The sequence below is a fragment of the Paenibacillus sp. V4I3 genome (assembly GCF_030817215.1).
GTDB lineage: Bacteria > Bacillota > Bacilli > Paenibacillales > NBRC-103111 > Paenibacillus_E.
Window position 1 is genome coordinate 4399000 of the sequence record NZ_JAUSZA010000001.1, and the last position, 57338, is coordinate 4456337.

Consider the following 57338-nt stretch of genomic DNA (forward strand, 5'->3'; position numbering starts at 1 on the left):
CCACCAGCTCCTTAAAAGAAGGACAGGTTTTATTGCTTCCTTAATTTCACCATGCTTTTTTAATAGACTCTAAATACGATGAGGCTTGGACATGTTCCTATGCCTCTTTTTGTTGTCTCTTGACATTCCTTAATAGGGATGGCAAAGTAGTACTCATATTGAATTTTTGACTGGGAGGATCATTATGAGTGACAACATGGAACAGAATATCGAACGTATTAATGAGCTTGCTCGTAAAGCGAAAACAGTTGGCTTAACAGATGCGGAAATCGATGAACGCAATGAACTCAGAAAGAAGTATATTGAAGCATTCCGTGGCAATCTTAAAGTTCAACTTGATTCCATCAAGTTTACGGACGAAGAGTAATTGCTGCTCACATAGATACAACTTTCAAAAGGGGAAATGAATGATGACGTTGAAAGCCGTACTTTTTGATTTAGATGATACGCTGCTGTGGGATGATCGCAGTGTGCAGGAAGCTTTCGAAGCGACATGTGCTGAAGCTGCAAAACACGTTGCCGTGAATCCCGAGGAATTGGAAGCTTCTGTTCGCAAAGAAGCGCGTTCTTTATATGAATCTTTTGAAACCTTTGCATTTACCAAAATGATTGGTATTAATCCCTTCGAAGGCTTATGGGCAAATTTCACACAAGGTGAGAATGAGAACTTTCGTAAGCTTGAGAAACTAGCGCCAGGATATCGTACTGAGTCTTGGACAAGAGGGCTTGCGGCGTTGGGGATAGAGGATCGTGAGCTCGGGTATAAGCTTGGAGAACTATTTCCAGCAGAACGCCGACGCCGTCCTTACGTATATGAGGAAACGTTCCGAGTATTGGACGCTTTGAAAGGCAGCTATCAATTGTTGTTGTTAACGAATGGCTCGCCAGATCTGCAAAAGGAAAAATTAGCAGGTGTTCCAAATATCGCACCATACTTTGATCATATTGTGATCTCCGGCGAATTTGGTGTAGGTAAGCCAGCGACATCTATATTTAACCATGCGCTGGGACTACTTGGGATAGAAGCAGAGGAAGGAATTATGATCGGAGATAAGTTGACAACCGATATCCTTGGTTCTGGCACCGTAGGTATGCGCAACATTTGGATTAATCATCATGGGCTTCAAAGTGGAGATGAAATTGTTCCTGTATATGAGGTTTCCCGTCTTCAGGATATTTTGCCGATTATTTCAAATGGATAACATACAATAAATAAAAACCCAACGGCTTCTTAGGACGTTAAGTCCAGCGCTGTTGGGTTTTTGTTCTCATATAAAATATTAGGCTTTAATAAATTCGGGATCATCAATGTTATAAGCAACCCAGCCATCTTTTTCAATGAAGAGACGAACTGCAACGATTTCACGATTATCCATTAGTGTGAAGAAATGGTTCGTGTTCTCAGGAACTGAGATAACATCGCCTGGTTCAAGTTCAACGTCAAAATAGCCAACTTCGCTTTCGGATTTGATAATGAAAATACCACGTCCAGAAACGATGGCACGAATTTCATCTTCCGTATGTGTGTGCACCTGTTCGAATTTCTTCAGGAGCTCTTCGATGTTAGGCGTTGAATCGGAAAGCGCGATAACATCCCAAATTTCATAACCGCGTCTAGCAGCCAAATCACGAATTTCTTCTTCATAAGTACTAATAATTTCAGCTTTTTCTTCATCACTTAGAATGAATTTCTCACGCAGTGTTTCCGGAAGCTTGTTAGCGTCCCAGTGTTCATAAACAACATTTTGACTATCCAAGAAGGCTTTGACTTGCTCTTGGCCTTCAATACGTTCATTGGTATTGCGAATTCTTATTTGTGCCATACTGCATCCCTCTTTCAAAGAAAATATACTTGTATTATAGTGGAAATGTAGCCAGCTGTCGATGGTTGAACATAAGGATTTCCGATAAAGCCTATAGGTAAAAGTGATAATTCAAATTCTTTTCATAGAAGCCGGATTCTGTTACACTAAACCATAACATAATTTGTCGTTTTTTTTATTCTCTATTGCTTTAGGATAAGTTGAAAGGGAGTCATGCAATGACCAAAACACCGATACAAGAGCAGCTTAAAAAGAAGATCATGATCCTAGATGGTGCCATGGGTACAATGATTCAGCAAGAGAACTTAACCGCTGATGATTTCGGAAGCGATGATCTAGACGGGTGTAATGAAATTCTATGTGTAACACGTCCGGACGTTATCCGCAAAATTCATGAAGCTTACTTCGCCGCGGGCGCTGATATGATAGAAACGAATACATTCGGGACTACGAGTGTGGTATTAGCTGAATATGATTTGCAAGACCGTCATCGCGAGTTAAATCTTGCTGCAGCTAAAATTGCCATCGAGGCAGCGAATAAATATTCGACACCTGAGTGGCCTCGTTATGTTATCGGAGCCATGGGTCCTACGACCAAAACGTTGTCGGTAACCGGTGGAGTAACATTCGCTCAACTAGAGGAGAGCTATTACGAGCAAGCGTTAGCTCTCGTTGAAGCGGGGGTGGATGCACTTCTTTTGGAAACTTCTCAAGACACTCTGAACGTAAAAGCAGGCAGTATCGGAATTCGCAGAGCGTATGAAACATTGGGTGTTGAACTTCCGATAATGATCTCGGGTACCATTGAACCGATGGGCACAACGCTAGCCGGTCAAAATATTGAATCCTTCTATATTTCTTTGGAACATTTGAAGCCTATTTCAATGGGTTTGAACTGTGCTACAGGCCCTGAATTTATGAGGGATCATATCCGAACGTTGTCTGATATTGCTGGAACAGCGATTAGTTGTTATCCGAATGCCGGTTTGCCGGACGAGAACGGACATTACCACGAGTCTCCCGAATCTTTGGCTAAAAAGATGGCCGGATTTGCTGAGCAAGGCTGGCTCAATATTGCCGGGGGCTGTTGTGGGACAACGCCAGAACATATTCGTGCAATGGCCGAGACATTATCTCAGTATAAGCCAAGAACGCAATATGGTACGCATTTACCTGCTGTCTCAGGGATTGAAACGTTATTTATCGAGCCAGAAAATCGTCCTATCATGGTTGGCGAGCGGACCAATATTTCAGGTTCACGAAAATTCAAACGCCTGATTAAAGAAGGGAAGTTTGAAGAGGGCTCTGAAATTGCACGTAATCAAGTTAAGAACGGCGCTCATGTTATTGATATTAACCTGCAGGATACTGACATTGACGAGGCTTATGCTGTTGAAGAGTTCATGCAGCAGGTTGTGAAGAAAGTCAAAGTTCCGTTAATGATTGACTCGACCTATGACCACATCATTGAGCTTGGACTTAAGTACTCCCAAGGTAAGGCGATCATTAACTCCATTAACTTGGAGGATGGCGAAACGAAGTTCGAAGGGATTTTACCTTTAATCAAACGTTACGGGGCTGCCGTTGTTTGTATTCTCATTGATGAACGAGGCCAAGCCGTTTCGCGTGAAGCGAAGATCGAAGTGGCGACGCGGTCCTACGAGCTTTTGACAGAGAAGTATGGCATGAATCCTGAGGATATTATATTTGATCCGAATATGTTCCCAGTAGGCTCTGGGGATCCGCAGTATATCGGTTCCGCCGTAGAGACGATTGAGGGCATCAAGCTGATTAAAGCTAAATATCCTGCAGCAAAAACGATTCTTGGCTTAAGTAATATCTCTTTCGGTTTACCTGACGCTGGGCGTGAAGTACTGAATTCCGTCTATTTGTATCACTGTACGAAGGCAGGCCTAGATTATGCTATTGTGAATACAGAGAAACTGGAGCGTTACGCTTCCATCCCGGATACAGAACGCCAATTAGCTGAAGAGCTTATTTACAATACGAATGATGAGACATTGGCAAAGTTCGTTGCCCATTTCCGTGAGAAAAAAGTGGAGAAGAAAGAGAAGATTTCGAATCTGTCTCTGGAAGAAAGACTTGGCTCTTATGTCGTGGAGGGGACCAAGGAAGGGCTCATCCCTGATTTGGAAATTGCCTTACAGACTTATTCGCCGCTTGAAGTCATCAACGGACCGCTCATGAAGGGGATGGAGGAAGTTGGACGCCTCTTTAATGGCAATGAACTGATTGTGGCTGAGGTTTTACAAAGTGCGGAAGTGATGAAGGCTTCAGTTAATTACCTGGAACCATTCATGGAGAAATCCGAAACAGCGGTTAAGGGGAAAATTATTCTAGCAACCGTTAAAGGTGATGTCCACGATATCGGTAAAAATCTGGTCGAAATTATCCTATCGAACAATGGTTATAAAATCATTAATCTTGGGATTAAAGTACCTCCGGAACAAATTATTGAAGCTTACCGAAGAGAAAAGCCGGATGCAATTGGTTTATCAGGCTTGCTCGTGAAATCTGCGCAGCAAATGGTCATAACCGCGCAGGATTTACGCACGGCTGGTGTGGATGTGCCGATTCTGGTTGGTGGGGCTGCACTAACACGTAAATTCACCAAAACGCGTATTCAGCCTGAATACGAGGGTGTTGTCCTGTACGCGAAGGATGCGATGGACGGTTTAGATATTGCGAACCGATTAAGTGATCCTGAGCAGCGCAAGCGACTCATTCAGGAGCTGAGAGAGAGCCTGGAATCCGATGTTATGGATACCGGTAAGAAGGAAGAGAAAATGCCGGAGCTCACACGCGTGAGTTCGTCTGCTGTTTCCAAGGATCTTCCTGTGCAAGTGCCGCAGGATACAGAACGCCATATCATGAGGGATTACCCGATTAGCCATCTGATGCCTTATGTCAACATGCAGATGCTGCTTGGACATCATCTTGGATTGAAAGGTAAAGTAGAGCAGCTGCTGAGCGACAAAGATACGAAAGCCCTTCAGTTGAGAGATACAGTGGATTCAATTCTATATGCTGCTCAGCATAATGGGATTATCAAAGCCCACGGGATGTACCGTTTCTTCCCAGCACAATCCAGCGGCAACGATGTCATCGTGTATGACCCGCAGGATCACAGTAAAGTGCTAGAGACCTTCACTTTCCCGCGTCAGGATAAAGAACCATATCTTTGTTTATCCGATTACCTAAAGTCAGTAGAAAGCGGACAAATGGATTACGTCGGTTTCTTACTTGTTACGGCAGGGCATGATATAAATGAATTGGCTAAAGAATGGCGGGATAAAGGGGATTATTTGAAATCCCATGCCCTTCAGGCCACGGCACTTGAAATGGCTGAAGGATTTGCCGAGCGGATTCATCACATCATGCGAGATGTATGGGGGATAGCTGATCGAGTAGATATGACAATGCAGGAGAGATTTGGGGCTAAATATGTCGGACAACGGTTCTCCTTCGGTTACCCGGCATGTCCGAATCTCGAGGACCAAGCGAAATTGTTCAACTTGCTGAAGCCAGAGGATATAGGCGTAGAGTTAACGGAGTCATTTATGATGGAGCCGGAAGCATCAGTTTCAGCGATCGTGTTTGCCCATAAGGAAGCTCGTTACTTCAACGTAGGATAGAAAGCTTATGTATAAAGCGAGGCAGCTTATACGAACTACATGGTTCGTCGGCGTCCTCGCTTTACATTTTGGCATCGTGATTTTAGATAGAATGGAGTTTAGATCGTGGACTTGTATTTTTTGGGTACGGGGGCGGGTATGCCCTCCAAACAACGAAATGTCACCTCAATAGCATTAAACTTGCTTGATGAACGTGGAACCTATTGGCTGTTCGACTGTGGAGAAGGGACGCAACAGCAGATTCTGAATTCTCCAGTGAAATTGGGACGAACGGAGATGCTTTTCATCACGCATCTGCATGGGGACCATTTGTACGGTCTACCTGGTTTGTTAACGAGTCGTTCCTATTTAGGAGGAGATACACCTCTTACGCTATATGGACCGCGGGGTCTGAAGAGCTTTGTTGAGACGGCCCTCTCAGTAAGCGGGGCTCATTTAACGTATACGCTGCAAATCGTGGAAATTGAGGAAGAAGGTCTGATTTTCGAAGATGAAACCTTCCAAGTCGAGACGGCACGACTAGAGCATCGCATTGAATGCTTCGGTTTCAGAGTGATAGAGAAAGATCAACCCGGCAAGCTTATGCAGGAAAAACTAACGGAACTCGGCATCCCGGCGGGTCCGCTTTATGGTAAATTGAAGCAAGGCCAATCCGTCCAGTTGGAGGATGGTCGTACGCTTCATGGGACTGATTTTCTAGGCGCTCCAATACCGGGGCGCATCGTCGTTATTCTTGGTGACACGCGCTACTGCAGCGGGGCTCAGCACTTGGCAAGAGGCGCTGATGTGCTTGTGCACGAGGCCACATTCGCCATGGACAAGCAGGAGCTTGCGTATTCGTTTGATCATGCCACTTCGATCGACGCGGCAAGAACTGCGCAGGAAGCGGGAGCGAATGCGCTGATCATGACTCATATTAGCTCGCGATATCAGGGGGATGCCGTAATGGAGCTTTTGCAAGAGGCTCAAAAGATTCACATCAATAGCTACATAGCTAAGGATTTCTGGGGCTTTGACGTGCCGCGCAAAGGGTAAAAAAAGAAAAGCCACACCCGAATTTTGGAAGTGGCTTCTCGCTTTTATTATCTGTTCGATTCGTCTTTTTTCTCCTCGATGAAGCCGCTAATGCTTTCTTTACGGCGTTCATTCTTGGATTCGATGCTCTGTTTTTCCTCGGCAGTTATTTCATCTGCATGTTCGTCCAAGTAGTCCTCAGCTTCGCGCAAATTAGCCATCGTATGGTCGATGGCGTTCTGCAAACGGGCTGGATTATCTTCACGATTGTCTGGCTTTGCCATAGTATTTCTTCCCTCCCTTTGAGGCGATAGATTGACATCCTGTTATACGATTCCACAAGGTGAATAAGATTATTCACTGTTTAAGAAGTCAATCTCCCTGATTTCCCACATACAATAAACAAAATCCCACGTTAACCGAGGTGATCATATGGAAATTACACTTGCCGAAGTGCTGCTTTCTATTTTTATGTCCTCGATTTTTTGTGTTATGTTTAGGGAAATACGAAATTATTACAGAGACTCAGGATAGTGCTGCTCGCAGCTGGATTGGAGAATTTTATGCTCGGTTTTGCTATATTACTAAGCTTTAATTTCTTAGGTTATGTGATTCAGATGAGCCTGCACCTGCCGCTGCCAGGCAACGTGATCGGGCTCATTCTTTTTACCGCGGCTTTGTTCACTAAGCTCGTAAAGCTGGCTTGGGTGGAAGAAGCGGCTTCGCTGTTGACGAGGCATATGATGCTCTTTTTTATTCCTTTTACGGTTGGCGTTCTAGCCTTTATTCCGATCATTGGAGCTAATTGGCTTGCTATTTGCGGCGGGACTGTTGGTGCAATGGTGGCTGTTCTTGTAGTAACGGGTTGGGTATCGTCAAAGTTAGGACAGGAGAGTAACAAATATGGCGAATAGCATACTGCAGCATCCATTGTTTGGTCTTTCTCTAAGTGTAATCAGCTATGCGTTAGCCAATTTGTTGTACCAACGATGGCGGTTTATGCACCCTCTTTTTAGTTGTACGGGGTTCATTATCCTTGTATTAGTATGCTTTCGTATTCCTTATGAGGACTTTAAACGAGGGGCTGACGTGCTGACGCTTTTACTAGGGCCTGCTACAGTTGCGTTAGGCGTACCTCTCTACAAATATAAAGAATTAATACGTAGAAATTTGGCGCGTGTCTTGATAAGTGTTTTAGCGGGTTCAATTACAGGCATTTCAGCTAGTGCAGCCATTGTGGGGTTATTAGGAGGAAGTCAGGCCATTATCCTAAGTATGCTTCCCAAATCGGTAAGCTCGGCCATCTCAATTGAAATAGCCGCGCGGTTAGGCGCGATTCCGGAATTAACAGCGGTATTAACCACTTTAACTGGGCTGATGGGCAGTATGTTTGGTACTCGGATCTTGAGTTGGTTTCGAATTAGAGATGATATCTCGATCGGCATTGCAATTGGAACAGCGGCTCATGGCATTGGAACAGCCAAAGTATTCAAGGATTCTGAGCAGCAGGGAGGATTTGCTGGATTATCCATGGGGATTTGTGGGATTATGACTTCGATTTTATTTATACCCATTTACATGTGGTTAAAATAGTGCTGTGCATGTTGAGGAACAGAGCTCGTAATAAGAGCTCTGTTCTTTTTTTTAGCCACAAATACGTAAAGAGTATTCACGAAATATTACAAATTCTTAATAACACGAAAACGAACACTTAATAATCCTCTGCTAATCTTGAGTTATTAGACTCCAGTTGATAGGCGTGAGGAAGATGAGTGGACCACTTCTGAATACGGCGCCCCAGCATGCCAAGCTGTCGGTTAGGCTTGCAAGCAGCGCACAAGAGATTGAGCAGGCTATGCGACTTAGGTATCAAGTTTTCGTCGAGGAAGAGAAGAACATGAGGATGCTGAATGAGCAGGGGCTTGAGAAAGACGTCTACGATGCTTACTGTGATCATCTCATTGTGAAAGATATCGAAACCGAGCAAGTGATCGGTACTTATCGGTTACTGCCTGGGGATCGAGCTTTGAGCGGGATCGGATTTTATTCCGAAACTGAATTTGATCTTACGGCCTATTCAGAATTGAAAAGTCAAACGCTGGAGCTTGGACGGAGCTGTATTGCTCCCGAATATCGTGGTGGAAAAGCGATTCAACTCCTTTGGGAAGGCATTGCTGGTTATATTAGCGAGCGGAATTATACGCATTTAATTGGTTGTGCGAGTGTGCATGTGGGCAATTTGGAGGAACTCAATTTGATCTACTCGATGCTGCGCCAGAAGCAAGTGATAACAGACCGATTCGGTATTGAACCACTTGCTACGCATCGAATCCCTGGCCTTACTCGAATGGAAATCGATAGCAATGAAAAAGAGCTGTTCCGTAAACTGCCGCCTCTGATGAAAGGCTATCAATGGCTCGGAGCGGAGATTGGCGGAGACCCGGCATATGATGAGCTATTTGAGACCGTAGATTTCTTTATTATTTTACAAAAAGATCGGGTTACACGTCGTTATAAACGCCACTTTCTGACTACTTAAGCAGGTAAGGAGGACTTACCTTGTATGAATGGATTGCCAAGCTGACGTTGAATGAACGTAGGCTGCATCGCATCGAGAGAGTGCTCTGTGTTTATCCCATGTGGATGATGTCGGCTGCTTGTTCTATGTTAGCGTTTGTGCTTTATCGGGTATTCCGAAAAGGGTTTCTAAAGCGAGTGGAACACAATTTAATAGACTTACTAGGTGAAATGCCTAAGAGTTCATTAAAGGCTATTTCCAAGCATTATGTTCAAAATGTCGTGTATACACTTTATGAAATTCTTTTCCTTTCTGTTCGGTTGAAAAAGCTTTATGCTAGTCACTTTAATGTGCAAGGTGAGGAACATCTACAAGAAGCACAGCATCAAGCGGAGGGTAAGGGATTCATTGTTTATGCACCTCATGTTGGCAACTTTTTCAACTATTATTGGTATTTGACTCAGAAGTTCGATTGCTTAACAGTGGCTTCAGCTGGAAGTCCTGAACTTAAACCTCTGTATATGAAGTTTGCCGCTATGGGTTGTAATGGCTTAGATTACGACAGTGTCCCCCCGTTGGAGCTGTATCGTACATTGAAAAAGCACGTGCAGAGCGGCGGAGTTATTTTCATCCTCGGTGACTTCTGGAGACCGACATTTCCTTTATCGAGGTTATTTGGCCGACTGACTCGTACACCTGAAGGTGCAGCCATGTTAGCGCTAGAGCATCAAGTGCCAGTTGTACCTTTCTATGGATATCGCGTCAAAGGGTTTAAACATCGGTTAGTTTTTGGATCTCCTATGCATTTACACGAACAATTTGAGCGTACAGGACGTTCAGGACGTTCAGAACGTGCAGAGGCAAACTTGCTTTTGAATGCGTTCATGGAGCGTGTGATCCGTGAGCAGCCTTCGGCATGGTTTTATTGGTTTAATGTTCATGAACGGTGGGAGAAGGTCCCATCATCAGCTGCTAATAACACAAGTAACGATGTGATCGGAAGTATAGATTTGACTACGGAAGCAGCAGGATGACTCACACAACGACCAAAAGGATTGGTGATCGACACATGGACACTGGAAGCCACTTATTGTTCGGCGTCACGTTAGCGGGATTGGCATGTTTGGAACCGGCCGTTGCACAGGAACCAGCGCTGGCCCATGCCATACTTGCAGGAACACTCATTGGTTCGCATGCCCCTGATTTTGACACCTTTGCACGTCTGAGAGGATATGCGAACTATGTTCGCGTTCATCGAGGGATCACACATTCGTTGCCGGCTTTGTTCATTTGGCCCATCCTTCTAAGTTTGCCCCTTGCTGCCTTGTTTGGTGTATGGGAGCATCTGATTAGCTTATATCTATGGACTTTTGCAGCTGTAATGTTCCACGTATTTCTAGATTTGTTCAATGTGTATGGCGTCCAGTGCTTCCGTCCATTTTCGCAGAAATGGTTCCATCTCGACACCCTCTGTCTCTATGAACCATTCTTATTTGTTCTTCATGGCCTTGGTGTCCTACTATGGTTGTTCATCTGGCAAGGAAATGGTGGCAGCCATATCGGAGAGGTATTCGCTTTGATATATGCGGCAACCTTCTTCTATATTGCAATAAGAACCTCGCAGCGCAATCGTTTCGTTAAGCTCGTAAAAAGTAAATTGAACCTCGCAGATGGCATCTGTCATCTCATTCCTAGCCTCAGTTGGTTTCAATGGCAATTCGTACTTGAGGATGACACATGTTTCTATCTAGGTGAGATCCGACATGGTCACGTATTGATTCAGGAGGAGTATAGTAAAGCGGATTACAATCAGAACGATTCACATCCTATTGTTCAGGCAACCATGGCCACGGATGGTGTTCGTGCCTTCTTGCACTTCGCACAACGGATTCACGTGTGTTGGAAAGAGAAGAACGATGGTTATGAGGTGCAGTGGCGCGATGTGCGATTCTGGCATAAACGTAAGCTCCCTTTCGGCGTCAATGTGCTGCTGGACCGGGACATGAACGTGGTCAGCGACACGCTCGGTTGGGATAAGAAGGCTTGGGACCCGCCGTATGTTTGATAGATTTGAAATGAATGGATAAGGTTGAATATTCATATAAAAAGAAAGAACACCTCATGACACGGTATTTTACACTCGTGATGAAGTGTTCTTTTTTCATAAACTTAAAGCGTCTGACCAAATTCTCCACCGTATAAAAGCTCGCTTAACTCTCGTCTGCCTGATGGGATTTCGCGCTCTTGGAACTTCTCGTCGAGAGCTTCAACAGGGCCGCGGTAACCAATGACGATCACAGCATGAATATCGTACTCTTCAGGGATTTGAAGGGCTTCGCGGGCTTGATTCCGATCGAATCCGCCCATGGCGTGAGTGATTAGACCTTGATTGTTGGCTTCTAGAGCGAGGTAACCCCAAGCTGTACCAGCATCGAACGCGTGACTTGGGTTATCGCCGCCTTTAGGCGTTTTGGTATGTGAAATGACAAGGGTGAGGACGGGGGCTTTTTCGCACCATTCCCGGTTGACCGGCATAATGAAGTTGTGAAATTTAGCTCGCTGTTCAGGTGTGCGGGCAATAATGAAGCGCCATGGCTGCAAGTTGCTTCCGGAAGGTGCCCACCTTGCGGCTTCAAAAAGACTAAGGAGAACATCTTCTGTCACTTCTTGATCGGTAAAGGAGCGTGGCGACCAACGTGTTAGGAATTGAGGGTTGATTTCGTGGTCAGGTTGACGATTGGATTCGACTTCAGCAGGTAAAGAAGTTGTCACGATAAATTCCTCCTTATTTTGTAATCTTCCTTATATTACCTGATTTCAAAGTCGATTACGAGTTTCTGAAAATCCTCTTGAACGGTATGGTTTTTCATGATTATGGAAAAACTAGTGGTTATGAAATGATGGACCAAGAAGAGGTGCGAGAAACCGTGAATTTTACTAGTCATGATGTTATTATAATTGAAAGAGCGCTAAGAACAGCGATGAAACATGATAGGGAAGAGCATCGTTCAAGAGATTATCATGAAGTTTTGCTCAAAATGCAAGAGAATGTGGAGCAGGCGCTCACCGTCAATGCTCAACAGGCAACCATAGAACATGAAGGAATTCGGTATGATTATGATGATTCATCCGATCTCATGTAGACATACGAACGTATATTCTGTAAGGCTGCGGCGGGAAACCGAAGCAAAAAAATGAATAGTAGGTTACACAAAATGAGGCCCTAGTAAATAAATGGGGCTTTTTTATTTTGTGTGAGACGTTTATAATAGGGGAACAATCGTTCTATGCGGAGTGGTGAAAATATGATAAGAAAAAAATCCCTATCGGATTTAATACAAGGATTAAAAAGTAATGAAAATATAGTTAATTGGCATGAAGTTGAACCGCAAGAAGCAAAGACCCGTTCAATGCCTGAAAGCGTAGACCTAAGAATAAAGGCCGCATTAACTCAAAGAGGAATAGAACAGTTATACACTCACCAGCACACAGCTTATGAAACTGTACGTAAAGGTGAAAATATTGTTGCTGTTACCCCAACTGCTTCGGGTAAAACACTTTGTTATAACCTTCCTGTATTACAGGCAGTAGCCGAAGACGACGGAAGCCGCGCGCTTTACTTATTCCCAACGAAAGCCCTGGCGCAAGACCAAAAAAGCGAATTAAACGAAATCATTACGGAAATGGGCATTGATATAAAAAGCTTCACATATGACGGCGATACTTCCCCAGCAATTAGGCAGCTTGTTAGAACTGTAGGGCATATTGTAATTACTAACCCAGATATGTTACATGCTGCAATCCTTCCCCATCATACGAAATGGGTAAGTTTATTTAGTAATCTTAAATACATTGTCATTGATGAACTACATACTTACAGGGGCGTTTTCGGCAGCCATGTAGCAAATGTTATTCGTAGATTACAACGAATCTGCAAATTTTACGGCAGCAACCCTCTTTTCATTTGTACTTCTGCGACAATAGCAAATCCAAAGGAACTAGCAGAACAGCTTACAGGAAAGCCTATGCGGCTAATTGACGATAACGGCGCTCCTAGGGGAAGGAAGCATTTTGTTTTCTATAACCCGCCAATTGTTAATAAGGCGTTAAACATTCGGAAAAGCGCAACAGTAGAAGTAAACCATTTAGCCAGGGAATTCTTAGCAAATAAAGTACAGACTATTGTTTTTGCCCGAAGTCGGGTACGAGTAGAGATAATCTTAAGCCACATACAAGAACTGGTTAAGAATGAAATAGGGGCAAAATCTATAAGGGGTTACAGGGGCGGTTACTTACCAAGTCAGCGGAGGGAAATTGAAAGAGGGTTAAGGAACGGGGAAATTTTAGGCGTAGTAAGCACGAACGCTTTAGAATTGGGAGTAGACATAGGTCAACTGCAAGTCTGCATTATGAGTGGCTACCCTGGAAGTGTAGCAAGTACTTGGCAGCAAGCAGGCAGGGCAGGTAGACGGCATGGGGAAGCCCTGGTCCTAATGGTAGCAAGCAATACACCCATAGACCAGTACATAGTCCAAAATCCTGAATATTTTTTCGACCGTTCCCCGGAATCAGCAAGAATTAACCCGGAAAATTTAATTATTCTTGTTGATCATTTACGCTGCGCTGCTTATGAACTTCCAATGAAAAAGGGGGAAGAATTCGGGCCTTTAGAGATAGCCGACATTTTGGAATACCTGGTAGAAGAAAGGGTACTGCATCAGGCGGGGGATTCTTTTTTCTGGGCGAATCAGTCTTTCCCAGCAAGCGAAGTAAGTCTGCGTTCGGCAGCACAAGAAAATGTAGTCATAATCGACCAGTCGGACGTAGCGAATGTAAAAATTATTGGGGAAATGGACAGATTTAGCGCTATGACCCTGTTACATGACGAAGCTATTTATCTTCATGAAGGGGTACAGTTTCAAGTTGAGAAGCTGGACTGGGAGCATAAGAAGGCCTACGTACGGGAAGTCGATGTAGAATATTACACGGACGCAAACCTAGCGGTAAAGCTTATAGTATTAGAAGTTGACCGGACGGAAAACAGGCGAACCACATCACTTCATTATGGCGATGTTCGAGTAAACGCGATGCCAACACTGTTTAAGAAAATACGCTTAACCAGTTTCGAAAATATCGGATACGGTCCAATTAACCTACCCGAAGAAGAACTGCATACCAGCGCGACCTGGATAGAGTTAAAAGAGGTAGACCCGACATTAGGGACGAAAACGCTGGAACAACTGCTTTTAGGAATTTCGAATGTACTGAGGCATATAGTACCAATTCATGTAATGTGCGACCGAAGCGATATACACGTAGTTTCACAAATAAGGGCCGAGCATACGCAGCTGCCTACGATTTTCATATATGACCATTACCCCGGCGGCATTGGACTTGCCGAAGACGTTTATAGGCGTTTTGACGATATAAAAGCTGCGGCAAGAAATTTAATACGAAAATGTCTCTGTGAAGACGGCTGCCCTTCATGTATTGGTACGGAAATAGAGGGACTTAACGCAAAACAAAAAAGTATAGAATTGTTGGGGGTAATATGAAAATACGTGGTTCTGTACCCTGCTACATTAAATTTCGTTTGAGAACGCACAAGAACATAGATGCTGGCCCTATTCGGTTGCCCGAAGAAGAGCTGCTTACGAGATCTTATTGGTTTACCGTCGACGAGGAGATGTCGGCGGGGCGTTCGGCCAATGATAAGCAGCATGTGCTGCTCAGCATTGCGCAGCTCGAAGGCGGTGCCCGATGAGCGGGCTCCGCGAGAGGCTGGGCCGCCTGCGGGGACCTTCGGCGGCTCAGGTTGCACCGCCGACCCTGCCTGCGGCAGACGGCGAGTGGGCGCAGCTCGGCGCCCATGTAGAAACGAGCCCGGCCGGCTCGTTCGTCATGCGGCGCCGTGTGTACGGCGCGGACAGCGTGCACGGCAAGTATCGGCTGCGTGAGCTGGCCGATGTTGCGCAGCAGCTGTCCTGCTTTCACGACCGTGACGCCGTCGTCCGGCTCGAAGAGCTGCTCTTCTTCGACACCGAAACGACCGGACTCGGCGTCGGTGCAGGTAACGTGCCGTTCATGGTCGGCATCGGCTTTTATACCGGTGAGCTGTTCACGGTAGAACAGCTCTTGATTCGTAACCCAGCGGAAGAGCATGCTATGCTTGTTTATTTGCAAGAACTGCTCGACCGCTTCACGCATATCATTTCCTACAATGGCCGAACATTCGATTGGCCTATTCTAAAGAATCGCTATGTACTTAATCGACTCAAATTGAATGATGCGAAGCTGCTTCAGCTTGATCTCCTTTACCCCTCGCGAAGTCTGTGGCGAAACACGCTGCCATCTTGTCGTCTAAGCAAAGTCGAAGAGAGCCGCCTTGGATTTGAGCGAGTAGATGATGTGCCGGGATCCATGGCACCCGCTTTATATTTTCAATATCTGGCCGAGAAAAATCCATCCGTACTCGAGGGTGTTTTCGTTCATAATGAGCACGATATCGTTACTTTAGGTGCACTTGCCATACATTTTGGCAAACTGCTGAGTGGAGAAATCGAAATCGAACCCGAACCCGTAATCGAACTAGAAGAAATGTTTCGAACAGGACTGTGGCTAGACAAAATGGGTCGTTCTGCAATTGCAGACAATTACTTCGATATATTGTTTGCTAGGTTAATGAATGATCTGGAAGCATCTAATCCAACTGATCAAGAATCAGCCATTCTTCTGTTAGCAGCTTTTTATAAGAAAAATGGTGAATATCTTCGCGCAGTTGAATTGTGGAAACGATGGATTGTCATCAAAAACGCGAGCATTGCACTTCATTTGGAGCCTTATTTGGAGCTAGCGATGTATTACGAGCATCGAGAGAAGAACTTTGCTCAGGCGATATTTTACGCTGAGGAGGTTTGGGCAAAGCTCTGGCGCCGCCGTTCACTTCACCGTGGAGATAAACGTCAAAACGAAGTCGAGGAAGCACTAGAGAAACGTATCCATCGATTGAAAGGTAAGTTGAGGAAAGCAGAAAGTCATCCGTTTGAGATGAATTCACTTGCTGTGAAGGGTAAGAACACATCGAAAGAGAAAACCAAGACACGCAAAATAAAGCCGATTTACGTTAGTGAAGGCCTAATTTAATGGGTATGGACGCCAAATTTAGTTATTTCAACACATTAGATAAGAGCCTCTAGAGACTGCTAAATTTCATTTTTCATCAATGAACAAGAAATAGAAGCTCCTAGAGGCTCCTAATTTAAGTATTTTCATCAGTTTCGATAGCATTCCATAGTAATAGAAGTCCCTAAAGACTGCTATTACTCATTTTCATACGATTATGATTGAAATAAGAATCTCTAGGGGCTCTTATTTTTGAATTTCATGTCGAAGGGAGCATCTATGTTTTGTCAAAAGGGAATTCAGGGGAGCGCCTAGTTTAAAGCAAAGAAGCATTAAGAAGAGCTAAGCAGCACTACGAGCACAAAGAAACACCAAAAGCCCCAAGAACTCTCCAGCACCATCCTGAAGTTTGTGTAAGGTAGTTCCGTTTACTTTCCCAGTCATTTGGATATACAAGGAAGAAAAAGGCAAGGAGAGTGTGCCATGCCCGAACTTCCAGAAATGGAAACGTATCGTCAGCAGTTGACGCGATTAATTCAAGGTGCGCCAATCACAGGCACGGAAGTTACGCGTCCGAAATCATTGAATGTGGAACCGGATAGTTTCATTCGTAAGCTAACTGGAAACCGTATTATACGGATAGATCGCAGAGCTAAACATTTGCTGTTTCACTTAGTATCAGGTGAAGTTTTGTTATTGCATTTAATGCTTGGTGGTTGGATGTTCTATGGCACGGAGGATGAGAAGCCGGACCGGACAACGCAAGTTGTGATCCATTTTGGTACGAAGCACTTATATTTCATCGGGTTGCGGTTAGGATATTTACACATGCACTCACTGCCTGAGGTTGATCTGCTCTTAGGCAAGCTTGGGCCTGAGCCACTGGATTCCAGCTTTACTTTTCCACAGTTCCAGCAGGTGTTGAAAAGTAAGAAAAGCAACTTGAAATTATCCTTTGTTGACCAATCGTTTCTCTCAGGGATTGGGAACTGCTATTCCGATGAGATATGCTTTTATGCGGGTATTCTCCCACTTCGCAAATTGTCCTCACTGACTGAAGAAGAGCAAAATCGCTTATTTCAAGCCATGCGCTCGGTTCTTCTCGAAGCAATTCAATTCGGTGGATATATAGACGAGCCTCTATTTATTGGGGACCGTTTGACGGGGCAATTTGATGCTAAGTGTCGTGTATATGATCGAGAAGGGGAGCCTTGTTTGCGCTGCGGACATCCGCTAATCAAGACAGAAGTTTCGAGTCGCAAATGCTTCTACTGTGCTAATTGTCAAGCGTGAAAGGGCTGATTCCTGATGTTTATTGGCGCTCATGTTAGTACGCGTGGCGGCTATTTAGGTGCGGCCAAAACCGCTCTGTCTATTGGTGCTAATGCATTTCAATACTTTCCTATGAACCCGCGCAGTCTTTCTACCAAATTAGTTAATCAAAGAGATACAAGTGCATGCGCGCAATTTTGCCTGGAACACGGCATTTTGTCGATTGGGCACGCTCCGTATCCTCTGAACCCTGCGGCTGATGAGGTTGAACGCGAGCATATGATTAAGCTTTTGAGGAATGGTTTGGAAATTACGGATGCCTGCGGTTCGGTAGGGTTAGTGGTGCACTTTGGAAAATATATTGGAAAAGACCCGTTACAAGGCTATAAAAATATAATACAATGTTTGAATAACGCTGCTCAGGGATATGAGGGTTCTTCTTTGATTCTGCTTGAGAATCAAGCTGGGGAAGGTGCTCAGCTGGGGCTAACCATGGAAGAAATGGTTCAAGTGCGCAAACTTAGTGAAGCTCCAGACAAGATTGGATTTTGCTTGGATACGTGTCATGCATTTGCAAGTGGCTTATGGCAAGGGCATAACTGGTTAGAGCTTGAGACAAAGGGGAAACAGCTTGACTATTTTCCGCATCTGAAGGCTGTTCATTTGAATGACTCTGTTCATCCTTATGGTTCCCGCCGAGACCGCCATGCGAATATTGGGGCCGGTTATATTGGCCTTGAGAATTTACAGAAGATGATTGCCTCTTCCTTTTTGAAGCAAATTCCAATCGTTCTTGAAACAGGTTCAGGCAGTGACGGTACACATGCTCAGGAAATTGCACTGGTGAAATCTTTGTTTACTAGTACTTGATTCATTCCATCATGAACAGGAAAGGAAATCCGATCATGATTCATGTATACTTAGATGACTTGCGCCCTTGCCCCCAAGGATTTACTTTAGCCAAAGATGTCAAAGAATGCATTTTACTGCTCCAAGAGTTTGATGTTGATATTTTATCGTTAGATCATGATTTGGGTTGGTCTACGATGGAGACAGGCATGGATGTCGTCATTTGGTTGACTCAACAGCGCAAATTTCCCAAAACGATTTATATTCATACTTCCAGTCCCTCGGCTTGTACGGCTATGTACCAAACGCTTTACACGGCCAAACCCGAAGGGATGAGTCTATACCCTCACCGAATTCCTGACGATTTGCTTATGCAGATTGCACATGGGACTTATAAGAGTGAGCCGTAGTCAGAAAGGAATCGACAGCAAATGATCCATTTATCCGGTATTCATTTTATTAGAGGAGAACGTCATATTTTACAGGATGTGAATGTACACATTCAGCCAGGTGAACACTGGGTATTGTTAGGCCGCAATGGTTCAGGAAAGACAACATTGCTTGAAATGATGAATGGATACGAGTTCCCAAGTCGGGGAACGGTAGACGTGCTGGGCAATCGATATGGTCAATGTGATGTGAGGGAAGTTCGCAAGAAAATTGGCTATATTTCACAGTCTTTATTCGAAAAATTGAACTTAAATGACCCCGTCCTCGAGGTTGTTTCTACAGGTGAGTATGCCTATCTCCGGTTTTATCAGGAAATACCGCAAGAGGTGAAAGATCGTGCGCTAGTCATGTTGGAACGTGTCCGCATTCCTCATTTGGCTCATCAGCCTTTAGGAAGTCTTTCGCAAGGAGAGCGTAAAAAAGTCATGCTTGCCAGATCGCTCATGATGAAGCCTTCCATTCTCATTATGGATGAACCGGCGGCCGGTCTAGATTTATACGAGAGAGAACGTTTTCTTACAGATGTCAACGACCTTAGCAAGCAAAACATTACGGTTGTATACGTGACGCATCATATCGAAGAAATAATCCCTTTATTTACGCATGTTGCTATCATTGAACAAGGTGAAATCATTGCTGCAGGGCGCAAAGAAGAGGTACTGACTCCAGAAAATATTCATCGAGCTTTTGGGATCGATATCACGTTGGAATGGTTCCAAGAACGACCATGGATTAAGGTTATTGAATCAAGATAGTAGATTACATAAAGGATGCGGCTATGACACACTTAACGACATACATTGGTACCTCGAATCACGGGTTCGCTCAATATGCACAAGATGAAATTCGTAAATTATTTCCCTTAACTAAGTTTACTTTGTTGGTGCCGACAGAGGTGTTTATATTTGAAGTGCCCGAGGGTATAGAAGATATGATCACAACGCTTAAAGAGACGGAGCCTATGTTTCTTAGGCATGTTCAGCCTGTGAGTCAAGAATGGGATTTGAGCCGTACGGATGCGGATATCGAACATCTCAAGGCTTGGCTAAGAGAAGCCATTTCTTCAGGGCTTATTGGTTCAGGCAAGAAAATAGCCACCCAAGTGCGCAAAGAAGAGCGGGCGGATGTACCTTATGCACCTTTCACCGTCAAGGCAGCTTTAGATGAAATTTTGGTTTCTGAGATTCAGGCTGAACCCGTAGTTCGGTATGCGGATCAAATCATTTCCGTGTATATTAGCGCCAAGAAGCTATTCGTGGGGCTATCCAAGCCTGCCGACAATTTGTCTGATTGGTCAGGCGGTGCGATCCGATTCATGAAGGAAGAGGATCAAATCTCGCGTGCTAAATTTAAGCTTTTGGAAGCGGAACAGCGATTCGATATTGATTTCAGTGTTGCTCGTACGGCACTAGATATTGGCGCGGCCCCTGGTGGATGGACATCGTTACTTTTGGAGCGTGGCTTGCGTGTTACGGCTATTGACCCTGCATCCATGAGTCCCAGACTTCAAGGCAACCGACTTCTCACGATTCTTAAGAAAAATGCTGGCGATGTGAAGCTGCGGGAAAATGAGTTTGATTTGCTTGTCTGTGATATGAGTTGGGATCCACGTCAAATGGGTCGTTTAGTCGCTGATTTGCTCTATTCCTTACAAAGTGGGGGAACGGCAATCATTACGGTCAAACTCATGCACAAAAAACCGTTCCAAACGGTTCGTGATGTTTTGAAGATTTTGGAGCCGTCGTTATTTCTGCTTAAAGCCAAGCAATTGTTTCACAATCGGGAAGAATTGACGCTTTATTTGCAAAAGACGTAGAATGTGGAAAAAAATGTAGATTTTTAAAGAAGGCCCTCTTATAATCAAGGTAAATCTTACCTGATAAGGGGGTCATTTATTTATTGATGAATAAACAAAGCTGGATTGGAACATGTATAGGGGGAAGATACCGACTTGAAACCTTGCTCGGTCAAGGTGGAATGAGTCATGTTTATTTAGCAGAAGATTTGAAGCTGAAAGGGAAGAAGTGGGCAGTGAAAGAATGTTTGCCTGTAGAAGCCGATGATATGACATTCTTCCTAGAAGAAGCGGAAATGCTCGCTAGACTCCAACACCCACAGCTGCCTCAGTTAGTTGATTATTTTACAACCGAGGATGGAAAAGGCTTCTTGGTTATGGATTATATTCAAGGGCCAACGTTGCAAGATTTATTTGAAGAAAAGGGCCGTGAGCTTCCCGTTGCGAAAATTGTTCATATGGCCTTTCAGCTGTGCGATTTACTTCACTATTTGCACACTTTTCAACCTCGCCCGATTATTTACCGCGATCTCAAGCCTTCCAATGTGATGTTAAATGAGCACAACCAAGTCCGATTAATCGATTTTGGCGTTGCCCGACACTTCAAACACGGTAAACAATCCGACACCATGCAAATGGGTACGATTGGCTTTGCGGCTCCCGAACAGTTCTTGGGCTTACAAACAGATGCGCGCACTGATTTATTTACACTCGGCTCCATGCTGTATTACTTATTATCGGGCGGCCAATATGCGTATATCACTCAAAAACCGTTGGAACAGATACGAACAGATTTACCAGAAGCCTTAACCTCAATGGTACGATTACTCCTGCAAGAGCACCCGCAAAACCGCTGTCAATCTGCCATGGAAGTAAAAATGAGACTTCGTTCCATTTATTCCGAATCAACAGCAGCCCCAGAAGCTCTAAATCTGCAAACACCATTCATTACTTCAACACCTGATAAATTAATTGTTATTGGCGGTTTATTTGCTGGTGTAGGTGCTACATTCATGGCGATTACATTGGCAAGAATTCTTCATTCTCTGCACATCCCAAACGCGGTAGTTGAGCAGCCAACAATTGAACCTGATTTGGTATATGCTCCTTTACGGCGATAGCAAGGCCCCTAAGGATTACCCATTCGTGTCGAATCTCATTAGTGACCAAACGTCAGCAACGATTTCATCATGGACCAACGGTTTTACGACATGGGTACCTCTTCATCCTGAGGGATTTCAAAGCTCATGGCATCCTGCGGATTCCTTCAAACTTCTACATACGATAAAAAAACCGATCGTCATCTGGGACGTATCCACGCATTGGGAAGATCCTTCCGTTCAAGAACTTTGTCATAGTGCGGATGAGATCATTGTAGTTATAGACGCTTCTCCTGGAAAGTGTAATCGCCCAAGTTCACGAGCACATTTCAAAGGATTTGATAGGTATCAACAGCGTGGTAAAAAGGTGCATTATGTGGCTAATGGCTCAATACCGGGACATTTCCGGAGCGAATGGGTAGATTCGCTTCCAGCGGCACCGTTATGTACCCTGCCTGAAATTCCGCGTGCTGAAGTTATGCGTGCTGTTTGGAAAGGGGAATGTATCCAAGATCAGACCGAGGTTTTGGAAAAGTTGAAAGATGCTTTGATCCCTTTACTTAGAGAGATTCTGCCGGCAGAAACGGTTAAAAAAAGCAGTTTGAAGGGGAGTAAATCTTTATTCTCACGATTCAAAAAGCATAGTTAGCTCCCTTAATTAATTTGTAAATCGTTTCTCAAGTTATAACCAAACGACCCTAATTGTGTTATGATGAGTCATATTTCATTTAGTAGCAGATAGAGGGGGCAATTCATATGGAACAACGATTTGCTAGAGAATCCAGATGTTTCAAGACGTCACGAATTTTTCCGACCGATGTAAATAATCATAACACGCTCTTTGGTGGAAAGCTGATGTCCTATATTGATGACATTGCATCGATTGCGGCACATAAACATTGCAGGAGGTCTGTCGTGACAGCCTCAACAGATTCTGTTGACTTTTTGTCACCCATACATACGTCAGACTCGGTTTGCTTGGAGTCATTCGTGACATGGACAGGCAAAAGCTCGATGGAGGTTTTCGTCAAAGTCGTAACAGAAGATTTGAAGACAGGGGCAAGAAAAATTGCTGCGACCTCTTTCCTGACATTCGTTGCACTCGATGACAACAAAGTTCCGGTTGAAGTTCCAGATGTGGTTCCAGAAACGGAAGAAGAGAAGAAGCTGCATGAATCGGCGCCACACCGAGCAGAAATGAGACGTCTACGAAGAGTTGAAAGTAAGAAGCTGGCCAGCTTCTTCACGATGAAATACCCTTGGGAATAAAAGGGATTGATTTTCTGTTAAAATGTGGTACAATTTGGATAAATTAAATCGGACAAGCGGAAGCACCGCTGATCGTGGAGATCATATCTCCTCAATCGGCGCGTGCTTTTTTTGTTTTCTCCGAATCGCGAAGGAGGCTGATGCATGAAGGTTGAGACGACCATTCGCATTGCCATTGTGCTCACCGTTATTAGCTTTGTCTTAATCGCTAGTGGCGTGTATGCCATGGTTTCATGACTTAAATAAGGAAAGGGAGGTAGGAATGAATAAAATTCAGCTTTACGTCTTAGATGATGACATCGTTTACGCAGAGCGACTTGCTGCCTTCATACGGTCTTCTGAGTTCGCAGAGAGAATACAGGTGAAGCTTTTTTCGAAATTAGAATTGGTCTTAGAGGTGCTTGAGAATCAGCAATTAGAAGGTGTTTTATTACTATCCGAGGCATATTACCCCTTTTTGATGAATCGGAGTACATCCTTATGCAAAATGATTTTGAGTGAAACGATTGCTAATTCCAAAGAAGCAGAGACGAAGATTCCGTTCTTATATCGTTTTCAATCGCTGCACCAATTAATATCGCACCTTCAGGCATTTTATACGGAAAAGCATAGATTTGATGTGGGTCCTGGGACGAAAAGAACTAGAGTTCTATCTGTGTACAGCAGCAGCGGGAATAGTGGAAAAACGATGACCGCCGTTCATTTGGCGAAGCAATTGTCTTTTCGTGGGGACCAAGTTTTTTATCTTAGTATGGAGTTAGTTAGTTCAGCCTCTCAGTGGCTTCAGGGTGATTTAGGACGATTTTCACAGCTTCTATACTACATGAAAAGCACGCCTGACTTGTTGGGACCTAAGCTGCAGCTGCTCAAATCCCACGATTCTAGGCTGCGTATCGATTATCTGACTCCTAAAGATCAAATCAGGGAAATGCAAGAAATGAGCGGCGAGCATGTCCGTCTGCTTATTGAATCATTGATCTCGTTGAACGAGTATGACTTCATCATTGTTGATTTAGAAGCCACAGTGCATCCGAGAATTATAAAAAGTTTGGATGTCAGTAATTATATCATCTGGATTGTGAGGGACGATTTGATTGATTTATATAAAACAGAGGCACTCCAGAAGCAAATGGGTTCCATGCAGAATGTACATTTCGTAATCAATAAATATACGGGCAAGCAAACAAATGATTTCTCATGTTTGGGCAAGGAAATAACGTATAAGCTTCCATATATCCCCGAGTGGAAAGTGTTAAATACTCCAGAGCAGATCTGGCAATCTGGTTTATTTTCAGAACAGACGTATGACATGTTCACTGCTATAAATAAGGGAAAAGTACATTCTTCTTCGGATAGGGAAGGGGCTGCTGCTTCATGAATCATGATTTGTTTCTCACATTGAAGCAGCAGATTAAGGAGAAGATTGATCTTTCCAGCACGGTCAGCGATGTCACATTAATTGAGCTTATTGAGGAGTCCGTATTCAACGCAGCAGGAGAGCACGGTTGGACTTCAAGCGAGATGCAGGCTCTAGTAAAGCGAATTTTTGATTCATTTCGGGGCTTGGATATCCTTCAACCGCTGATCGATGATCCATCCGTTACAGAGATAATGGTCAATGGGCACGCGTGCATCTTTTTTGAAAGGAAGGGCGCCGTTGAACGATATCCGTATCCGTTGGAAAGTGCAGAGAAGCTAGAGGATCTCATTCAGATGATCGTTTCTAAAGTAAACCGGATAGTGAATCAAGCAACGCCAATTGTCGATGCGCGTCTGCCTGATGGGTCGAGGGTCAATATTGTACTTCCGCCGGCTTCCTTGAGTGGTCCTACCTTGACGATTCGTAAGTTCCCGGAAAAGCCCCTACTAATGGCGGATTTGATTGGTATGGGAAGTATTTCGGAGGAGGCAGCAGAAGTCCTGCGAGTGATGGTTGAATCAGGCTTTAATGTCTTTATTGGTGGCGGAACAGGTTCAGGGAAAACCACATTTCTAAATGCATTAAGTGCTTGGATTCCCCCGCACGAACGCATCATTACGATCGAAGATTCTGCTGAGCTTCAGATACAAACTGTACCTAATTTGGTGAGAATGGAAACCAGAAATGCCAATACCGAAGGGAAAGGAGAAATTACGATTAGAGAGCTTATTCGTTCTTCGCTACGCATGCGTCCCAATCGAATTATTGTTGGGGAGGTCCGTGGTGCAGAGGCGTTAGATATGCTATCTGCGATGAATACTGGTCATGACGGAAGTTTAAGCACAGGGCATGCGAATACATCCGTGGATATGCTCAGCCGATTAGAGACGATGGTGCTCAGTGGAGCCCCACTTCCAGTAGACGTCATTCGTAAGCAAATTGCCTCAGCGCTGGATGTTATGGTTCATGTAAGTAGAATTCGTGATCGTACCCGTAGAGTCACAGAAATTCATGAGGTGTTAGGTGTGAAGGATGGTGAGGTCCAGCTGCACCCACTATTCATATTTAATGAAAAAGGGGAAACGGTGGATCGAAAGGTAATTGGTGAGCTCGCATATACCGGAAACAGGCTGCATAACATGCACAAAATTCGAATGGCCGGCAAGAAGCTGCCAGATTGGTTTAAACAGGTTCAGGAAGAACGTGATGCAGGATGAAGATTTTGTTGCTTCTCCTCATTATTGGAGCGTTCAGCTGGTTTTTTCTTTTGTATTTGGAACGAAGAAAAGGAATATCTAAGAGAGCTGAATCTCAGCCCATCCAGCACCCGTCTACAATTAACCATTTAATTGACTATAACCACTATCAACTAACCTCAAAGGAAAAAGTAAGTGCTATCCTGATGCTTGCCTTACCAGCGTTCATTGTAGGCTACATTTTCTACAAAAGCTTCGTTCTTGCTGCAGCATTGGCTGCGGTAGGCTTCGCATTTCCCCGAATACGTAAGCAGCAATTAATTCAATTACGTAAAAACAAATTGTATGTACAGTTTAAACAAGCACTAAGCTGCCTATCCTCCTCCATGACGGTTGGTAAGTCGATTGAAACAGCATTTAGAGAGGCACTAGAAGATTTGAAGATGCTGTATCCTGATCCCGCTTGCCTGATCGTCGTTGAATTTAGTATTATCTGCCGAAAAGTAGAGAATGGGGAGCCCATTGAAGCAGCTCTGAAAAATTTAGCGGATCGCAGTCATCTAGAAGATGTAAGAAGCTTCACAGACGTTTTCTTAACTTGTAAGCGGACGGGTGGCAACTTAGTGGAGGTCATGAAACGAACTGCTACGGTGATTGGCGAAAAGCTTGAAATTTCACAGGATATATCCGTAATGATCGCACAGAAACGTTTTGAATCTAGGGTGCTGCTCTTTGCCCCGATCGTCATTGTTGCCGTGCTTGCATTCTCTTCACCGGAGTACATGATTCCTCTTTACACAGGCGGCGGTGTAATTATCATGTCTGCAAGCCTGTTGCTGCTTGGTGCTTGCTATGTACTCACTCAAAAAATCATGAATATCAAGGTGTAGCATGTGGATCACAATAGTGTTTATTACTCTGATTGCCGGTTGTATCCTGTTATTCCTATGGGGGCGAGTGCAATATGCTGAGATTATCAAAGCTCACCCGTATCCGTTCCAAATGAAGCTGCTGTTGCCTTACAGCTATTTACTCATAGACAAGCTTAATTTGATGGAAAAATTACCCGATTTTACGGCAAAAGTACACCATAAATTAATCACACTTCATGGGAGAAGCTTCGCTGCGCATGGAAGTAAATGGTTTCTCGCTGAGCTTATCTCAGCATCGACCTTATGCTTATTAATCCTAATTCTGTTATCCGTTCTGGCCGGAGGAGATAGTTCTTTGTTCGGGTTTGGTTTGCTTGCTTCTGCCATTGTTCCCATGATCATTGTGCGTGATTTAGATGCGAAAATCCGCAAGAAACAGCAGCTGATGATCCTTGAATTGCCTGAAATATTGAGTACAATCGTGCTGCTCGTAAACGCAGGAGAGACCGTAAATCGGGCATGGATACGCTGTGTAGAGGCCCGACCGCACAAAGCACAAACACCTCTGTATAAAGAACTGGCACAAGCCGTTCATGAGTTGGAGATGAATGTGTCCTTTGCAAAAGTAATGGAGGATTTTAGCAAACGCTGCGCACTTCATGAAGTGTCATTGTTTACTTCTACTCTTCTGCTGAACTATAAGCGAGGTGGTAGCGATTTTGTTGTCGCGCTTCACGCACTTTCGTTGGATCTTTGGCAAAGAAGGAAGTCGGTGTCTCGAACATTAGGTGAAGAAGCATCATCGAAGCTTGTATTTCCCATGGTGCTCATTTTCGTTGTCGTGATGGTCATTGTTGCGGCCCCAGCTTTACTTATGATGAAACAATAATGGAGGTATGTAGAGATGAAAACGGCGTTAGATTGGCTGAAACAGTTTTGGGAAGATGAAGAAGGATTGGGCACTTTGGAGATTTTATTGATCGTCGCTGTGCTTGTAGCTATAGCAATTATTTTCAGAAAATGGATCGTCTCGTGGTTTCAGAAGTTAATTGGGGATGCCAACTCTGATTTGAAAGACAACAGCGCAGTAGTTCCTTGTGCGCCTAGTCCAACAACTAGCTGTGCGCCATAGGCGTCTACTGAGTCTCCGTGTTAATGAGGAAGGAAGCTTTACGTTAGAAGCTTCTCTTGTATTTCCGCTGATTCTACTTTGCACGGTTACGCTTCTTTTTGTGAGCATGTATGCGTATCAGAACGTATTTGTTCAGCAGCTTGCGAGGACTGCGGCTGAGCGTCTTGCCTTTACGTGGAATAATAGCCACAAAGATTTGGTGACAGGAAACTATAACCCCAGTGAAACAGATGGCCTTTATTGGCGACTTACACATGATAGTGTGACAGATTTATTCGGAATGCTTAGTGGTAGTGGCACTACAGAAGTCACTATTCCCTCGGGCAGTGCTAGTGGTCACGTGGAGAATAAACTTGCCAAATCCTCAGCTTTACTACCTCAGGGAGTGACGGGAACTGTAAAATACGCCAACTATCTTTTTGACCATCAGGTTGAGCTGAAATTGAAAAAGTCGTTTCTTATGCCGACGCAGCTAAAGAGATGGTTGGATTCTGAGCAAACAACTGGCAGGGCCGTTTCACATGTTGTGGAACCGGTTGAACTCATTCGATTAACGGATATTATACGTACGTATTTCAAAGCGATCAAAGGCCGAATATCGCCTCAACAGGCGAGAGACGCACTCGTAGAACCTATTCAATTTAACTTGTCTGGACCTAGTGTGTCTATCCAATCAGAGCGTCAAGCCGCGGCATACTTGAAATCACTGGTTGGGGGCACTGAGGTCATTTTGACGACAACATCAGGAAAAAGCAGAACGATCGATGCGCTGGATGCTCGAGGTATTGGTCATCAGGCTTTTTACAATATGACGGAATTTCAGCTTCGTACCGAGCAGCTGCCTAAGGATATAGAGCTCCTCGATGAAAGGTCACAAGTGAAAGGCATTGTGTGGCACTTTTTCAAAAAAGATGCTAGCGGCAAAGGAATGCCCTCTAATTCATTTCGTAAGGAGCTTGAGCGCAAAGGGATAGTTGTTGTTATCCATAATTAGAAAGGGGGGAGTTTTTGAGGAAATTTGTTCGTTCAGAAAGAGGTGCAGTTTCTGTCTATCTGATTCTCATTATTGTGCCGATTTTCTTATTTCAAGCTGTACTCATTGATTTCGCAAGAATTAAGCTGGCTGAAAAAGAGACGGAATCAGCGGTCAAAGCTGCAGCGCGATCGGTTATGTCAGCTTACGATACAGAGCTGCAAGCGATGGGACTCTATGGTCTTGGCATTTCGCAGGATGAAACGGAGGCGTTATTCCGGAAGGTTTTTGCAAGTAATTTGTCAGGTCAAGTATCGCCAGGAGCATTTCATTATGTGGATACAAGACCTGTAGAGAATGGCATGCGTGTTACCCCGGTGTACACATTGGCAAGTCATACGATTTTTGAGCGGCAGGTGCTGGAGGATATGAAGATCAAGGCTCCGATCGAGTATACACTTGAGATTACCGATAAGTTTCGGAAAAGCGGGACGAAAGCCCCTTTTCACCTTGGGTCTCAGTTTTCGAAAGAAGCGGCGGAGCTTGAGAAACTCATTGATCAAAGAGAAAGCGCGCTAGATGAAGCTTGGCAGAGCAGCGAAGAGCTGATTGAAAAAATATCGAAGTATCATGCTTATTATCAAAAACGCATCACCGAATTAGACGAATTAGCTGCACAAATCGGCATTCATACAGCAGATGAAGTGAGAAGTGAAATCGTAGAAGTGAAGAATCAGTTGAGATCCATTCAAGATTCCATACGGGATCTGGATATGTCAATAGCAGCACTAAGCCAAGCTGGACCTGGCGCTGTGGCTGGCATACAATCCCTCGCAGCTTCTAAACAAATATTAGGATCTCAGGCACAGGTCTTAACCCAGAAGTTAAATGAGCTAGAAGCGTTGTTGCAACTGATCATTAAGTACGCAGCACTCCTAGCTGCTACGAAGCTGGAGATTCCGGCTAACGGTAGAGAAATCCAGCTATTACAGCAAACAATTGAACCAGCTCTACGACTAGCAAAGCATCGAAATGACGAGATACGTACGAAGTTAAATGGGATAAATCAAGGTTCGGGAAGTGGAACACAAGGTGGAGCCTCTGGTGCCTATGAAGTGTTTCAAAATGTTCCTGTTATGGGTGATGATTATTTCTACAGATATCAAACAGCCATAGCCAGCATAACTGCGTTATTTACTGCGTTCCAAGAAGTTATTAATTCCGTATATCTATACACATCTGATAATACAAGCAGAGCAAACCTAGCGAATAATGCTTATTTTTCTGAATCTAGTGAATTCAATAAACAGCAAAGTATTTTGGAGAAGACAAGAATGGACAAAAATGAGGCAACGGCAACGAATAAGCGTCAGCAAAAAAACAAGATACAAGCCGTTTTGGATCAAGCGAAACAATCAATCGGTTCTTGCAGTTTGCCGAATACTCAGAGTAGCTACACTGAACTATACAACCGCCTTCAGGGGGATACCGGACATGAAGCGGGTGAGAAAGGATTGTACCAAAAGTATCGAGAAGCTAATGCTCAAGATACGATAGTAGGCAGCGAGATTGCTTATGATTTAGAGAAACCAGAACCTGTAAGCTTAAAAGCGATGGGGATGCTTGAGTCGTTTAATAACGCGGCGGAATCGATGAGAAATGAGCTATATGTGAATGAATTTGCCCTTACGAAATTTAATTACCGTACATATGGATTGGAAAAAGACCCTGCGGGTCAACCCAAATTGTCCAATGAGCTGGTGGATCCAGGTTCGCATATGTTGGCAAATCAAGAGGTTGAGTATCTGTTATATGGATTCTCTTCCTGCGGGGCTAATATTTCGTCCGCTTATGCTGAAATGTTTGGATTCCGGATGGCGATCCGTACAGTAGAGGCACTCCTAGATCCGAAAAAAGAGCTGCTCGGTATAGGCTCACCTTTACTCGTGCTATTGGCCGCTGCCGCGGAAGGCGCGCTGGAAGCTTTTCAAGACATGAATAAATTAACAAAAGGTGAAGCTGTAGAGTTATCTGCGAAAATCACAACATCAGCTTTAAGTTTGACGTACAAAGACTATTTACGCATTTTTCTGCTTTTACACAGTAATAATACGAAACTTATGGCTAGAATGCAGGCACTTATCGAACTGCAAACGGGTAAGAATTTGGTTCAAGAAACGACGTATATTCAGGGAAACGGATCAAGCGAAGTGAGGTTGTGGTTTATCCCGCAAATCATGAAGCTGCTAGATGGAACTGGGTTACTGGGGTGTAAAGTACAAGGGAACCGGTGCCGGTTCAGCAGTACTTCAGCTGTAGCTTATTGAAGAAAAGGGGGCTGTTTATGCTTAGAAAGTTTCACCATGAGCAGAAAGGTGGCATGGTGTTGGAGGCTTCTTTGGTGCTGCCCTTCTTTTTAGCTTTTGTGATTGGTCTAATCATATGTATTCAGATTGCCGTATTAGAAATGGAGCTGCAAGCAGGGGTATCGGAGGCAACAAAGTCGGTTGCCGGTCAATTATACCCTGTACGGCTCCTTGTCCAAGAAGCCAAATTGAAATTCGATCAGAGCCACGTAGCTGAAATGATGAGTTCAGTTGTAGATCGTGTACAAACGGCTCGAGATCAAGTGAAGAACACTGAGAATCTGGCTGATGAGTACGCCGCTTACATTCCGAATTCACTTCTGGAGCTTGTTAAATGGGAAAAAGAAAAGCGTGAATTAGGAGAGGGGAAGGCTCAAGAAGAACTGGACGAGCTTTACGAAAGTCAAGTTAAACCGCGCATTCATGCGGCTTTCACGCCGATTGTTTATGCATTTTGCAATCAAACAATCATGAAGAAAGAGAAATTTAAGGTCATTTCAGTGACCCTCCCGAGTATGGAAAGCGGTGGCGATGCCTTTTTTGGTATAGAAGCTCAAATGACCTACAAGCTTCCGCTTCCGTTTATAAGTCATACGATAATATTAAAGAAGAAGGCTGTTGAGCGGGCATGGGTAGGCGCCTAAGAACATTAACAGAACTTTAGGAGGGACCTTTATCCTTTGATTCATTTGATTTTATTTATACTGATAGCCATTGCATTTGTAATTGACGCACGTAAATCACTGATCCCAAACAAGGTTACTTTCTGTGGAACAATGATTGGCTTCGTATTCCACGCATTTACGGAGGGTTGGAGTGGTGTGTTTTTTGCTGTGATTGGTGCAATTACTGGTTTTACGGCTCTTCTTTTGCTTTATTTTTTCGGTGCACTAGGTGCAGGTGATGTAAAGCTTTTTGCTGCAATCGGGGCGATAATGGGATTTACATTCGTCCTTCAATCGATGCTTTATGCCATTTTATGTGCTGGCGTTATCGGACTTATCTTACTCTTTATCCGTAAACAGATGATAAAAACAGGTCATAGACTTGCTACGTGGCTAGTTTCTATTGTTGTTTGTCATGACATGGGCAGTATGCTAGGAATGAAAAATCAAAAAAACATGAAATTTCCGTTTATGTATGCAGTTGTACCGGGAGTTGCATTGACTTGGTATTATTCGTTTTTATGAGAGAGGTGAATCCATGACGCAAGAAGTATTTGGACTTCGTTATGAATTTGTATATCGACATGGTCATTATATGGTGCTGTATAAGGAAGATGGTTTGGATTCAAAGACTCTTTCAACTTTGCAGGTCAGGATGCTTGAAGCCAATGATGTACCGAACCTTCTGCCGTTAGAAATACAAGAGGTGGATTTCCGCATAAGTTTACTGTATAACTTGTCGGCTAAACGAATGCTGGCCCATGTTCTGAAGGTGGAAGGGTTGTCTAAACAACATTTTGCAAAGCTCATGTATGCCATTGTTTGTGCCCTAGGTGAAAGTAAGAATTACATGCTTTTTGAATCAGGATACGTTTTGAAGGATAATTTCATATTCATTGGCAGTGATTGGTCGGATGTATTTCTGACTTATGTGCCGCTTGAACCTATTAATGATGAAGATTCCGTCTTCAAATCGCTTGAGTCTTTGATGAAACAACTCTCACAGAAATTGAGCGATGATGAGAGGACCGCGGTGGTTTCCTGGATGGAAACATTATCGCGGAATCAGAGCTTGCAAGTATATAAGGAGAATCTTCTAGCGCTAATGGACGAACAACCGCTCCTGAAAGCAGCTTCTCTGATATCTAATCATAATAATGATGAACAAGACACAGTAAAACCTCTCAACATGCAAATGCCTCCAGTAAAAGAAAATGGGTTGCCCAAGCCACTTTGGAATCGGAATGAGGGTCAGCAGCAAGTTCAGATCAATACCTCAGTAGAGGAGTTAGTGCAGCCCAATAGTGTTCCGAAAATGAAAGAAGGACAGGGAAATCCAATATCCTTTATCTCTATATCGGGGCGGTCACGAACGATAGTCCTTGCTGTAGTAATTCTGCTAACCGCGTTTCTATGGCAGAATTATTTCACCTACCCATCTACAGGTATTATGCAAATAACCGTAGGAATATCGATTTTACTCATGAATGTTTGGTTTGTTATTCGATTTTTAGGATTACCGCGCTTTCAACGATACATAAAAGGAAGCAATGGCGTTAACCTGCCCATCTTTCCGGTTGTAGAAAAGCAGCTGGATCAAAAGTTAGAAGCACTATCAATTGAGCCGACCAATATCCAAAATTATTATCAAAATTTACATATGCATACGACCTTGCTCAATCATAAGAAGCCAAACGCTACGGTTTTCCTTGGTAGACAAATGAATCAACCGTTAGGAGCCAGGATTGAGTGGCAAATTGAAGGCACTACTAAAACTGTTCCTTTGAATAACGATCATTTTACTATGGGCAGAGGCGATGCCAGTTTGAAGGTCGATTATGTTTTGGAAGAAGCGGGAGCTTCCAGGATACATGCTGAAATAATTAAGAATCAAGAGGGTTTTATGATTAAAGATACAGGTTCAACGAATGGGACCTATTTAAATGGCGAACCATTAGTTACTTATCAGTCCTACCCGTTGAAGGATGGAGACGAGATACGAATTGTGCGGCAGGAGATTAAATTTCGTTTGTAAAAGTTAAAACAAAGTTACTAACATTTGGCTTGATCTGCGACGTCCCATGGGACGTTTTTCTGCATAGTTTTGTATAAAAGCTAATGAATACGCTTCCCAGATGAATTTACCTATTCCTGTCTTGCATGAGCAGTGTTATAATAAGAAGTCGCGAGTATGAGCGATTATCTTCGAAATAGACAGGAGTTTGGAATTACGAGATGAGTCTTTTGACAATTGAAGATTTAAGCCATAGCTTTGGAGATCGTACGTTATTTAAAAATGTATCCTTTCGACTGCTCGCTGGAGAGCGTGTTGGTATTGTTGGAGCTAATGGTGTGGGGAAATCCACGTTAATGAATATATTGACCGGGAAAGTTCTAAAAGATACAGGTAAGGTTGAATGGACGCCGCGCGTTCATTACGGATATTTGGACCAGCATTCCGTGTTAGAACCGGGCAAAACCATTCGCGACATTCTGCGCGATGCTTTCCTTCCTCTCTTTGAAGCGGAGAAGGAGATGATGGCGATTACCGAGAAAATGGGTGATGCCACACCGGAAGAGCTTGAGGTTCTTCTGGAGCAAATGGGCGAAATTCAAGAGCGTTTGGATATCGGCGGTTTCTATATGCTGGATGTGAAAATCGAAGAAATGGGTAACGGTCTTGGCCTTAATGCCATTGGTTTAGACCGTGATGTTACTTCCCTTAGTGGTGGACAACGGACGAAAGTTCTTTTGGCTAAATTGCTCCTGGAGAAACCGACTGTTCTTCTTTTGGATGAGCCAACCAACTATTTGGACGTTGAGCATATTGAATGGTTGAAAATGTACCTTAAAGATTATCCGTTTGCCTTTATGTTGATTTCACATGACACTGAATTCATGAATGAAGTCGTTAACGTGGTATACCACTTGGAATTCACGAAGCTGACACGTTATACGGCGAATTACGAGAAATTTCTGGATATGGCTGAAATGAACAAAACACAGCATATTGACGCTTATGAAAAGCAGCAAGAGTACATTAAAAAACAGGAAGATTTCATCGCGCGTAATAAAGCGCGGGCGTCAACTTCAACCCGTGCCAAGAGCCGGGAGAAACAACTTGATAAGATTGACCGAATTGAGCGTCCAGAGACGGCTATGAAGCCGACTTTTGTGTTCAAAGAATCACGCTCAAGCAGCAGAGTTGTTTTTGAGGCGGAAAACTTGGAAATCGGTTATGATCGTCCTCTTTTACCGAAGATGAATGTAACGATTGAGCGCGGCGAGAAAATTGCTATTGTCGGATGCAACGGTGTAGGTAAATCTACACTTCTCAAAACGATTCTTGGTAAGCTGGAGCCTTTCAACGGTAAAACGTACCGTGGAGACTACTTGAGTCCTGCCTATTTCGAACAAGAGATTAAAGCTCCGAATATGACACCGATCGATGACGTATGGAACGAGTTCTCTTCGATGACTCAAAATGAGGTCAGAGGGGCACTTGCAAGGGTAGGGCTCAAAAATGAGCACATCACACGTGCTATGAGTAAGCTTAGCGGTGGTGAACAATCGAAAGTAAGGCTTTGTAAACTTCTTATGAGAGAAAGCAACTGGTTGTTGTTCGATGAGCCTACGAACCATTTGGACGTTGTTGCCAAAGAAGAGCTTCAAAGGGCTTTGAAAGAATATAAAGGTACCGTCCTGCTCGTGTGTCACGAACCTGAATTTTATGAAGGTTGGGTAACAAGAGTGTGGGATGTTGAAGAATGGTCTGCAAAAGTAACCAATTAGGGGGAAATCATTCATGTTAACTCACGTTGTGTTTTTTAAGCTCAAAGATCGCAGTCCAGAAGCAGTTGAAGTAACAAAGGCTGTACTTACGAACATGGAAGGTAAAATTCCGGTCCTGCGGTATATTGAGGTTGGGACCGACATTTTGCATCTGGAACGTTCGTATGATATTGCTTTGATTACCAAATTTGATTCTTTAGAGGATCTCAAGGTGTATGACACTCATCCCGTTCATGAAGAAGTGAAAGCCCATATGAAGACAGTCCTTGATGGAACGTCCATTTGCGTTGATTTTGTAAGCTAATCTAGTTTGAAAAACATAGGGGAACAGTGTAGTATCACTAGAAGAGACTTGTTTGTGACTTGTGTCATCAACTTGTGTATGAATCCTAGGCTGCACTGTTTTTTATGTCTTTAGAGGAAATCTAATAATATAGAAAAGGGAGGAATCCCGAGTGAAAACAAACTTAAATAAAGCTTATATGACAGAAATTCTAGAGCTGTTGCTGCGGACTCCAAGTCCAACTGGTTACACGCATCACGTTATGCAAAAAGTTGAACAAGAAGTGAATAAGCTCGGATTCGAGCTTACATATACGAATAAGGGCTGCGGCATTGTAACGATCCCTGGTACCAGCCAAGACCGTGTCATTGGTATTTCTGCTCACGTGGATACACTCGGTGCTATGGTGCGTTCGATCAAAGAAAATGGCACTTTGAAAATTACTTCATTGGGCGGCTTTATGATGGGCGCTATTGAAAATGAATACGTTCAAATTCATACGCGTGATGAACGCGTTTATGATGGGACTATTCTGACGTCGAGACCATCTGTGCACGTATATGAAGACGCCAGAGAGTACAAACGGGATGAAGCCAATATGGAAGTACGTATTGATGAGCTTGTGAAGTCCAAAAAAGAGGTTCAGGATCTTGGCATTCGAGTGGGGGATTATATTTCGTTCGATCCGCGTGTACAAGTGAAGGAAAATGGCTTCGTGAAGTCGCGTCATTTGGATGATAAAGCGAGTGTTGCTTCCTTATTTGGGCTTTTAAAACTGATCAAAGATGAGGGCTTGAAGCCTGAATTTACGATCAAGCTGTTCTTCTCCAATTATGAAGAGGTAGGTCATGGTTCTTCCTTTATTCCTGAAGATATTACGGATTTTATTGCCGTGGATATGGGTGCTCTTGGTGATGATTTGAGTGGAAGCGAGCGCGATGTATCGATTTGCGCGAAGGATTCCTCGGGTCCTTATGATTATCAGATGACTTCGAAAATGATTGAGCTAGCCGAGAAACTGGAAATCGGTTATGCCGTTGATATTTATCCGCGATACGGTTCTGATGCATCTGCCGCGCTTAGAGGTGGACGCGATATTCGTGCTGCGTTGGTGGGACCTGGCGTTCATGCGTCACATAGCATGGAGAGAACGCATATGGATGCTGTAGTGAATACAGCAGCCCTTCTTGCGGCTTATATCATGGAGCCGGTCCGCGCATGAATATACTTAGTGCAGTTAATATAACGAAGACATTCGGCGAAAAGGTGCTGTTCGATGATATTTCGTTCACGGTGAACGAGAAGCAGCGCATCGGTCTCATTGGCGTGAACGGAACAGGCAAATCCACGCTGCTGAAGCTGCTGGCAGGGCTGGAAACAGCGGATCGCGGCAAGCTCGTGCACGCGAACCATTTTCGGGTGGAATACTTGCCACAGAACCCTGAGTTCGATCCGAACTCTACGGTTCTTGAGCAAGTATTCCACGGCGATACGCCGCTCATGAAGACGCTTCGCGACTATGAGCTTGCGCTTGCTGAACTTACGCTAGATGCCTCCAACGAGAAGAAACAAACGCGACTATTCAGCGCCCAGTCGCGAATGGATGAGCAAGGTGCCTGGGAAGCCAGCACCTTGGCCAAAACCGTGCTGATGAAGCTAGGCATCAGCGAGTTCGACAAGCCCGTCGGCCAGCTGTCCGGCGGTCAGCGCAAGCGCGTTGCCATGGCGCGCGTTCTGATTGGGCCCGCCGACCTGCTCATCCTCGATGAGCCGACGAACCATATTGATAACGAGACGGCCATCTGGCTCGAGGAATTCCTCAGCAAATGGCGCGGAGCCTTGCTGCTCGTTACCCATGACCGGTACTTCCTAGAGCGGGTAACCACCCGCATTCTGGAGCTGGACCGGGGTAAGATCTACAGCTACGAGGGGAACTACGAGTGGTTCCTCGAGAAAAAGTCGGAGCGGATGGAGTCAGAAGCGTCCAGCGAAGATAAGCGGCAGAATCTATTGCGCCGCGAGCTGGCTTGGCTTCGCCGCGGCGCGAAGGCGCGCACGACGAAACAGAAGGCGCGTATTGGGCGCGCCGAGGAATTGCGGGACCGCAAGGTGGATGGTCCCGGGGAGAAGCTTGACATGGCGCTGGCTGGCAGCCGTCTTGGCAAGAAGGTGATGGAGCTGGAAGACGTCACCAAAGCTTTCGAGAGCGGGAAGCCGCTGCTGAGCGGCTTCAGCTACATCGTGATGCCGAGAGACCGCCTCGGCATCATCGGTCCGAACGGCAGCGGCAAATCGACGCTGCTGAACATGCTGGCCGGGCGTATTCAGCCCGACAGCGGGACGATCGAGACCGGCACGACCGTGAAGCTTGCTTACTACACGCAAGAGAACGTCGAGATGGATGAGAAGATGCGCGTCATCGAGTACATCAAGGAGGCTGCGGAGCAGATCCGCACAGCTGATGGAGAGACCATTTCGGCGTCGCAAATGCTCGAACGCTTCCTCTTTTCGCCAACCCTGCAGTGGTCGCCGATCGGAAAGCTCTCCGGCGGTGAACGGCGCAGACTTTATTTGCTCCGCACACTTATGGGAGAACCGAACGTACTGCTTCTGGATGAGCCGACCAACGACTTGGATATCCAAACTTTGACCATACTGGAAGATTATCTGGATCAATTTCCTGGGGCCGTTATTACGGTTTCCCATGATCGATACTTTTTGGATCGTACGGTTTCGCATCTATTTGCATTTGATGGCAAAGGCCAGATCGAGCCTTACATTGGCAACTACTCCGATTACTTGGAAGAGAAGCAGGAGCAGGCAGAAGCGGATCAGGCACGGAAAGAAGTGATGCGTAATGCGAGCTCTGCCAAGTCTGGTGGTGTTTCTAACACAGCTTCAACAGCAGATATTAGCAGTCCTGCGGCAGCAGGGGGCACATCGAATTCGAACCGTCCGAAGAAGCTAACTTTCAAAGAACAGAAGGAATGGGACGAAATTGAGAGTACGATAGCTTCTCTGGAAGACAAGGCGGCTGGTTTGAAAAAACAAATTGAAGCGGCTGGCAGTGACTTTGACCGAGTTCGTGAGCTGTATGAGCAAGAGCAGCAAACCGCAGTGGATTTGGAAGCGGCGATGGAAAGATGGACTTATTTATCCGAGTTGCTAGAGGAAATAGAACGAAACAAGTAAGCTAGAGTCCAATCTTCGATCAAAGATCCCAAAAAGGTGAGACTTTAATCTTCGATCAAAGATCCCAAAAAGGTGAGACTTTAATCTTCGATCAAAGATCCCTATATTATGTTATGATAGAACAAACTACTATAAAGGCAGGTATGTACTAAACATGATTAATGTTAATAACGTGACGCTTCGTTACGGCAAGAGAGCCCTATTCGAGGACGCCAATATCAAATTTACACCGGGTAACTGCTACGGACTTATCGGAGCAAATGGTGCCGGTAAATCAACTTTTCTGAAAATTCTTTCCGGTGAGATTGAGCCCAACACAGGCGAAGTCAACATAACACCTGGTGAGAGAATGGCTGTTTTGAAACAAAACCATTACGAGTTTGACGAAATCGAAGTTTTGAAAACCGTCATGATGGGTCATGCTCGCTTGTTTAAAATTATGGAAGAGAAAGATGCTTTGTATGCCAAAGCTGATTTTACAGAAGAAGATGGCATGAAAGCGGCTGAACTCGAAGGTGAATTCCAGGATCTAGATGGCTGGCAGGCAGAATCGGATGCAGCTGAGCTACTCATCGGTCTTGGTATCCCGACTTCTATCCATGACACGAAAATGAAAGACCTTGATGGCAATGAGAAAGTACGTGTTCTCTTAGCGCAAGCTTTGTTCGGCAATCCGAATATTTTGCTGCTGGATGAGCCTACCAACCATTTGAACTTAGAGTCCATTCGTTGGCTGGAGAACTTCCTTTCCCGCTTTGAAGGCACTGTTATCGTTGTATCCCATGATCGTCACTTCTTGAACCAAGTATGTACGCATATTGCGGATATTGATTTTGGTAAAATTCAAATGTACGTCGGTAACTACGACTGGTGGTATGAGTCCAGCCAACTGGCACTTCGTTTGACGAGAGATGCGAACAAGAAAACCGAAGAAAAACGTAAAGAGTTGGAAGCCTTTATCGCACGCTTTAGCGCTAATGCCTCTAAATCGAAGCAAGCTACATCCCGTAAAAAACAACTCGAGAAGCTTACTCTTGAAGATATTAGACCATCTAGCCGTAAATATCCGTTCATTCACTTCAAAGGTGAGCGTGAAGCGGGTAAGCAGCTGCTGGCTGTTGAGAAATTGTCCAAAACGATTGATGGCGTAAAGGTGTTAGACAACATTTCGTTCACCATCAATAAAGGGGATAAAGTTGCCTTTGTAGGCCCGGACGGCATCGCCAAAACGACGCTATTCAAAATTCTGATGGGTGAAATGGAAGCTGATGAGGGTACGTACACATGGGGGATTACAACTTCCCAAGCTTACTTCCCTAAAGACAGCCAAGACTATTTCAACTCTGATTTAACTTTGGTGGATTGGCTTCGTCAATACTCCAAAGACCAAGATGAATCTTTCTTGCGCGGCTTCCTAGGCCGTATGCTGTTCTCAGGCGAAGAAGCGCTGAAGAAAGCAAACGTGCTATCGGGTGGAGAGAAAGTACGCTGCATGTTCTCCAAAATGATGCTAAGCGGATCCAATGTCCTCATTCTTGATGAGCCTACGAACCATTTGGATTTGGAGTCCATTACTGCGTTGAACAATGGTCTTGTTGACTTCGACGGAACGATTCTATTCGTCTCCCATGACCATCAGTTCATCCAAACGATTGCCACACGCATTATGGAAATCACGCCTAAAGGACTCATCGATAAAATGTTCACCTATGATGAATACCTAGAAAGCGAAGATGTGCAAAAACAACGCGAAGCGCAATACGCATAATGATAAATGAAAAGCGCCCTGACGTATTACTCTCAGGGCGCTTTTGCCTACGCAAAGCGACGTTTAGCTGCCGCCAGTACGACGGCGTTGATTGTTTACTTTTTTGGTCATTTGACTTTTGCCGCTTTGATTATTGTTTCCAGCTTGTTTCGGGTTTGCGCGTGCAGCGGCTTGATCCGCTTTCTTCTGGGCAAGTTTCTGCTTAATGGCATCAGCTAAACTAACTTTTTTTGGGCCTTGTTCTTCACCCAGTTGATCTTCAGGCTTGTCTGACATAGGAACACCTTCTTTACGTGGTATGCTTTTAGTATAATCGAATCTAAGAAAAGATGAAAGAAGGTGTAGGGGATGTTTGATCCAACGATCTATGACAATATTAAGGTTGTGCTTGAGGGAGCTGTCTATGACTTGGATTTGGACGGTAAAATTATCATTACGCGGCGGCAAGATCAAGTTGATCTATCCTCGATGTCACGCACTTATGCGATTGAATTTGCCCGAAAGATCGATAAACCAAGCAAAGCCGAAATTAACCTGCATGTTCATTTGAGTGATTTAGCCGCTGAAATTTTAGAAAATCCATCAGCCAAACCAGGCTGTACGTTGATCATTAAGCTTTTTACCAAAGTTAAAAACCCAGATATCGAGTGCCCTTATATCGAAGAGCAATTAGGTGCCATTTGGGAGCAGCGTCCTCAAGTCATTCAGCTTCTTTCTTATGAATATGGCCTACATCCAATTTTCTATCATAATCAAATTACACTATCCTTCGGACGCAAAGTAGATGAAAGTCAAATTGATGATTTCCCTCATCTCATCGCTTATGCGGTAGATAGTTTAGCTTGGTTGGATGAAAGAGGGAGCTAGTATGCAGGAATTAACTGGGCAGGAGCTGTTAGAGCGACTAAGCAGAACGCAAGAGGGTTCTTTTGCCGTTTTTTTATACACTCCTTTTTGCGGTACATGCAAAGTGACGGAGCGAATGTTGGATATCATTATGACAATGCTGCCTTTCTTACCGCTTGTAAAGAGTAATATTAACTTTCTTCCGCAAATTACTCGTGAATGGCAAATTAGCAGTGTACCGTGTATAGTCATCATAGAACAGGGAAAAGAGAAAGAATTTATATACCGCATGCAATCGGTGGATGAGCTGTATCGTAAACTGCTGCCACTTAACCGCATGTGAATTAGAAAAGACTGGAGTTGTTGAAATAATGAGTAGTTTTCAAATAGGGGATCGTGTTACTGCTGAGTATAAAACAGGTGCTTATTTTGGTGAGGTTGTGGAGGTAAGCAGTTCGATGAAAGCGGCAGTCCGCATTCTAGCTGTAAAGGAGCACCCGACACAGGGGGATTTACATAACCCGATGGATCCAAGTGTAGCTTTTTTTCATCAACGACGGGCGTTGTCTTATCAAGAAATTGCCTTAATGCCTATATCCACCATACGTCCTTATGCAGGTCAGATTCCGGAGTACCAAGATTCTCTGAAGAGAGCGCTACAGGCGCAAATCAGTAAGCTGTCGGAAATGGAAGCGTGGGCCCGACGCTCTCTGCAGGAGCTTGATCAGTTACAGAAAGAATATTTTCCAACGAAAGATTAAGAAACTTCCAGATACAATTTCGTGCCGTCGTTATATTTGAAAATGGCGACATCACCAATGATCTCGATCATCGAGATCATTTTTAATTTTTTGCGAAATTCAAAATTCAACTCAAGTTCCTTAAGTTTACTGGACAACAGTTCCATATGGGATCGTTTATGTGTGAAATTAAGTACAGGGATGGTTTTGTTTTTGAATTTAATGGTTATTGCTTGCATGTTAAGCCCTCCTTCGAGTCTTCCTTTGGGAAAACTAACCTCATACGCATTCATTACGTCTGGTCTACACATTAAGGATACATTTCAAATGTTAGATATGTTAGGGTCAAACTATTAAAAAAGTTTTAGCAATTTATTATATGTAAAGAATAGCTCTAGAGGGCCAGTTCCTTAAAGATTAATTTAAACACAAGAGATTGGCTGTTGCGGGGAAAGATAACCACATTTATAATAAGAAAGATTGAAATCTAACACGTTTGGAGGATATAGAAATGACAGCTGGAAAGCCAATTCGTATAGGTATTATAGGTTCCGGAAATATCGGAAATGTACATATGGAAGTGCTGAAAAAGGTGCCGGAGGCTGAAATCACCGCCGTCACGGATGTCTATTTGCCACTTGCTGAAGCTAGAGCTAAAGAACATAACATTGAACGTGTTTATGAGAGTACGGACAAACTGCTTTCTGACCCATCCATAGATGCGGTCATCATTGCAGTATCCAATGAATGGCACGCACCTATTGCTGTACAAGCGTTAGAGGCCGGTAAGCACGTCATGCTCGAAAAGCCAATGGCACTAAATCTCGCGTCGGCAAGGCAAATTGTTGAAGCGGAGCGCAAAGCAGGTAAAGTTCTGATGATTCCGCACCAACTGCGTTGGGATGCCCTATCACTAGCTGTGAAACAACAGGTTGAGAAAGGTGCACTAGGCCACATTTATCATGCAAAAGCAGGCTGGTTAAGGCGCAAAGGGATTCCGGGTTGGGGAACTTGGTTTACTCAAATGGGGAAATCCGGTGGCGGACCTCTGATAGATCTTGGTGTGCATATGTTGGATTTATCTTTATATTTGATGGGGAATCCGAAACCAGTATCGGTCTATGGAGCGACCTACGCTGAATTCGGTCCGCGTAAAAAAGGAATTGGATCATGGGGAGCACCCAACTGGGATGGTCAATATGATGTGGAGGATTTGGCAACAGCTCTGATTAAATTTGACAATGGAGCTACTTTATCTCTGGATGTAAGTTGGGCAGCGCTCATTGAAACAGACAATCAACCTTACGTTCAGCTGCTTGGTAGCGAAGGTGGGGCCTCGATTCGCGGGACGAAAGGGAAGCTCTTCGCAGAAATGTTTGATCGTGAAGCTGACATTGACATCACTGTACCTGAATTCGATGAAGGACCGCGCGTCCGTATGGCGAGACATTTCTTGTCCTGTATTGAGAGCGGCATGCAACCGTTGACTTCCGTCATGACGGGCTATACGAATAATTTGATTTTGGATGCGATTTACCGTTCGTCGCAAACGGGTAATGAAGTGAAATTGGACTGGGACATCGAGTAGACAGGGGCTGCAGGAAGTGAATTGGGAGTTATTTAGTATCATCGGAACGATTGCATTCGCGGTGAGTGGAGCCATAGTTGCGATGGAAGAAGAATATGATATATTAGGCGTCTATGTACTCGGACTTGTTACGGCTTTTGGCGGAGGAGTCATACGAAACTTACTGATCGGTAAACCGATCGTGCTGTTATGGGAGCAAGGTTTATATTTTCAAATAGCCTTGTTTGCAATGACATTTGTGTTCTTTATGCCTGTTCGATTCATCCGACTATGGAAAACTTGGGAAGCTTTCTTTGATGCAATTGGTTTGGCTGCTTTTTCCATCCAAGGTGCGCTGTATGCAACGAATATGGGACATCCGCTTAGTGCCATTATTGTTGCCGCTGTACTGACGGGAATTGGCGGCGGGATGGTTCGTGATGTCTTAGCGGGACGCAAGCCGCTCGTGCTCAAGGATGAAATTTATGCTGTCTGGGGTATGCTGGCTGGCGCGTTAGTTGGACTTGGTTGGACGCAAGGCGCTTGGCAGTTAGCTGTCCTATTTACTTTAATCGTGGTTCTAAGAATGTTATCGGTCTTTTATAAATGGAAACTGCCCAAACGTTCCTTACGGGGTGCCACTCTTGAGGCAACACGCAGATCCGATTCGTAGCATCGAGCTATCTAAAGATTGAAAGGAGGCTGGTTAAAATGGAAACATCATTGTTACAGCAGCAAAAGATTTCGGCAGAAACGATTGCATCGCGAATTATTTCAGTGAAAGAATTATTGCAAACGGAGCTTGACATGTATGAGGTGTCAAAGGATGTAGAGACAGGTGAACATTATCTCCATTATGCCTACATGCATCGAGATTTTACAAACACCGGTGAGCCGGAATCCTTTCACTACTTGCTGCCAATTGACAGTGATGATGTGCTAGGTTTGATATTTGGGGAGCAGGGTTATGCCTATCCAGAGCATTGGCACAAATCATTTTTACGAAATGGTCCAGAGGGATTTTACATTTGGTTTGACCCATCACATGAATTGCAGCAAACAGAGGATGATGCTATTGCACAGGATCTATTAAATAAGCTGAGAGCTTTTCGTGAAAATGGGAATGTTGATCCGGAAGCGGTTCGTAAGTTGCTTGAAGAACTGGATGAAACACGCAATAAAAAGAAATAGTCAAGATTGAATGCCTTTATCATATTTTTCTACAAGAGCCAGCTTGCCGATGATTCGGCGGCGGGCTTTTTTTGTTTAGTAAAATTCAGGATAAATGTCCATATTAACACTAATGGCTTTTGCTTAGGAGAGGAGGGAGAAATCATGGATACAGAGTCCTATCGTTTTGCTAACTTTGGCACACGTGAAGATTTGCTGGAAGATCTGCGCAGGCTCGAGTCCCGCATGAAGGATGAACTAGGGTATGAGGTCGCCCTGATTGCTTATACGCAAGAAGATGATGAGAGCAAGTAAAGTTTGAGCTATTAGAAAGGGGGCCAATATGAAAAAAATGATGTTCAAAATCGTGGTGACCGCAATACTCGTCGGCCTGTCAGCAGGCTGTACAGCAGCGAGTCCCAAAAATCAAGCAGGCGCAAGCTCTTCCAACCCGAGTGCTGGCAGTTGGGATACAGGATTAAGAAACAATGAAAATCCTTCCATGGGTGCAAAGAGTGTCAATCAATCACCGCAGCCTACGATGCTTCAACCTACGATTGATAATGTGAAAGCACATATCAACACACACTTGCAACTGAATCGGGATTTAGCGGATCAAATTATTCAAGCGGCGCACCTAGGATCTACAGCTGTTGCCGTAACTGATAACAATATTTATGTCGCTGTTGATATGGGTGGGATGCAAGCTATGGGCGCCAATGATGGCGTTAAAATGTTAACTAAAAATAACGACCCAGGAAACGAAGCAGGCTTATTCGGCTCAGGGGTTGGCGGACAGATGGATTGGCTCTCGGCCAAACCGCTTCCTGCGGAAAGTTCCAATGCCATTCGACATTTGTTAACTCGTATTTATCCGGAAACGAATATTTTCATCTCGTCGAATCCATATTTCGTGAATCGAATGTTGTACTATGATACGCAGCAGCGAAATAATAAACGAATGGATACGTATTTGAATGAATTCAACACGATGGTCCAATATGCGTTCCCAACCTACTCCTCGGGGCAAAGAAACGTCTTACCTTAAGGATGTTTGAAAAAGGCAAAATGTGTAACGATTCCATAGTTGCAATCCCTCAGCTATCTGCTGGGGGTTTTGTCGCATATTTTTGTGTTCACATCAAATGAAAGATTTCAAAAAGGAGCTCGACGATGATACCAGAAGCTGTATTTATAGTGCTAGGTATGTCTGTAAGAAAGAATGAGTAATCGGTATAAGGTCCGTGCTTATTGTAGTTCGCGAGAGTGTGATTATGTTCATAAGGATGATGTGATCCAAGCGATTAACTTTGAAACCGCATACGGTTTGGCGCTGTATTATAATGATATTCCTTCCAAACCGAGTTGTCCGAAATGCGGCGAATCGATGGCTTTTTATTCTCACTCGATTATTGATGAACCGTGGCTGCCCTGAAAAGCTTGACAATCTAAGCTTTCCTGATAAATAGTAAGAGGACAAAGGGATCAGGAAAGGACCATCAAAGTCATGATGACAGACACTTTACCACAAGAAATGCGTGAGCATATAGAGCAGAATAAGCAGCAAAGACAGACAGAACATACTGCAGAAGATCGTAAACTCATTGGAACAGCAGCTTTCGAAGCCCCTAGTAAAGACATTTTAACGGATGCCCTGATTGCTCTGTATTTGGGCAAAAATGTCTTGTTGAAGGGTCCAACAGGGTCGGGTAAGACGAAGCTGGCTGAACATGTTTCATCGTTCTTTGATCAGCCCATGCATGCCGTAAACTGTTCGACCGATCTCGATGCTGAAGCCTTGCTTGGATTCAAAACGTTAACGCACGATGAACAGGGTCGTACTCAAATAGCCTTCATTCCCGGTCCGATCATGAAAGCCATGACAAAGGGACATTTTCTATACATTGACGAAATAAATATGGCCAAGCCGGAAACTTTACCTTTGATAAACGGTGTTCTGGATCATCGTAGATCGATTACGAACCCTTTTACAGGGGACGTCATTACAGCACATCCGGACTTTCGAGTTATTGCAGCAATTAACGAAGGCTATATTGGTACAGTACCGCTCAATGAAGCCTTGAAAAATCGTTTTGTAACGATTGATGTCCCCTATTTGCAAGGAGAGACACTGTTTCAATTGCTAAAGAGTAAATCGGTTTTACGGGATGAAAAGCAGTTAAGAACATTCGTACAATTATCTGCGGATTTACTATCCCTTATAGAAATGGGGCAGCTGCCCGATGAAGCAGGATCGATTCGAGCCTTACTGGATGCTTGCGATTTAACGGCTTATATTCCTCCCATGCGGGCAATTGCGCGGGCTATTGCTGATAAATTGGAGGATGAAAGGGAGCGTGCAGCCGTGATCAATACGGCCGAGACGTTATTCTGAGCCTATGTTTGTAGGAAAGCTAAGCTTATTAGAGGATAAAATCGATGCGATGCTGCAAATGCAGCTTGTAGATTTGGCCCGGATGTTCACCAAGCGCAAAGAACTTGAGGTGGAAGCGGCGTTCCATGCTGACTACGAGGAAGCTTCCGCTCGTATAACGGTGAGTCAGTTTTGGTGGGATTATCCTCCGGTTGATAAAACGGCAGGTATGAAGAGTGATGTTTACCTGCGCGGTATCGGTAGTGCTTGGTTCACAGGGGCAGATGCGGTTAAGTCATATCTACACTTTTGCCAAAGTACGAGTCTACCGAAGCTGGCTAATTCACTCTTTGCTCTATGTGAGGATATGAGGTTAGAACGTATTTGTCGAGCTCGCAGGCCGGGGACTGCCCGCGTCTTTGCACATCGGCATCGCATATTTAGGGTCTATTTTCAGCATAAGCTGCGCACACACTTGAGCAAAGGCGAGTTGGCAGACGCTGTTCTTTTATTGGTGTATGGGTGGTTTACTGGTGCGGAATGGCATGCAGGGTTGGAGGGGGCTGGTGCTGGACTCTCTGGCCGGTTAGCTCAGCTGTATCCGATTTTGGAGCAGATTGAGGAAGCCGCACATACGGCCGAGGTTGCAGCTTGCTGCGAGGCGATGATGGACTCGCTGTCTTATTGGCTAGACAGAGATGCGACAGCCGCATATTTCTGGATGCAGCCGGGCAGCGGAGTGGCGGAGCCGCTGCCTGCGGGGTATAAGGGCGAGCTGAAGCGTGCGAAGCGGCTCGCGGGTGGTGATGTGCTCCCCGAGCAAGAGGGGGAGCGTCAACTGCCGGGCCAGGAGCGCATGCCGACCTGGCACCGCGAGAGCAGCGACCGCAGCCCGGGGCTGCTGCGGTTCGAGCTGGAGCGCGGCTCGCGCACAGCCGCGCAGGGGTCTGCGCCTCGCGAGGGCGACGCAGCCGATGAGGCGCTCGCCATCGCCCAAGGGCGCTCGGTGCGCGCCAAGCGCACTGGCGCCGCCTCCGGCGAGCGGCGCGAGGGTGCTGCCGTGCCCGCCGCCGCGGGGCACGGGGAGGGCGCTGTCGCCGCGTATGCGACGGCGACGTGGCTGGCGCCTGAACGGCCGACTGCTGCGCAGGAGGCCGGGTACAGGCGCCTGAGCGAGCGCGCAGCGCCGCTCGCGAAGCCTTTGCAGCGTGCCATTCGGCGCACGCTGGAGCAGAAGCGGATCGCCCCGGATGGCGATCGGTTGTTCGGGCGGCTCGACAAGCGGCTGACGCGAGCCGTGACGCAAGAGATGCCGCGCCTCTTTTATAAGAAGCGCGCACCCGTACCCCGGCTCGACGCGGCGTTCGCGCTGCTCGTCGACTGCTCGGCGTCCATGTATGACAAAATGGACGAAACCAAGCTCGGTCTCGTGCTCTTCCACGAGACCCTCCGATCCTTACGAATCCCGCACGAAATCGTGGGATTCTGGGAGGACGCGGATCGCGTCACGGAGCAGGAAGCGCCGAACCTGTTCCAGGTTGCGGTCGACTTCGGCTCCTCCTTAGCGTCCGGAAGCGGCGCGGCTCTGCTGCAGCTCGAGCCGCAGCAAGATAACCGCGACGGCTTCGCGATTCGCCGCATGACGGAGCGGCTGCTGCGGCGCACAGAACGGCAGCGCATCCTCTTGGTGTTCTCGGATGGCGAGCCTTCGGCAGCCAATTACAATGATGTCGGTATCCTCGACACCTATGAAGCCGTGCTGCACGCTCGGCGTCAAGGTATTGAGGTCATCAGCGTATTTCTGGCCAGTGGCGCTGTTCATGAAACGGAGCGGATTGCAATGCGCAACATGTATGGGCGCAGCAGCATTGTTGTCCCCAATGTGGAGGAGCTCGCCGAACAGTTGGTGCCCATTTTGCGCAAACTTCTGCTCAAATCTATCTTTTAATGTCGAAATCCTTTACAATAGATCAGGGTATTTTTATCTTCATTGCGGAGGAATTGCCCTGCTTATCGCCATTATCTTTTTCTTTACTTACATACATGTCAACCAATTATTAGCTTATTTCGACATAACATAAGGGGGATTTCATTTCATGTACGGAGCACCATTATCGAACAAAGCCAAGAAAATTATGCTGCTTGGATCCGGAGAACTTGGGAAAGAAGTTGTTATCGAAGCGCAGCGCCTAGGGATTGAAACAATCGCTGTTGACCGTTACGCGAATGCGCCAGCTATGCAAGTAGCACATCGCAGTCATGTCATTAATATGCTCGATGGGGAGCAGCTTAGAGCTTTGATTGAGCAAGAACGTCCGGATCTTATCGTACCTGAAATTGAAGCTATCGCTACGCCTGTTCTTGTTGAGCTTGAGAAGGAGGGCTACCGTGTCATTCCTACAGCTACAGCTTCCCGTTTGACGATGGACCGCGAGGGGATTCGTCGCCTTGCTTCAGAAACACTAGAGCTGCGGACAGCGAAGTATGCTTTTGCAAATAGCCTAGAAGAACTACATGCTGCTGTTGCGGAGATTGGTACACCTTGTGTTATTAAGCCGATCATGAGCTCCTCGGGTAAAGGTCAAAGTGTATGCCGCACACCTGAGCAAGTGGAACAATCGTGGAACATCGCCATGGAAGGCGGCCGCGCGAAAAACGCTCGTGTAATTGTGGAAGAATTCATTCATTTTGAGTCTGAAATTACGTTGTTGACTGTTCGTTCAGTTTCAGGTACTACGTATTGTGAGCCGATTGGACACATTCAAAAGGATGGAGATTACATCGAATCATGGCAGCCTCATGCGATGACGGAGCAGCAAATTTTAGACGCCCAGCACATGGCCAAAACCATTACGGACGCACTTGGAGGCTTTGGTCTTTATGGGGTTGAGCTGTTCCTGACCAAGGAAGGCGTTTATTTCAGTGAAGTTTCACCGCGACCGCATGATACAGGCATGGTCACGATGGCAACACAGGATTTGAGCGAGTTCGCCCTGCATGCTAGAGCGATTCTGGGACTGCCTATCACAGGTATTCGTCTTTTGACGCCAGGTGCTAGCTATACCCTTAAAGCGGATCGTGAACAGGTAGAGTATACAATTAGCGGGTTAGAGCAAGCTTTATCCGTACCCAATACACAGGTTCGCGTCTTTGGTAAGCCGGAGACGAAAGTGGGACGCCGCATGGCAGTTGCACTGAGCAGTGCAGATTCGGTAGAGGAAGCGCGAAGCCTTGCGAAGCAAGCGGCAGGATTGCTTAAACTCAACTACGAATAAGATTAGGTTAACCAAGTTAAGTCATCATCAGGAGGCAAGCATAATGGAAGCTAAACCAGCAAGACTCTCCCGAACCGTTTTGACAGAAATCATTTTGCCGGCAGACACGAATTATCACAATACCGTGTTTGGCGGCCGCGTGATGCAATATATTGATAAGGTAGCAACGATTGCCTCTATGCGCCACTCGCGCAGAGGTGTCGTGACAGCATCTAGCGATAGCTTAGACTTCTTCGCCCCTGTCAAACTAGGAGAGGCTATTCAGTTGGAGGCCTTTGTTACGTGGACGCATCGAAGTTCGATGGAGGTTTATGTGAAAATCGAGTCGGAGAACCTTCTGACAGGCGAAAAGAAGCGTACTGCGACGGCCTACCTAACCTTCGTGGCGCTAGATGATAATGGACAACCATGTCCGGTGCCGGAAATCATTCCTGAAACGGATGAAGAAAAACGTCTGTTCGAAACAGCCGAAACTCGATTTGCCGCGCGCAAGCTTCGCAAAGAAGAGCGTAATTTAAACTTGTAGTCTTTTTGATCGAAAGTACATATGTCCTCTGAAACGTCGGGCGGTTCCTTAACAGGAACTGTCTTTTTTGTATGCTAGGAGGAAATAACTTCGACTTCTTTAGCCATCGCTTGATATTATGGTATAATATGCCATAAACAATGATTTGAAGGAGTGAGGACGATAGAACACTATTTGTTCAAACAGCTGGCTTTTGTGAGGGGCCAAACCTTAAAATTGATGGATGGAGTTACCGAAGAAACAGCCGACCGAATCCCAGATGGCTTTCGAAATAATATCCGTTGGCAGCTGGGTCACGTTTATGTCGTGCTTGAACGGTTCGCATTTCAGTATTTGGGTCTTCCGCTTCGATTGCCAGATGGGTTCAAGGAGCAGTTTGAGTATGGTACTACACCTTTAAACAGGCTCAATTCCGTTGCAGTCCCTACCTTACAAGAGTTGGAGAACTTGCTGAAAGATCAGCAAGAGCGGATACGTGATGTGCTTGGTCTTCGATTTCAGGAGAAAATTGATCCACCTTACACAACTTCAGCCGGAATGACCTTGGAAACTCCTGAGCAGTTTCTTAGTTTTAATTTATACCATGAAGGCATGCATATAAGTATCATTAAACTTTATAAAATTTTATTGCGAGATTCATAGTCAATGTGACAGTAAAAGCGGACAGATACTCCAATGGGGTGCTGCCCCTTTTTTTGTTTTGCTCTTCGTATGAAATAGAGGGATATTTTGGGATTTATTGAATTAAAGAAAGGAGGTTTATTTCTTTTGAATGAAAGAATTCCTCTGTCTATTAAAAGCATATGAAGGAGAGGATATACATGGATAAAGTGATTAATTATTATAATAGATTTGACGAATGGGGCCGTCTTGATAGAGAACCTATTGAATTTATAGTTAACTGGCACCATATAAGGAGTTTGCTACCGCAGAAAGGGCACATCTTAGATAACGGGGCTGGACCGGGTAAATACTCAGTTGAATTAGCGAAATGTGGTTATGATGTTACACTAACGGATCTTACCCCGAGATTAGTGGAAATAGCTGGTGAGAAGGCAGTCGAATTGAAGTTAGAGGAATTTTTCAAAGGTTTTCATATTGCTGATGCAAGAAATTTAGACATTTTCAATAATGAGCAATTTGATGCCTCTCTAATGTTGGGACCTTTATATCATTTACAGACGCCAGCGGATCGGGATTCTGCCGTACAAGAATTGCATCGAGTTACTAAGCGGGATGGTATTGTATTTGTGGCATTTATGACAAGAATACGGCATCTAACGACTTCCTTATTATTCCCTCAACACTGGAAACCGAATGATAACATAGAGGATATAAACTCATTTTTAGAAACCGGCATATTTAATCATATGGACGAAGGAAGATTCACAGGGGCATATTATTTTAAAATAGAAGACATTAATCCTTTCATGGAATCACATGGATTTGAAAGCCTCAAATTGATTGGGTCATCTAGTATAGCGGGTTCATTTAAGTCAGAGCAATTTGAATATTGGCGTTCTCGTGGCGAAGAAGAATTTCAAGAAGTAATGAATATGATTTACAAAGAATCTGAGAATCCTCACATATTAGGAGTGTCTTCTCATTTATTGTATATCGGTCGAAGAAAGGAGTGATATAACTATGGGTTACATTATGGATTTAAGAAAGATCGTTGGAACAAGGCCATTAATTATGGCCGGTGCTTGTGTCGTTGTTATTCATAATAACTCCATTTTATTTGAGAGAAGAACTGATAACGGCATGTGGGGATTGCCAGGAGGATCCTTAGAGCCTGGGGAAACAATGGAACAGGTAGCAAGAAGAGAGTTATTTGAAGAAACCGGCTTACAAGCTAAGAAACTTGAGTTATTAGATGTATTTTCAGGACAAGAGCTGTATTACAAATATCCTCACGGTGATGAGGTCTATAACGTAGTGGCAGCTTTTATATGTAAAGAGTTTGATGGAGTTATCAATCAAGATGAATCAGAAGTAGCAGAAATTAGATTTTTTGCGTTAGAAGAGATACCTGACAATATTAGTCCTCCAGATAAACCAATAATACATGCTTTTTTAAAAAGATTATAAATCTAAAGCAAAGATTAGCAGTTTTAACGACTAGGAGCCAAAAATGAGAAAAATGTTGGTAACACTTTTTGTATTCCTAATCATTACTTGTATAAACTTTACAGAAAATGAAGTCTATGCATGTAGTTGTGTAGGTGGCAGCATTACTGAAAAGTTAGAACGATCAGATGCCGTTTTTACAGGGCGTGTAATAGAAGTTGGTGGAACTAAGAACGGTGATATAGGAAAACTTAGGAAGTATACTTTTGAGGTAAATAAAGCTTGGAAAGGACAAATAACTAAAAATATTTCAATTTATAGTTATGACGGTGACGGAGCGTCGTGTGGATACAAATTCAAGGGTAACGAATCTTATTTGGTTTATTCATACTTAGGAAATGACGGTGAATTAGAGACTAATTTTTGCACAGGAAATTTGGGATATCTGAGTGCCAAGAGTGAACTAGGCTTATTAGGTCAAGAAATAGAGGTCAAAAATAATATTACAATAGAGAACGAAAAGGAAGGGAGCATTTGGGCTTATATGTTTATTAGTGGGTTGCTACTTGTGCTCGTTTTAATTCTTTTAGTTTACAGACAAGTTAAATCAAGACGTTAGCTCACCTTAAGTCATAAAGTACAGTAAGACCTAATTCGGACTACATCGTTGATGGATTATTACCTATTGAAACGATCATTAAAGTGATAGTACAAGAAATAACAAAGCAATCACATTTGTGATAATAAGTTACCAAAGAGTATAAGGGTGATCGGAATTGATTTCACAAGCTTTGATTATACAAGACAATAGAGTACTTATGGTAAAACAATATGTTCAGAGAGGGGATATTGTATGGAATTTCCCAGGAGGCGGTATAGAAGAATATGAAACACCAGAGCAAGCATGTATAAGAGAAACTAAGAAGAAACAGGTTTTGATATTAAGATCGAACAGTTTTTATATAGCAGTAATAACAAGTACACATTTAGAGCTCAGATTATAGGTGGAGCTACACAAAACCAATAATTGAACTACATAATAAGATCACCCGTTAGCCAGTTCGAAGGAAAGGGAGGTTGTCCAAATTGCAATTAGGAATGCCAACTTTAATAGAATTTAAAACAATTGAACAAAATGTTGACCTATGTAAAGAATTAGGTCTTGATTTCATTGAACTAAATATGAATCTTCCGATTTGTCTACCTGAGAATTTAAGTCATCAGGAAATAAGGCATATTAAGAAAGACTATGGCATCGAATTTACTGTTCATTTACCAGAAGAAATTGATTTATCATCGTTTCACCCTTCAATAAGAATGGGACATTTACAGAGATGTAAAGAAACAATTGAATGGGCTAGTAGGGCAGGGATACAAACTCTGAATATGCATGTAAATAATGGCATTTACTTTACACTACCCCATGAGAGAGTGTGGATTAATGAACAATACGAATCCGAATTTAATAAATTACTCTATGAATCATATGTTCAACTCTATCAACTTGCTGATTCTTTAGATGTTGTTTTGTCGATTGAAAATACATGTAACTTTCATATTCCATTCATCAGCAGGGCTCTTGAAATGCTAAGGAAGTTCGAAAACTTTTATCTCACATGGGATGTAGGACATGATGCTAAAGTTAACTTTAAGGAAGAGGTTGTGTTTCGGGAATTTACTGATCGCATTAAGCATATGCATCTCCATGATTGCAACGATAAATCTGACCATCAGCCCTTATACAGCGGTAATGTTCCGATTAATGATCGACTTCTTTTTGCCAAAAATTATGACTTGTCCGTTGTGATTGAAGTAAAGACTAGTACATCTTTAAGAGAATCAGTAGAACTAATAAAGAAAAATTATAAGTGAAGAGGTTTCCTGAAACCAACCCTCAAATACATCGTATAACATCTAAAATGGCTTAATTTATATGTCAATGTCCTTATGGAAAATAAATAGGAGGTAAGAATTTAATGAACGCACATGAAATTGATTATCGTATTTTAGGAAATGAAATGCAGTACGTAGAAATCGAGTTGGATCCGGGAGAAAGTGTCGTAGCTGAAGCTGGAAGTATGATGATGATGGATCAAAACATCCAGATGGAGACTGTCTTTGGAGACGGTAGCAGTGATAATAAAGGGTTCATGGGCAAACTGCTTGGAGCTGGTAAACGATTATTAACGGGTGAAAGCTTATTCATGACTGTTTTTACGAATCACAGCTCGCACGGGAAAGAACAGGTTAATTTTGCTGCACCGTATCCTGGGAAAATCATAGCGATGGATTTACAAGAACTTGGTGGAAAGCTAGTTTGTCAAAAAGATTCTTTCCTTTGCGCAGCGAAAGGTGTTTCGGTAGGTATTGCTTTTCAGCGTAAGCTAGGGGCTGGTTTCTTTGGTGGTGAGGGCTTTATCCTGCAGAAGATTGAAGGCGATGGTTTGGCTTTTGTGCATGCGGGTGGCTCCATCTGTGAACGCGTCCTTCGTCCAGGAGAAGTAATTCGCGTGGATACAGGTTGTCTCGTGGCTATGACACAAGAAGTAGATTACGACATTGAGATGGTCAAAGGCGTTAAAACTGCGTTATTCGGCGGCGAAGGCTTATTCTTCGCTACGTTACGCGGACCTGGGCGCGTCTGGATCCAATCCTTGCCGTTCAGCAGGCTGGCGGACCGTATGGCTTCAGCATCAAGAGCGGGAGGAAGGAAAGAAGAGGGAAGCATCCTAGGCGGTCTTGGTAATTTGCTTGATGGAGACGGAAGATAAGGATCGCACAAACGACGTTTAACAAAAAAAGAAAGCCCGGAAGCGAATTCGCATTCGCACCGGGCTTTTCCTATGTTCTTATTTGGTTCCACCTTCTGCAAGGATGGTTTCCCAGATTGCGCCTTTGCCATAAAGCTCTTTGTTCACTTTATCCCAACCGCCGAGGTATTCAATGTTGAATAAGCCGGCAGGCGTAGTATAGTTTTTCTCGTATTGCTTAGCAACCTCAGGAAGAACGGAACGGAAGCCTTTTTCTGCGAATACTTTTTGTGCTTCAGGTGTATATAAGAAGTCTAGGAAGGCTTGCGCTACTTCACGATTACCATGTTTATCTACGTATTTATCAATAAGGGCAACTGGATTCTCGATTGATGTTGTGTATTGTGGGATGATTTCAACATACTTTTTACCGGATTGGATACGAGCCAGAAGCTCATTTTCATAAGTTACGATCGCATCACCAACACCTTTATCGAAGGTAGTAAGGGAATCTGCTCCACTTTTATCTAATACTTTTATGTTTTTGTATACTTTACTCACGAGATCTTTTGCTGCAGCTGGGTCTTTTTTGCCTGCAGCTTCGGAAGCTTTCAAGCCTGCGCCGTAGATGGCATTAATATCCCATTTGGCACCGCCGGAAGTGCTCGGATTAGGAATCAGAACTTCAACACCCGGTTTCGTCAAATCAGCCCAGTCTTTAATTCCTTTAGGATTGCCTTCACGAACACCAATTGCCGCAATCGAAGCTGTGATATTACCTTTGTAAGGATTGTTTTTCCAATCGTGCGTAATTAAACCCTTCTCAGCAATCTTTTGAATATCACCTTCCAAAGACAGTGGAGCGATGTCAGCTTCAAAACCTTGGATAATGGCAGTAGCTTGCGCACCAGAAGCCACATAGGATTCTTGGAATTCAACAGTTTGACCTGTCTTCTTTTTCCATTGATCTTTAAATTTTGGAATAATGTGATCGAAGGATTCTTTGACGACCGAGTAGGCTCCAAGTGTAATCGTCACTTTGCCTCCTTCAGTCTTTGGAGAAGCGCTTGCCGCGGTTGTTGCAGCAGCTGTTGATGCCGCAGGTGTACTTGCGGATTTCGTGCCAGTACCGCAAGCTGTAAGTGCGATACTTGCTGTGAAAAGTGTTGCTGTGATTAAGCCAAGCGCTTTGAAATTTTTCATGGTTACAACTCCCCTTCTAATGTATACACAATTTTTATATAAAAACAGGCAGCGGATCTTGTTTAGCCTGATTCTCAATCAACTTATTGTCCGTTTTCGTAAACACGGAGATGTGATGGATGAGGATATTTACTTCATCTCCTGGTTGGTAAATCTTTTCCTTCACAGACTGGTAAGCAAATAACTTGATAGCCCCTGTATCAATTTCCAAATACCAGGAATCCCCACGGAAATGAGCATGTGTTACTTTCCCTTTTTCCCCAGCTGTAGCGAGATGAGAAACATCACGG

At 44.3% G+C, this 57338-nt stretch carries 63 protein-coding genes (2 of these 63 only partly in view); 56 read left to right on the forward strand and 7 right to left on the reverse strand.

Annotation, left to right across the window (positions count from 1 at the left end):
- The 3 genes from QFZ77_RS20050 to QFZ77_RS20060 form a co-directional block, all read left to right on the forward strand.
- Positions 1-44 carry the 3' end of a LysM peptidoglycan-binding domain-containing protein gene (locus QFZ77_RS20050; protein ID WP_307442120.1) on the forward strand. The gene continues 364 nt to the left of window position 1, outside the view, so 44 of the gene's 408 nt are visible here — the last part of the coding sequence; its start codon lies off the left edge, out of view; it ends in the stop codon at positions 42-44.
- Between the two features lie 140 nt (positions 45-184).
- Positions 185-367: a DUF896 domain-containing protein gene (locus QFZ77_RS20055; RefSeq protein WP_047677001.1), complete on the forward strand. Its 183-nt coding sequence runs from the start codon at positions 185-187 to the stop codon at positions 365-367.
- Positions 368-410: 43 nt separating this feature from the next.
- Positions 411-1202 carry an HAD family hydrolase gene (locus tag QFZ77_RS20060; protein WP_307449667.1) on the forward strand — a complete coding sequence of 264 codons (792 nt, stop codon included), beginning with the start codon at positions 411-413 and terminating at the stop codon, positions 1200-1202.
- A 78-nt stretch (positions 1203-1280) separates the two neighbouring features.
- On the opposite strand, the gene QFZ77_RS20065 is transcribed toward QFZ77_RS20060, so the two are convergent.
- Entirely contained in the window at positions 1281-1823 is a 543-nt protein-coding gene (locus tag QFZ77_RS20065; protein WP_307442121.1) for a 1,2-dihydroxy-3-keto-5-methylthiopentene dioxygenase, read from the reverse strand.
- A 218-nt stretch (positions 1824-2041) separates the two neighbouring features.
- On the opposite strand from QFZ77_RS20065, the gene metH reads away from it, so the two are divergent.
- Positions 2042-5479 carry a methionine synthase gene (metH, locus tag QFZ77_RS20070; RefSeq protein WP_307442122.1) on the forward strand — a complete coding sequence of 1146 codons (3438 nt, stop codon included), beginning with the start codon at positions 2042-2044 and terminating at the stop codon, positions 5477-5479.
- 105 nt (positions 5480-5584) lie between these two features.
- A complete protein-coding gene (gene rnz / locus QFZ77_RS20075) occupies positions 5585-6514 on the forward strand; it encodes a ribonuclease Z (protein ID WP_307442124.1) in 930 nt (309 codons plus the stop codon).
- A gap of 47 nt (positions 6515-6561) precedes the next feature.
- On the opposite strand, the gene tlp is transcribed toward rnz, so the two are convergent.
- A complete protein-coding gene (gene tlp / locus QFZ77_RS20080) occupies positions 6562-6777 on the reverse strand; it encodes a small acid-soluble spore protein Tlp (protein ID WP_307442126.1) in 216 nt (71 codons plus the stop codon).
- A gap of 279 nt (positions 6778-7056) precedes the next feature.
- On the opposite strand from tlp, the gene QFZ77_RS20085 reads away from it, so the two are divergent.
- The 5 genes from QFZ77_RS20085 (at position 7057) to QFZ77_RS20105 (ending at position 11076) form a co-directional block, all read left to right on the forward strand.
- Entirely contained in the window at positions 7057-7407 is a 351-nt protein-coding gene (locus tag QFZ77_RS20085) for a CidA/LrgA family protein (protein ID WP_307442127.1), read from the forward strand.
- Positions 7397-8086: an LrgB family protein gene (locus tag QFZ77_RS20090; RefSeq protein WP_307442129.1), complete on the forward strand. Its 690-nt coding sequence runs from the start codon at positions 7397-7399 to the stop codon at positions 8084-8086. The genes QFZ77_RS20085 and QFZ77_RS20090 overlap by 11 nt, the downstream gene beginning before the upstream one ends.
- Positions 8087-8261: 175 nt before the next feature.
- Positions 8262-9032: a GNAT family N-acetyltransferase gene (locus tag QFZ77_RS20095; RefSeq protein ID WP_307442130.1), complete on the forward strand. Its 771-nt coding sequence runs from the start codon at positions 8262-8264 to the stop codon at positions 9030-9032.
- A gap of 20 nt (positions 9033-9052) precedes the next feature.
- Positions 9053-10045: a lysophospholipid acyltransferase family protein gene (locus QFZ77_RS20100; protein WP_307442132.1), complete on the forward strand. Its 993-nt coding sequence runs from the start codon at positions 9053-9055 to the stop codon at positions 10043-10045.
- Positions 10046-10080: 35 nt separating this feature from the next.
- The gene (locus QFZ77_RS20105) at positions 10081-11076 is read left to right on the forward strand and encodes a metal-dependent hydrolase (RefSeq protein WP_307442134.1); all 996 of its coding nucleotides are present in this window, start codon (positions 10081-10083) and stop codon (positions 11074-11076) included.
- A gap of 104 nt (positions 11077-11180) precedes the next feature.
- Here QFZ77_RS20105 and QFZ77_RS20110 read toward each other — a convergent pair whose 3' ends face one another.
- Positions 11181-11783, reverse strand: coding sequence for a nitroreductase family protein (locus QFZ77_RS20110; protein WP_307442135.1), 603 nt, complete (start codon positions 11781-11783; stop codon positions 11181-11183).
- 77 nt (positions 11784-11860) lie between these two features.
- Between QFZ77_RS20110 and QFZ77_RS20115 the strand changes: the two genes are divergently transcribed.
- The 27 genes from QFZ77_RS20115 (at position 11861) to QFZ77_RS20245 (ending at position 40527) form a co-directional block, all read left to right on the forward strand.
- Positions 11861-12154: a hypothetical protein gene (locus tag QFZ77_RS20115; protein WP_307442137.1), complete on the forward strand. Its 294-nt coding sequence runs from the start codon at positions 11861-11863 to the stop codon at positions 12152-12154.
- 165 nt (positions 12155-12319) lie between these two features.
- Positions 12320-14566, forward strand: a complete 2247-nt coding sequence (locus tag QFZ77_RS20120; RefSeq protein ID WP_307449670.1) for a DEAD/DEAH box helicase — start codon at positions 12320-12322, stop codon at positions 14564-14566.
- Positions 14563-14775 (forward strand): hypothetical protein, encoded by a 213-nt coding sequence (locus QFZ77_RS20125; RefSeq protein ID WP_307442138.1) that lies wholly within the window; start codon positions 14563-14565, stop codon positions 14773-14775. The genes QFZ77_RS20120 and QFZ77_RS20125 overlap by 4 nt, the downstream gene beginning before the upstream one ends.
- A complete protein-coding gene (locus QFZ77_RS20130; protein WP_307442139.1) occupies positions 14772-16154 on the forward strand; it encodes a ribonuclease H-like domain-containing protein in 1383 nt (460 codons plus the stop codon). Before QFZ77_RS20125 ends, QFZ77_RS20130 begins: the two co-directional genes overlap by 4 nt.
- Positions 16155-16616: 462 nt before the next feature.
- The gene (locus QFZ77_RS20135) at positions 16617-17426 is read left to right on the forward strand and encodes an Fpg/Nei family DNA glycosylase (RefSeq protein WP_307442140.1); all 810 of its coding nucleotides are present in this window, start codon (positions 16617-16619) and stop codon (positions 17424-17426) included.
- A gap of 15 nt (positions 17427-17441) precedes the next feature.
- Positions 17442-18275, forward strand: coding sequence for a deoxyribonuclease IV (locus tag QFZ77_RS20140; protein WP_307442141.1), 834 nt, complete (start codon positions 17442-17444; stop codon positions 18273-18275).
- A 35-nt stretch (positions 18276-18310) separates the two neighbouring features.
- On the forward strand, positions 18311-18664 hold the full coding sequence (locus QFZ77_RS20145; protein ID WP_307442142.1) for a cyclic-phosphate processing receiver domain-containing protein: 354 nt from the start codon (positions 18311-18313) through the stop codon (positions 18662-18664).
- Between the two features lie 21 nt (positions 18665-18685).
- Positions 18686-19459, forward strand: coding sequence for an ABC transporter ATP-binding protein (locus QFZ77_RS20150; protein WP_307442144.1), 774 nt, complete (start codon positions 18686-18688; stop codon positions 19457-19459).
- A gap of 23 nt (positions 19460-19482) precedes the next feature.
- Positions 19483-20520, forward strand: coding sequence for an SAM-dependent methyltransferase (locus QFZ77_RS20155; protein ID WP_307442145.1), 1038 nt, complete (start codon positions 19483-19485; stop codon positions 20518-20520).
- Positions 20521-20606: 86 nt separating this feature from the next.
- Positions 20607-21620 carry a serine/threonine protein kinase gene (locus tag QFZ77_RS20160; protein WP_307442146.1) on the forward strand — a complete coding sequence of 338 codons (1014 nt, stop codon included), beginning with the start codon at positions 20607-20609 and terminating at the stop codon, positions 21618-21620.
- Positions 21621-21645: 25 nt separating this feature from the next.
- Positions 21646-22248: a hypothetical protein gene (locus QFZ77_RS20165; protein WP_307442147.1), complete on the forward strand. Its 603-nt coding sequence runs from the start codon at positions 21646-21648 to the stop codon at positions 22246-22248.
- Between the two features lie 107 nt (positions 22249-22355).
- Complete coding sequence (locus QFZ77_RS20170; RefSeq protein ID WP_057302375.1) at positions 22356-22868, forward strand: acyl-CoA thioesterase; 513 nt, start codon at positions 22356-22358, stop codon at positions 22866-22868.
- A 262-nt stretch (positions 22869-23130) separates the two neighbouring features.
- Entirely contained in the window at positions 23131-24246 is a 1116-nt protein-coding gene (locus tag QFZ77_RS20175) for a nucleotide-binding protein (RefSeq protein ID WP_307442149.1), read from the forward strand.
- Entirely contained in the window at positions 24243-25505 is a 1263-nt protein-coding gene (locus QFZ77_RS20180) for a TadA family conjugal transfer-associated ATPase (protein WP_307442150.1), read from the forward strand. The genes QFZ77_RS20175 and QFZ77_RS20180 overlap by 4 nt, the downstream gene beginning before the upstream one ends.
- Positions 25502-26374 carry a type II secretion system F family protein gene (locus QFZ77_RS20185; RefSeq protein ID WP_307442152.1) on the forward strand — a complete coding sequence of 291 codons (873 nt, stop codon included), beginning with the start codon at positions 25502-25504 and terminating at the stop codon, positions 26372-26374. The genes QFZ77_RS20180 and QFZ77_RS20185 overlap by 4 nt, the downstream gene beginning before the upstream one ends.
- Position 26375: 1 nt before the next feature.
- On the forward strand, positions 26376-27245 hold the full coding sequence (locus QFZ77_RS20190; RefSeq protein ID WP_307442154.1) for a type II secretion system F family protein: 870 nt from the start codon (positions 26376-26378) through the stop codon (positions 27243-27245).
- Between the two features lie 15 nt (positions 27246-27260).
- Positions 27261-27488 (forward strand): Flp1 family type IVb pilin, encoded by a 228-nt coding sequence (locus tag QFZ77_RS20195; RefSeq protein WP_171647036.1) that lies wholly within the window; start codon positions 27261-27263, stop codon positions 27486-27488.
- Positions 27454-28482, forward strand: coding sequence for a TadE/TadG family type IV pilus assembly protein (locus QFZ77_RS20200; protein WP_307442157.1), 1029 nt, complete (start codon positions 27454-27456; stop codon positions 28480-28482). Before QFZ77_RS20195 ends, QFZ77_RS20200 begins: the two co-directional genes overlap by 35 nt.
- A 14-nt stretch (positions 28483-28496) precedes the next feature.
- Positions 28497-30788, forward strand: coding sequence for a hypothetical protein (locus QFZ77_RS20205; RefSeq protein WP_307442158.1), 2292 nt, complete (start codon positions 28497-28499; stop codon positions 30786-30788).
- A 17-nt stretch (positions 30789-30805) separates the two neighbouring features.
- Complete coding sequence (locus QFZ77_RS20210; protein ID WP_307442159.1) at positions 30806-31471, forward strand: TadE/TadG family type IV pilus assembly protein; 666 nt, start codon at positions 30806-30808, stop codon at positions 31469-31471.
- 36 nt (positions 31472-31507) lie between these two features.
- Entirely contained in the window at positions 31508-32017 is a 510-nt protein-coding gene (locus QFZ77_RS20215; RefSeq protein WP_307442161.1) for an A24 family peptidase, read from the forward strand.
- Positions 32018-32030: 13 nt separating this feature from the next.
- Positions 32031-33527 (forward strand): DUF6382 domain-containing protein, encoded by a 1497-nt coding sequence (locus tag QFZ77_RS20220; RefSeq protein WP_307442162.1) that lies wholly within the window; start codon positions 32031-32033, stop codon positions 33525-33527.
- 200 nt (positions 33528-33727) lie between these two features.
- Positions 33728-35284 (forward strand): ABC-F family ATP-binding cassette domain-containing protein, encoded by a 1557-nt coding sequence (locus QFZ77_RS20225; protein WP_057302386.1) that lies wholly within the window; start codon positions 33728-33730, stop codon positions 35282-35284.
- 13 nt (positions 35285-35297) lie between these two features.
- On the forward strand, positions 35298-35588 hold the full coding sequence (locus QFZ77_RS20230) for a Dabb family protein (RefSeq protein ID WP_307442164.1): 291 nt from the start codon (positions 35298-35300) through the stop codon (positions 35586-35588).
- Positions 35589-35739: 151 nt separating this feature from the next.
- Positions 35740-36789 carry a M42 family metallopeptidase gene (locus tag QFZ77_RS20235; protein WP_307442165.1) on the forward strand — a complete coding sequence of 350 codons (1050 nt, stop codon included), beginning with the start codon at positions 35740-35742 and terminating at the stop codon, positions 36787-36789.
- Positions 36786-38759, forward strand: a complete 1974-nt coding sequence (locus tag QFZ77_RS20240; protein ID WP_307442168.1) for an ABC-F family ATP-binding cassette domain-containing protein — start codon at positions 36786-36788, stop codon at positions 38757-38759. Before QFZ77_RS20235 ends, QFZ77_RS20240 begins: the two co-directional genes overlap by 4 nt.
- Before the next feature lie 154 nt (positions 38760-38913).
- Positions 38914-40527 carry an ABC-F family ATP-binding cassette domain-containing protein gene (locus QFZ77_RS20245; protein WP_307442170.1) on the forward strand — a complete coding sequence of 538 codons (1614 nt, stop codon included), beginning with the start codon at positions 38914-38916 and terminating at the stop codon, positions 40525-40527.
- Between the two features lie 63 nt (positions 40528-40590).
- Here QFZ77_RS20245 and QFZ77_RS20250 read toward each other — a convergent pair whose 3' ends face one another.
- Positions 40591-40803 carry a hypothetical protein gene (locus QFZ77_RS20250; protein WP_047677062.1) on the reverse strand — a complete coding sequence of 71 codons (213 nt, stop codon included), beginning with the start codon at positions 40801-40803 and terminating at the stop codon, positions 40591-40593.
- A gap of 72 nt (positions 40804-40875) precedes the next feature.
- Here QFZ77_RS20250 and QFZ77_RS20255 point away from each other — a divergent pair, with 72 nt between their 5' ends.
- Genes QFZ77_RS20255 through kapB form a run of 3 tightly spaced genes read left to right on the forward strand, consistent with a single transcriptional unit; the run spans position 40876 to position 42134 of the window.
- Entirely contained in the window at positions 40876-41394 is a 519-nt protein-coding gene (locus QFZ77_RS20255; protein WP_307442171.1) for a hypothetical protein, read from the forward strand.
- A gap of 1 nt (position 41395) precedes the next feature.
- Positions 41396-41716: a thioredoxin family protein gene (locus QFZ77_RS20260; RefSeq protein WP_307442172.1), complete on the forward strand. Its 321-nt coding sequence runs from the start codon at positions 41396-41398 to the stop codon at positions 41714-41716.
- A 28-nt stretch (positions 41717-41744) separates the two neighbouring features.
- Complete coding sequence (kapB, locus tag QFZ77_RS20265; RefSeq protein WP_307442174.1) at positions 41745-42134, forward strand: kinase-associated lipoprotein KapB; 390 nt, start codon at positions 41745-41747, stop codon at positions 42132-42134.
- On the opposite strand, the gene QFZ77_RS20270 is transcribed toward kapB, so the two are convergent.
- Entirely contained in the window at positions 42131-42352 is a 222-nt protein-coding gene (locus tag QFZ77_RS20270) for a hypothetical protein (protein ID WP_307442175.1), read from the reverse strand. The two genes, kapB and QFZ77_RS20270, sit on opposite strands and share 4 nt — an antisense overlap.
- Positions 42353-42624: 272 nt before the next feature.
- Here QFZ77_RS20270 and QFZ77_RS20275 point away from each other — a divergent pair, with 272 nt between their 5' ends.
- From QFZ77_RS20275 to QFZ77_RS20350, 16 genes are all read left to right on the forward strand, one after another.
- Positions 42625-43701, forward strand: a complete 1077-nt coding sequence (locus QFZ77_RS20275; protein ID WP_307442177.1) for a Gfo/Idh/MocA family protein — start codon at positions 42625-42627, stop codon at positions 43699-43701.
- A 16-nt stretch (positions 43702-43717) separates the two neighbouring features.
- Complete coding sequence (locus QFZ77_RS20280; RefSeq protein ID WP_307442178.1) at positions 43718-44353, forward strand: trimeric intracellular cation channel family protein; 636 nt, start codon at positions 43718-43720, stop codon at positions 44351-44353.
- A gap of 38 nt (positions 44354-44391) precedes the next feature.
- The gene (locus tag QFZ77_RS20285; RefSeq protein ID WP_307442179.1) at positions 44392-44871 is read left to right on the forward strand and encodes a hypothetical protein; all 480 of its coding nucleotides are present in this window, start codon (positions 44392-44394) and stop codon (positions 44869-44871) included.
- A gap of 144 nt (positions 44872-45015) precedes the next feature.
- Positions 45016-45165 carry a hypothetical protein gene (locus tag QFZ77_RS20290; protein WP_307442180.1) on the forward strand — a complete coding sequence of 50 codons (150 nt, stop codon included), beginning with the start codon at positions 45016-45018 and terminating at the stop codon, positions 45163-45165.
- Positions 45166-45193: 28 nt separating this feature from the next.
- A complete protein-coding gene (locus QFZ77_RS20295; RefSeq protein ID WP_307442181.1) occupies positions 45194-45898 on the forward strand; it encodes a hypothetical protein in 705 nt (234 codons plus the stop codon).
- A 459-nt stretch (positions 45899-46357) separates the two neighbouring features.
- Positions 46358-47245, forward strand: a complete 888-nt coding sequence (locus QFZ77_RS20300; RefSeq protein WP_373462626.1) for an ATP-binding protein — start codon at positions 46358-46360, stop codon at positions 47243-47245.
- Between the two features lie 49 nt (positions 47246-47294).
- Positions 47295-49172, forward strand: coding sequence for a nitric oxide reductase activation protein NorD (locus tag QFZ77_RS20305; RefSeq protein WP_307442182.1), 1878 nt, complete (start codon positions 47295-47297; stop codon positions 49170-49172).
- Positions 49173-49320: 148 nt separating this feature from the next.
- Positions 49321-50499, forward strand: a complete 1179-nt coding sequence (gene purT / locus QFZ77_RS20310; protein ID WP_307442183.1) for a formate-dependent phosphoribosylglycinamide formyltransferase — start codon at positions 49321-49323, stop codon at positions 50497-50499.
- A 43-nt stretch (positions 50500-50542) separates the two neighbouring features.
- The gene (locus tag QFZ77_RS20315) at positions 50543-51025 is read left to right on the forward strand and encodes an acyl-CoA thioesterase (RefSeq protein ID WP_307442185.1); all 483 of its coding nucleotides are present in this window, start codon (positions 50543-50545) and stop codon (positions 51023-51025) included.
- A gap of 195 nt (positions 51026-51220) precedes the next feature.
- The gene (locus QFZ77_RS20320; RefSeq protein ID WP_307449677.1) at positions 51221-51667 is read left to right on the forward strand and encodes a DinB family protein; all 447 of its coding nucleotides are present in this window, start codon (positions 51221-51223) and stop codon (positions 51665-51667) included.
- Positions 51668-51846: 179 nt separating this feature from the next.
- Complete coding sequence (locus QFZ77_RS20325; protein WP_307442187.1) at positions 51847-52662, forward strand: class I SAM-dependent methyltransferase; 816 nt, start codon at positions 51847-51849, stop codon at positions 52660-52662.
- Between the two features lie 7 nt (positions 52663-52669).
- Positions 52670-53116: an NUDIX hydrolase gene (locus QFZ77_RS20330; protein WP_307442189.1), complete on the forward strand. Its 447-nt coding sequence runs from the start codon at positions 52670-52672 to the stop codon at positions 53114-53116.
- A 43-nt stretch (positions 53117-53159) separates the two neighbouring features.
- The gene (locus QFZ77_RS20335; protein WP_307442190.1) at positions 53160-53714 is read left to right on the forward strand and encodes a hypothetical protein; all 555 of its coding nucleotides are present in this window, start codon (positions 53160-53162) and stop codon (positions 53712-53714) included.
- Positions 53715-53913: 199 nt separating this feature from the next.
- The gene (locus tag QFZ77_RS20340) at positions 53914-54099 is read left to right on the forward strand and encodes an NUDIX hydrolase (protein ID WP_307449681.1); all 186 of its coding nucleotides are present in this window, start codon (positions 53914-53916) and stop codon (positions 54097-54099) included.
- Positions 54100-54181: 82 nt separating this feature from the next.
- Positions 54182-54967 (forward strand): sugar phosphate isomerase/epimerase family protein, encoded by a 786-nt coding sequence (locus QFZ77_RS20345; RefSeq protein WP_307442192.1) that lies wholly within the window; start codon positions 54182-54184, stop codon positions 54965-54967.
- A gap of 104 nt (positions 54968-55071) precedes the next feature.
- Positions 55072-55866 carry a TIGR00266 family protein gene (locus tag QFZ77_RS20350; RefSeq protein ID WP_307442193.1) on the forward strand — a complete coding sequence of 265 codons (795 nt, stop codon included), beginning with the start codon at positions 55072-55074 and terminating at the stop codon, positions 55864-55866.
- A 78-nt stretch (positions 55867-55944) separates the two neighbouring features.
- Here the strand turns inward: QFZ77_RS20350 and QFZ77_RS20355 are convergent, their stop codons facing one another.
- On the reverse strand, positions 55945-57048 hold the full coding sequence (locus QFZ77_RS20355; RefSeq protein ID WP_307442195.1) for a sulfate ABC transporter substrate-binding protein: 1104 nt from the start codon (positions 57046-57048) through the stop codon (positions 55945-55947).
- A gap of 34 nt (positions 57049-57082) precedes the next feature.
- Positions 57083-57338, reverse strand: the end of a protein-coding gene (locus QFZ77_RS20360; RefSeq protein ID WP_307442196.1) for an ABC transporter ATP-binding protein. 830 nt of this gene lie beyond the right edge of the window; 256 of the gene's 1086 nt are visible here — the last part of the coding sequence; its start codon lies off the right edge, out of view; it ends in the stop codon at positions 57083-57085.

Excerpts from the sequence above, each read along its gene's own strand:
- QFZ77_RS20055 (WP_047677001.1), top strand. The coding sequence starts at position 185 with ATGAGTGACAACATGGAACAGAATATCGAACGTATTAATGAGCTTGCT.
- QFZ77_RS20060 (WP_307449667.1), top strand. The coding sequence starts at position 411 with ATGACGTTGAAAGCCGTACTTTTTGATTTAGATGATACGCTGCTGTGG.
- QFZ77_RS20065 (WP_307442121.1), bottom strand. The coding sequence starts at position 1,823 with ATGGCACAAATAAGAATTCGCAATACCAATGAACGTATTGAAGGCCAA.
- metH (WP_307442122.1), top strand. The coding sequence starts at position 2,042 with ATGACCAAAACACCGATACAAGAGCAGCTTAAAAAGAAGATCATGATC.
- tlp (WP_307442126.1), bottom strand. The coding sequence starts at position 6,777 with ATGGCAAAGCCAGACAATCGTGAAGATAATCCAGCCCGTTTGCAGAAC.
- QFZ77_RS20085 (WP_307442127.1), top strand. The coding sequence starts at position 7,057 with ATGCTCGGTTTTGCTATATTACTAAGCTTTAATTTCTTAGGTTATGTG.
- QFZ77_RS20090 (WP_307442129.1), top strand. The coding sequence starts at position 7,397 with ATGGCGAATAGCATACTGCAGCATCCATTGTTTGGTCTTTCTCTAAGT.
- QFZ77_RS20095 (WP_307442130.1), top strand. The coding sequence starts at position 8,262 with ATGAGTGGACCACTTCTGAATACGGCGCCCCAGCATGCCAAGCTGTCG.
- QFZ77_RS20105 (WP_307442134.1), top strand. The coding sequence starts at position 10,081 with ATGGACACTGGAAGCCACTTATTGTTCGGCGTCACGTTAGCGGGATTG.
- QFZ77_RS20125 (WP_307442138.1), top strand. The coding sequence starts at position 14,563 with ATGAAAATACGTGGTTCTGTACCCTGCTACATTAAATTTCGTTTGAGA.
- QFZ77_RS20130 (WP_307442139.1), top strand. The coding sequence starts at position 14,772 with ATGAGCGGGCTCCGCGAGAGGCTGGGCCGCCTGCGGGGACCTTCGGCG.
- QFZ77_RS20135 (WP_307442140.1), top strand. The coding sequence starts at position 16,617 with ATGCCCGAACTTCCAGAAATGGAAACGTATCGTCAGCAGTTGACGCGA.
- QFZ77_RS20140 (WP_307442141.1), top strand. The coding sequence starts at position 17,442 with ATGTTTATTGGCGCTCATGTTAGTACGCGTGGCGGCTATTTAGGTGCG.
- QFZ77_RS20145 (WP_307442142.1), top strand. The coding sequence starts at position 18,311 with ATGATTCATGTATACTTAGATGACTTGCGCCCTTGCCCCCAAGGATTT.
- QFZ77_RS20150 (WP_307442144.1), top strand. The coding sequence starts at position 18,686 with ATGATCCATTTATCCGGTATTCATTTTATTAGAGGAGAACGTCATATT.
- QFZ77_RS20155 (WP_307442145.1), top strand. The coding sequence starts at position 19,483 with ATGACACACTTAACGACATACATTGGTACCTCGAATCACGGGTTCGCT.
- QFZ77_RS20160 (WP_307442146.1), top strand. The coding sequence starts at position 20,607 with ATGAATAAACAAAGCTGGATTGGAACATGTATAGGGGGAAGATACCGA.
- QFZ77_RS20170 (WP_057302375.1), top strand. The coding sequence starts at position 22,356 with ATGGAACAACGATTTGCTAGAGAATCCAGATGTTTCAAGACGTCACGA.
- QFZ77_RS20175 (WP_307442149.1), top strand. The coding sequence starts at position 23,131 with ATGAATAAAATTCAGCTTTACGTCTTAGATGATGACATCGTTTACGCA.
- QFZ77_RS20180 (WP_307442150.1), top strand. The coding sequence starts at position 24,243 with ATGAATCATGATTTGTTTCTCACATTGAAGCAGCAGATTAAGGAGAAG.
- QFZ77_RS20185 (WP_307442152.1), top strand. The coding sequence starts at position 25,502 with ATGAAGATTTTGTTGCTTCTCCTCATTATTGGAGCGTTCAGCTGGTTT.
- QFZ77_RS20190 (WP_307442154.1), top strand. The coding sequence starts at position 26,376 with ATGTGGATCACAATAGTGTTTATTACTCTGATTGCCGGTTGTATCCTG.
- QFZ77_RS20195 (WP_171647036.1), top strand. The coding sequence starts at position 27,261 with ATGAAAACGGCGTTAGATTGGCTGAAACAGTTTTGGGAAGATGAAGAA.
- QFZ77_RS20210 (WP_307442159.1), top strand. The coding sequence starts at position 30,806 with ATGCTTAGAAAGTTTCACCATGAGCAGAAAGGTGGCATGGTGTTGGAG.
- QFZ77_RS20220 (WP_307442162.1), top strand. The coding sequence starts at position 32,031 with ATGACGCAAGAAGTATTTGGACTTCGTTATGAATTTGTATATCGACAT.
- QFZ77_RS20225 (WP_057302386.1), top strand. The coding sequence starts at position 33,728 with ATGAGTCTTTTGACAATTGAAGATTTAAGCCATAGCTTTGGAGATCGT.
- QFZ77_RS20230 (WP_307442164.1), top strand. The coding sequence starts at position 35,298 with ATGTTAACTCACGTTGTGTTTTTTAAGCTCAAAGATCGCAGTCCAGAA.
- QFZ77_RS20240 (WP_307442168.1), top strand. The coding sequence starts at position 36,786 with ATGAATATACTTAGTGCAGTTAATATAACGAAGACATTCGGCGAAAAG.
- QFZ77_RS20245 (WP_307442170.1), top strand. The coding sequence starts at position 38,914 with ATGATTAATGTTAATAACGTGACGCTTCGTTACGGCAAGAGAGCCCTA.
- QFZ77_RS20250 (WP_047677062.1), bottom strand. The coding sequence starts at position 40,803 with ATGTCAGACAAGCCTGAAGATCAACTGGGTGAAGAACAAGGCCCAAAA.
- QFZ77_RS20255 (WP_307442171.1), top strand. The coding sequence starts at position 40,876 with ATGTTTGATCCAACGATCTATGACAATATTAAGGTTGTGCTTGAGGGA.
- QFZ77_RS20260 (WP_307442172.1), top strand. The coding sequence starts at position 41,396 with ATGCAGGAATTAACTGGGCAGGAGCTGTTAGAGCGACTAAGCAGAACG.
- kapB (WP_307442174.1), top strand. The coding sequence starts at position 41,745 with ATGAGTAGTTTTCAAATAGGGGATCGTGTTACTGCTGAGTATAAAACA.
- QFZ77_RS20270 (WP_307442175.1), bottom strand. The coding sequence starts at position 42,352 with ATGCAAGCAATAACCATTAAATTCAAAAACAAAACCATCCCTGTACTT.
- QFZ77_RS20275 (WP_307442177.1), top strand. The coding sequence starts at position 42,625 with ATGACAGCTGGAAAGCCAATTCGTATAGGTATTATAGGTTCCGGAAAT.
- QFZ77_RS20285 (WP_307442179.1), top strand. The coding sequence starts at position 44,392 with ATGGAAACATCATTGTTACAGCAGCAAAAGATTTCGGCAGAAACGATT.
- QFZ77_RS20290 (WP_307442180.1), top strand. The coding sequence starts at position 45,016 with ATGGATACAGAGTCCTATCGTTTTGCTAACTTTGGCACACGTGAAGAT.
- QFZ77_RS20295 (WP_307442181.1), top strand. The coding sequence starts at position 45,194 with ATGAAAAAAATGATGTTCAAAATCGTGGTGACCGCAATACTCGTCGGC.
- QFZ77_RS20300 (WP_373462626.1), top strand. The coding sequence starts at position 46,358 with ATGATGACAGACACTTTACCACAAGAAATGCGTGAGCATATAGAGCAG.
- QFZ77_RS20305 (WP_307442182.1), top strand. The coding sequence starts at position 47,295 with ATGCTGCAAATGCAGCTTGTAGATTTGGCCCGGATGTTCACCAAGCGC.
- purT (WP_307442183.1), top strand. The coding sequence starts at position 49,321 with ATGTACGGAGCACCATTATCGAACAAAGCCAAGAAAATTATGCTGCTT.
- QFZ77_RS20315 (WP_307442185.1), top strand. The coding sequence starts at position 50,543 with ATGGAAGCTAAACCAGCAAGACTCTCCCGAACCGTTTTGACAGAAATC.
- QFZ77_RS20325 (WP_307442187.1), top strand. The coding sequence starts at position 51,847 with ATGGATAAAGTGATTAATTATTATAATAGATTTGACGAATGGGGCCGT.
- QFZ77_RS20330 (WP_307442189.1), top strand. The coding sequence starts at position 52,670 with ATGGGTTACATTATGGATTTAAGAAAGATCGTTGGAACAAGGCCATTA.
- QFZ77_RS20335 (WP_307442190.1), top strand. The coding sequence starts at position 53,160 with ATGAGAAAAATGTTGGTAACACTTTTTGTATTCCTAATCATTACTTGT.
- QFZ77_RS20340 (WP_307449681.1), top strand. The coding sequence starts at position 53,914 with ATGGTAAAACAATATGTTCAGAGAGGGGATATTGTATGGAATTTCCCA.
- QFZ77_RS20350 (WP_307442193.1), top strand. The coding sequence starts at position 55,072 with ATGAACGCACATGAAATTGATTATCGTATTTTAGGAAATGAAATGCAG.
- QFZ77_RS20355 (WP_307442195.1), bottom strand. The coding sequence starts at position 57,048 with ATGAAAAATTTCAAAGCGCTTGGCTTAATCACAGCAACACTTTTCACA.